The organism is Ancylobacter sp. Lp-2 (genome assembly GCF_020523795.1).
Classification (GTDB): Bacteria; Pseudomonadota; Alphaproteobacteria; order Rhizobiales; family Xanthobacteraceae; genus Ancylobacter.
Genome location: NZ_JAJALI010000001.1, coordinates 677718 through 733471 on the forward strand (window position 1 = coordinate 677718; position 55754 = coordinate 733471).

Sequence of the window (55754 nt, forward strand, 5' to 3'; positions counted from 1 at the left end):
TGCCTATAGGAGCGCACTCTTTCACGGATGCTGCCTGCAAGATCGCAAGGCTCGATATTCGGGTCCGGCGCGCGGCAGCTGCGAACATTAAGGAAGTCCACGATGTCCCGTCGGTGTGAACTTACCGGGAAGGCGGTTCTGACCGGCAATCTCGTGAGCCACTCGAACCGCAAGACCCGTCGGCGCTATCTGCCGAACCTGGTGAACGTCACGCTCACCAGCGACGTGCTGAAGCGGTCGGTGAAGCTGCGCGTGAGCGCCAATGCCCTGCGTACCGTCGATCACCGCGGTGGTCTCGATGCGTTCCTGCTCAAGGCTCGCGCCGAAGAGCTGTCGCAGAAGGCCGTCGAGCTGAAGCGCGCGGTGCAGAAGGCCTCGACCGAGGCCGCGGCTGCGGCCTGATCCGATGCGGATCGCCGGAACGCGGGTCTCGCTGCGGGCGTTGCTGCTGCCCATCGCCGCCATGATGGCTGTGGTGGCGGCGTCGAACGTCGCCGTCCAGTATCCCGTCCGGTTCTTCGGTCTGGAGGAGGCGCTCACCTGGGGCGCCTTCACCTATCCGCTTGCCTTTCTGGTCAACGACCTGACCAACCGCCGGTTCGGACCGGCGGTGACGCGGCGCGTCGTCTATGCCGGCTTCGCCCTCGCGGTGCTGCTGTCGGTGTGGCTCGCCACCCCGCGCATCGCGCTCGCCTCCGGTAGCGCCTTCCTGGTTGGCCAGCTGCTCGACATCACCGTGTTCAACCGCCTGCGCCGCATGAGCTGGTGGCAGGCGCCGCTCGCCGGCAGCCTGCTCGGCTCGGCGCTCGACACGGTGCTGTTCTTCTCCCTCGCCTTCGCGGGCGACGCCGACATGTCCTTCCCCGTCACCTATGCCTCGACCGGCATCACGGTGCCGCTGTGGATGGGCCTCGCCTATTTCGACTTCCTGGTGAAGCTCGGCTGCGCGCTGGTCGCCCTGGTGCCCTATGGCGCGTTGATGGGCCGGCTGAAGCCCTGGACGTCGCCGAATTCGGCTCCGGCCTCCGGCACCTCGGCCTGATCGCCGCGCCGCGCTGGCCGCATCGGTCGGCTTCGGCCTCGGATCGGCCGCATCGTCCACCTCACCCTACTCACTGGACAAGCGCGAAGCGCAGCAGCACGGTGCGCTGAAGCGGCGAGAAATTGTCGTCCGACAGCACGGTGAGGAGGATCTCCCCTCCCGCATCCCGCGTCACCGCCAGCGCCTCCATGTTGTCGATGGCCGCCGCCCGGTGCGCCTCCATCAGCACCTCGCCGGAAAGCTTAGCGCCGTCAACGAGTTGCGTCAGTTCGAACCGGCGGATGCGCATGGCGACCCCGCGCAGCGGGTCGTAGCGCCGTTCCAGCAGATAGGCCTTGCCGTCCGGCCCGAGCGAGAGGTCGGTGGCGCTGAATTCGTCAATTCTTTCAATGGCAAAGCGCCCGACGAGCCGGGGCTTGTCGAGCGGCGAGAACAGGAAGCCCGGCAGGATGGCCGGGTCCTTCGGGTCCTGTTCGGCGATGGCGATCAGCGCCGCCGGCTTTCCCTCGGGCGGGATGGCCAGCGCCTCGATGCCCTCATTGGAGCCGAGCTCGGCTATCCCTTTGAAGGATATCAGCTGTTTGCCTTTCGCCCCCAGCGGGTCCGGGCCGGGAAAGCTCCAGATTTCGTGGCGACGTTCGATGCCGACCACCGTGCCCTGCCCGGTGAGGGCTAGCGATTCGCTGTCGCCGAGGCCCTGGGATGCCAGTTTGCGTCCATCCGCCGCCACGAGCGGCGCCATCTGCGCATCTGTGAGGCCGGTCGGCCGCCCGTCCTGGCTCAGGAGGGTGGCGGAAAGCCAATATCCCTTGTCCGTCAAGGCGATAAGCTTCTCCCCGGTGGCGTCCAGCGCCATACCCGACAGGCCGCCGAACTGGCTCTCCGGCGAGGTCAGCACTAGCCCGCCGCGGAATTCCACCGCACCGATCCGCGTGCGGCCGGTGGCGTCGAACTGCTCGATCGGCGTCGCCCGCACCGCGACCGGCACTGTCTGAGCGGCTGCGGTAACCGGTAGGGCGAACAGAAAAGCAGATGAAATCAGAGACTTGGCGTCAATCATCGTAGACTCCGAAGCGCGGGCCGCCGGCCCCATATTGCGACGCCGTTCATTTCCATGTCATGTCAGTCTCGGAAATGGGATGGGAGTATCGGTCGTTGGCACGCAGCGCGGTCACGCGAAATCCGGCCGGCAAGGCGAAGGCGCCGGCGCCGCCCAAATCCCCGCCCGGCCAGCGTTCTGCTCACCCGAAGACCCCGCGAAGGCTGAAGCAGATCGAGGCCAAGCGCACCGCCATCCTCGACGCCGCGCTCGGCCTGTTCTCCCGCGCCGGCCTGCACGGTACCACGGTGGAACAGATCGCCGAGGATGCCGGCGTCTCCAAGACCAACCTCTTCTATTACTTTGCATCCAAAGAGGAAATTTACGTCGCGGTGTTGAGCCGCCTGCTCGATGAGTGGCTGGCGCCGCTGCGCGCCATCGAGCCGGAAGCCGATCCCGTCGTCGCCATCGGCGAATATATCCGCCGCAAGATCCTGTTCTCGCGCACCCAGCCGGAAGCCTCGCGGCTGTTCTGCCTGGAGATCGTGCAGGGGGCGCCGCTGCTGAAACACGAGCTGGAAACCTCACTCAAGCAGCTGGTCGACGCCAAGGCGGCGATGATCCGCGACTGGAGCGCCGCCGGCAAGCTGGCGCCGGTCGACCCGCATCACCTCATCTTTGCCATCTGGGCGACGACGCAGCATTATGCCGACTTCGCCGGCCAGATCGACGCGCTGCTCGGCACCGGTCTCGGCGACGAGGCTTTCGCAAACGCGGCGGCCGAGAATGTCAGCCGCATCATTCTCGAGGGAATCCGTTTCCGCTCAGAGATTTAGCTGTGTCAGCCTTGCCTGTCCCGCGTCCGTCGCGCGTTCCTGGAGATGTCCGATGCACCGCCGCACCTTCCTGCGCTCCGCCATGGGCGTCTCGCTCGGCGCGGTAGTGACGGCGCCGCTGACGGGTGAGAGTTCATCGGCCGCGCCGGAGCTGGACGTGCAGGCGCTGCTGTTCGATCCGGAGGTGCCGGTCGGCGGCAACCCGGCCGGCGACGTCACCATCGTCGCCTTCTTCGACTACAATTGCGGATACTGCAAAGGCGCGACGCCGGCGCTGACCAAGCTGATCAAGACCGACGGCAAGATCCGCCTCGTCTACAAGGACTGGCCGATCCTGCATAAATCGTCGGTGACGGCGGCCCGGCTCGCTCTCGCCGCCAAGTACCAGGACCGCTATGAGGCCGCCCATCACGCGCTTATGGGCTTGCAGAGCCGGTCCATGAACGAGGAGGGCATGGGCAAGGCGCTGAAGCGCGCCGGCCTGGATCTCGCCCGGCTGAATGCCGACGTCGACAAGCATGTCGAGCCGATCGCCGGGGTGCTCAAGCGCAACAACGAGCAGGCCAAGGCGCTTCAGCTGCCGGGCACGCCGGTCTATCTGGTCGGCCCCTACAAGGTGGCCGCCGCGCTGGATTATCAAGGCTTTGTCGACGTGGTCGCCGATGCCCGCCGCCGGGCGGCGGAGCGATAGGACGGTCGCCGAGCCAGGAATTGACGACCTGGGAATTGACGACCTGGGAACTGGAAGGAAGTTGCCGTGACGATCTCTCCCGCCTCGCCCACCCGCATGCCGGCCTTCGGCAGTGACAACATGGCCGGCGTGTCGCCGCAGATCCTCGAGGCGCTCGCGGCCTGTAATGGCGGCACGGCGCGCTCCTATGGCGCCGACGAGGTGAGCGCGCGGCTGGAGCGCCGCTTCGCCGAGCTGTTCGAGCGCGAGGTGACGGTGCTGCTGGTGTCCACCGGCACTGCCGCCAACACGCTGTGCCTCGCCGCGGCGACCCCGCCCTGGGGAGCGGTGCTCTGCCATCCGCTCAGCCATATCGAGAACGACGAATGCGGCGCGCCGGAATTCTTCACCGGCGGCGCCAAGCTGGTGCCGGTCGACGGGCCGCTGGCCAAGATCGATCCCGAGGCCCTGCTGGCGAAGGCCCGGGATGGCAAGGGCGACGTGCATGCCGTCCAGCCGGCCTGCGTCAGCATCACCCAGGCGACCGAGCTCGGCACGCTCTACACGCCCGACGAGGTCGCGGCACTCGGCGCGGTGTGCCGGGAGACGGGACTGGCGCTGCACATGGACGGCTCGCGCTTCGCCAATGCGGTGGCGGCGCTCGGCGTCTCGCCGGCGGAGATGAGCTGGAAGGTCGGGGTGGACCTGCTCTCCTTCGGCGCCACCAAGAATGGCGCGATGGGCGTGGAGGCGGTGCTGTCCTTCGACCCGAAGCGCGCGCGGGAACTGGCGCTGCGGCGCAAGCGCGGCGGCCATCTCACCTCCAAGATGCGTTTCCTCGCCGCGCAGATGGAGGCCTATCTCGCCGACGATCTGTGGCTCGCCAATGCCCGCCATGCCAATGCAATGGCGGACCGGCTGGGACGTGGGCTCGCCGAGGTGGCGGGCGTGGAGGTGCAGGAGGGCGCCGAGGCCAACATCCTGTTCTGCAAGCTGCCGGACGGCATGGCGACGGCGCTGCTGACGGCCGGCTTCTATTTCTATGCCGATCGCTGGGCGCCGAACGTGGTGCGGCTGGTCACGTCCTTCGCCACCACGGCGGCGGAGGTGGACCTCTTCATTGCCGCCGCGCGCGGCTTCGCCCTGTCGCCGGCCGGCGTAGGCATCTGAGGTGCCGACATTTCCACAGGCTTCGTGAAACTGTAGCAAAGGGCGTTGCAATCCGTCTCGGCATGGGGCATAGAGGCGCCCGTTCGAGGTCGTTGGCGCTGCCGGCCGATCTCGACAGGAGCGGGCGGGTGTAGCTCAGGGGTAGAGCACAACCTTGCCAAGGTTGGGGTCGTGGGTTCGAATCCCATCGCCCGCTCCAGTTTTCCCAATAAAAATCAGATAGTTAGCAAACGCCCTTCGGGGCGTTTTCTGCTTCGATTCGCCCTCGAACGCGACATTCTGAGCAGAATCTATGCTCCCGGAAGAAAATTCCCGGATGCCATGGCGTGCGTTCGGCAGCTTTCTAAGCGGCGGCGCTGCACCGATGCGCTGCGCGTGGCGGCGCCCGGAACGGCCGCGATGCAAAGCCCGTCTGCAACTCTCGACGTAGCCGCAACTTTGAGTATCAATATCCAGAAGCTACTCAACACGCCGGAGCCCGAATGGCTGCGCCGTTTTCCACCTCGATCGAGTTGCGCCACCTGCGCTATTTCGTGGCGGCCGCCGAGCACGGAAGCTTCCGAAGAGCCGGGGTGGCTCTTGAGGTCAAGGAATCTTCCATCAGCCGGAGCGTGCGTGACCTGGAGGACGAGATCGGCGTCTCGCTGTTCATCCGGCATTCGAGCGGGGTGAACCTCACTCTGGCGGGGCAAAGGTATCTCAGCCGGACACGGCAGGCGCTGGATCAGATTCGCGAAGCCGGCGAGGAGGCCGCGGTGTTCGGCCGGGCGGAAGAAGGGCATCTTAGGGTTGGGCTGTTCTCGAACCTGTCCTCCGGCTTTCTGCGCGACCTGTTCCAGACCTATGACAGTCGCTATGCGGGTGTTCACATCGACTTTGTCGAAGCGCCTGCAGAAAGTCACGCGGCCGCGATACGGCGGTTTGATCTCGACGCTGCATTCGCGCTGGGCCGGCAAAGCTGGCCGGACTGTGATGCGATTTCCTCGTGGAGCGAACCGCTCCTGTTCGCGCTGCCGCGGCTTCATCCTCTGGTCCAGAGGGACGTGCTGTCCTGGCGAGATCTCGTGGATGAGACCTTTCTCGTCCGCACTGAAGGCTCTGGCAATGAGGTGCGCGGTTTTCTTGAGCGGAAGTTCCGGGAACTCGACATCTCGCCGCGCATCAGCACGCAGCAGGTCGCGCGCTATAGCCTTCTTGGTCTTGTCGCCACGGGACGCGGAATCCTTCCGGTGTTTGAGTCGGAAACGGTCATCGGTCTGCCGGAGGTGGTGTTCCGCCCTCTCGCCGGCGAGGTGATCCCGTTCTCCGTGATTTACTCGCCTCGCAACGACAACCCGGCGGTGCGCACCTTGCTCAGCCTCACACGGAAGATGGCCCGAGAGCAGGCTGCGACGCGCTGATGCTCGCAGCGCCGCCAGCCTCGCGCCGCGCCTTGGCGAACTCGCGATCGGTGGCGATGAAGCGCTCCAGCATCGGCACGATGAGTTTTGCTGGATCCGGGACAGGCTGGCCGGTTTCCCGAGCGAGCACCTCCGCATAGGCAACAAGATCGCGGTGCAGCGCGCCGGGTAGCGAGAGCGCCACCTTCACCGGCTTGTCGTTCGTGATCGGTCCGAGTTTCAACTTCGCCATGGTCAATACCTGTAGGGTTCGAGCACCAGGTCGCGCGTGACCATGACTCGCACCGGGAATCCCGGCCGGATGGTCAGGGTCGGCGCGACGTTCAACTGCCGGCGGATGATTTCCTGCCCGGCATCGTTGATGGTGTCCTGCGCCCCGCTTTGGAGCGCCTGGATCAGTTCGTCCTCATCATCCATGGCGAGCTCGGCGCTGACGGAAAGCAAGGTCGAGAGGCCGACCGCCTTGGCGAGATCCCACCAGTGCATGTCGACGCCGTCCTCAAGGCCAGCATAACCCTGCGCATCCGTGCCGGGCTGGCGCTCGAGCACGATGGAGCGGCCATTGGGGAGGATCAGCCGGTTCCAGACCAGCAGGATGCGGCGCTGTCCGAAGCCGACGCCATTGTCGTACTGGCCGAGCAGCTTCGTTCCCTGCGGGATGATCAGAATGCGGCCGGTCGGGCTGTCATAGACGTTCTCGGTCACCTGCGCGCTGATCTGGCCGGGCAGGTCTGAGCGGATACCGGTGATGAGCGCAGCCGGTATGACGGCGCCCGCCTGCAGCACATAGGGCGACGCCGGTGCCATGACGCGATCGGATGCGACCACGCGCCGATCCACAGTGGCATTGAGGAAGGCGAGCTGGCGATCCTGGGGTGAGGACGTGCCGCCCGTTCCCGCCGAGCCAGGGCTGCTGAAGCCGGAAGCACTCGCCCCCGAAGGCGCGCTCGCGCGAGCCTGCGCCGCCTGGAAGAATACGCGGCTGGTCCGCGCGGCTTCCTGTTCCGCCAGACGCCGCTGCTGCTCGGGATCGGCCTGTGGCGCCGTCATTGTCGGCGCCACGACGGGCTGGCCGCGGTTCTGTGCATCAAGGATCGGCCGGCCGAGGTCGCCAGGTAGCGGCGGTCCAAGGATGGGGCCGGTGTAATCCCGCGGCAGGCCGGCAAGGCCATCGGCGGTGGAGCGGTTCTGCGTGGAGTAGAGCTCCTCACCACCGGTGCCTTTGTCGCGCCCCTGCAGTGCATAGATCAGGGCGCCACCAATGCCGATGCTGACGACTAGCCCGGCACCGGCCATCACCTTGCGGGAGAGACGTGTGACGCGCGGCGGCTCGGGACGCAGCCGCATGGCGGCGGCGCGATCGGTGTTCGGAGCGGCGAGATCGACCTCAAAGTCATGATTGTCGGGGTTGCTCATGATGCCGGCCTCCCGTCCGTCCGCTCGATCCGCACCTTCTGCGGACGCTCGCCGCCACCGAGGCGAAGCTCGGCGGCACCGAACAGCCGGTCGCCGATCAGGATGTTCTGGTGGATGCGACTGTTGACGATCTGGGGTTCGCCATCGGCGCCGATGACGAAGAGCGGCGGCATCTCGCCCTGAAGGACCCCGCGCGGGAATTCGACATAGACCTTGCGCCCGTCGTCATAGACGGCCATCGGCCGCCAGGGCGGCGTGTCTCCGGTGAGCGCATAGCGGTAGTTGCGGGCGGCGAAGCTCGGGATGACCGGCGTCGGAGGAACACTGGGGCGCAGAACTCCCGGAGCCTGCGGATAGGCCCAGGCGACGGCCGGCATATAGGGCGTCTCGCCGGCGCGCAGCTCGATCATGTAGCTGCGCCGGTCGGTGGTGATGACGAGGTTGGTGGCGATATCCGCCCGCGTCGGTTTCACCAACACATGCACGCGCCGCCTCGCTCCCTTGCCGCTCTCGGTGTCGCCGATGATCCAGCGGGCGGTATCGCCCGCCGCGATCGGTCCACTGCCAGTCAGGCTCTCACCCGGCTCCAGCGCGATATTGGTGATCTGGCCGGGCGCCGCATAGACTTGATAGAGCGCGCCTTCGCTCCAGGGATAGATCTGAATGGCGTTGTAGTATCCCTCGCGGCGCGGCTCCACGCGGGCCGCCGCATTGGCATTCTCTACGCGGGCGACGGGTGTTTTGGCGTCCGTGCCGCCCTTGGCCGGCGTCCAGGCGGGCGGCGTGTGGAGCGGGCGCGGACGCTCATCCGTGACAACGGCGGGCACTACTGGCAGCGCCGGCACGTCACTGTCGTAGCTGATCTGCGGCGGCTTCGGTGCCGAAGCGCATCCAGCAAGCGCGGTCGCCGATAGCAGGAGCGCCGCAAAGGCAGAGTGGCGGAAAGCCGGAGATGCGGGTTTACGGCACGACGTTTTCACTGGCTCAACTCCCGCGACCAGCTGATGGCGTTGACATAGATGCCGAGCGGGTTGGTGCGCAGGCGCTCGGCATCCTGCGGCGGCTGGATCACCAATGTCAGGATCGCGCTCCAGCGCTCGGTGGCGGCGAGCTGACCGTTCTCGTACCGTCGTTCGACCCAGGCGACGCGGAAGGAATCCGGCGAGGCCCGGATCACGCTGGAGACCTCGACGGCGATCTGCTGCTTGCCGACCCGGGTAAAAGGATCGTTGGCGCGGGCGTAATCGTTGAGCGCGGCAGCACCCCGATCGGTGGTGAACTCATAGGCCCGAAGCCAGTTCTGCCGCACGATGACGGGATCCGCCGGCAGGCTGCGCACCTGCTCGATGAAACGGGCGAGATGCCAGGCGATCTGCGGATCGGTTGGGCGATAATCGCCGGTTGCAGGCCCTACGGCCTGCGTCTGTCCAAGACGATCCACCTCGACCACCCAGGGCACGACGGTGCCCCGCGTCGACTGCCAGATCAGCGCCGAGGCAAAGCCGGCCGAGAGCAACAGACTGCCAAAGGCCATCAGTCGCCAGTTCTTCGCCTGCACACGGGCCGAGCCGATGCGCTCGTCCCAGACCTGGGCCACCTTCTGATAGGGCGTGACGGGCTCGGGCGAGGTGCCGTAATGTGTCGCGGGTCGCTTGAAGAGGCTCATGAGCGGTCGCTCTCGCTGAGGGAGACGGAAGAGCCGCCGGCATGGCTGTCACCGGAGTGCACAGCATGGGCGGCGGCGGAGACGCCATGGCGAAGCGATTGGCCGCGCTTCATGTGCTTCGCCCAGTCGGGCACGTCACCGGCCGCGGAAGCCGATGCCGTGCCGTTGACGGCGTTCGCCAGCGGGGTCACGGCTGCGGAGCCCGCGGCGCGTGCGACGCTCCCTAGTCCCGAGGCGACACTCGCCATGCCGGACTGGCCTCCCGCGCCGATGCTGTAAGCAGTCGCACCGCCCCGCGCCGCGGCCGCTGTCGCGGAGAGCGCCGCCCCACCGCCTCGGACGGCGAGGCTGGCCGCACCGCCGGCCGCCATCAGCGCGCCACCGGCGGCGAGGCCCGTGCCGACCGCGGCCCCCGCGCTCAGCTGCGGGCCGCCGGAGACAAGGCCCGCGGCAATGCCAGGGCCGAAGATGCCGAGACCGAGAAGGGAAAGAGCAGCCAGCACGATGGCCATCGCGTCGTCGATGGTCGGCGTCTGCCCGCCAAAGCCGGCGGTGAACTGGCCGAAAAGGGTGGAGCCGATGCCGATGATGACCGCGAGCACCATGACCTTGATGCCGGAGGAGACGACGTTCCCCAGCACCCGCTCGGCCATGAAGGCGGTCTTGCCGAACAGGCCGAAGGGGATCAGCACGAAGCCGGCGAGCGTGGTCAGCTTGAACTCGATCAAGGTGACGAAGAGCTGGACCGCGAGAATGAAGAAGGAGAGCAGCACCAGCGCCCAGGCAAACAGCAGGCAGGCGATCTGGATGAAGTTCTCGAAGAAGGCGACCCAGCCCATCAGGTCGGAGATGGACTCAAGCAACGGCCGACCGGCGTCGAGCCCGGTCTGCGCCACCTTGCCCGGACGCATCAGGTCGCTGACGGAAAATGCCGTTCCCGAGCCCTTCAGCCCAAGCCCGGCAAAGCTCTCGAAGACGATGCGGGCGAGGTTGTTCCAATTGCCGATGATGTAGGCGAAGACGCCGACAAACAGCGTCTTCTTGATGAGCCGCGCGATGATGTCGTCATCCGCACTCCACGACCAGAACAGCGCCGCCAGCGTCACGTCGATGACGATGAGCGTGGTGGCGATGAAGGCAACCTCGCCGCCGAGCAGGCCGAAGCCGCTGTCGATATAGGAGGTGAAGACCCCGAGGAAAGTGTCGATGACGCCGGTGCCGCCCATCTCAGCGACCTTCAATCGATGCGGGACGCCCGAGGAACCGGTCGCGCGTTTGCGCCCAGACCTTCAGGCACGCGATGTCTTGCGCGGCCAGCTCTCCCAATCGCTGGCAGCGGCGCTGTTCACCGCGCAGAGGATCGTGCTCGGCCTCGACCGTCCGAATGGGTGGCTCCGGCGCCTTTTCCTCCCGGCTCATCTCCACGACCGCCGCCGTACCGGCGATGGCCACGAAGATCACTGCGCCGAGCCGGGCCAGCATGGCTCCGTCCATGTCGGCCTCCCTCAGTTGCTGAACATGCGGGCATTGCCGGCCTGATAGCCGGCGCCCGGAGTGAGGAAGCGCCGGCGCTGCTCACGGCCCTGCTCGGCGGCGGTCGCGCGTTCCGCCTCGGACAGCGCCTCGGCGCGCCCATTGGCGGACATCACCGCGATCAGGTCGGAGAGCTGCTGCGACTGCAAAGCGAGCAACTGGTTGCCGACCTGCGTAGCCTGAAGGGCGCCCGTGGCGCCCTGGCTCTGGCCGACAAGCGTCGCCATCTCGGCGCGGTTGGCGTCGACATTGCCGACAACGCCGGCCTGCACCCGCAACGCATCCTGCAGGCCCCCGACGGTGGTCTGCCAGCGCGAGCGCGCACCGGCGACGAGATCGGCATCGGAGGCCGAGAGCGGGATGTTGCCGTAGCGCTGCTGGAAGGCCTGGTCGATCTGGCCGACATCGAAAGCGATGCTCTGCGCCTGCCCGAGCAACTGCTGGGTGCGCTGGACCGATTGCTGGATCTGCTGCAACGAGGAATGCGGCAGGCTGGCGAGATTGCGCGCCTGGTTGATCAGCATCTGCGCTTCGTTCTGCAGCGAGGTGATCTGGTTGTTGATCTGCTCCAGCGCCCGCGCCGCCGATATCATGTTCTCCGCGTAGTTCCAGGGATCATAGACCGTGAGGGCCTGCGCGGGCGGGGACAGCACGGGTGACAGGCCGAGCGGCGCGGTCAGCAGCGCGACGGCAACGGTGAGCGCGCGCGGACGGAACAGCGTCATGGCTGCGTCTCCAGATTGGTGAGGTTGGGAATGAGGTCGGCGGCCCAGCCGAGGCCGCGATGACGCAGCCAGGCCTCAAGGAAGCCGTCGCGACCGTAAGCGGCGAAGACCTTGTCGATGGCCTGCTGGTCGGTCTTGGAGGATGCCGTGCACAGCGCCAGCGCGACCTCGCTGAGGCCGAGCTCAAACAGCCGGTTGCCGCGCCGCGACTGGCAATAGTAGTCGCGCTTCGGGGTCGCCCGCGCGAGGATTTCGATCTGCCGGTCGTTCAGGCCGAAGCGGCGATAGATGGCGGTGATCTGCGGCTCGATGGCCCGCTCATTGGGGAGCAGAAGACGTGTCGGGCAGCTCTCGATGATCGCCGGCGCAATGGCGCTGCCATCGATGTCAGAGAGGGACTGCGTGGCAAAGATGACGGAGGCGTTCTTCTTGCGCAGCGTCTTCAGCCATTCCCGCAGCTGGCCCGCGAAGCCCTCGTCGTCCAGCGCCAGCCAGCCTTCATCGATGATGATAAGCGTCGGTGATCCGTCGAGCCGGTCCTCGGTCCGGTGGAACAGATAGGCGAGCACCGCCGGCGCGGCCTCCGTGCCGATCAGACCTTCCGTCTCGAAGGCCTGGACGGTGGCCGAGCCCAGATGCTCGGTATCGGCGTCGAGCAGCCGGCCCCATGCGCCGCCAAGGCAATAGGGACGCAGTGCCTGCTTCAGGTCGTTGGACTGTAGGAGGACGCAGAGGCCTGTGAGGGTGCGCTCCTCGGCCGGCGCGGAGGCCAGCGAGGTTAGCGCTGTCCAGATATGCTCCTTCACCTGCGGCGTGATCGACACGCCTTCGCGGGTGAAGATGGCGACGATCCAGTCGGCGGCCCAGGCGCGTTCCGTGGCCTCATCGATGCGCGCAAGCGGCTGGAGCGAAACGCTCTCCGCGCTCCCCTCGCTGAGGCCGCCGCCGAGATCGTGCCAGTCACCGCCCATGGCAAGCGCCGCGGCCCGGATCGAACCGCCGAAATCAAAGGCAAACACCTGGACACCGACGTAGCGTCGAAACTGCAGCGCCATCAGCGCCAGCAGCACCGACTTGCCCGCGCCGGTCGGTCCGACAACGAGGGTATGGCCGACATCGCCGACATGGAGGCAGAATCGAAACGGGGTCGAGCCCTCGGTCTTACCGAACAGCAGCGGCGGCGCGTCGAAATGCGCGTCACGGCTCTCGCCAGCCCACACCGCCGAGAGCGGGATCATGTGCGCGAGGTTCAGCGTCGAGATCGGTGGCTGGCGGACATTGGCGTACACGTGGCCCGGCAAAGATCCGAGCCAAGCGTCGACCGCATTGAGGGTTTCCGACATCGCCGTGAAGTCGCGACTCTGGATGACCTTCTCGACCCGCCGCAGCTTCTCGTCGGCGATGCGCGGATCAGCGTCCCACACCGTCACAGTCGCGGTGACATAGGCGATGCCGGCATGGTCCGCGCCGAGTTCCTGCAGCGCGAGATCGGCATCTTCAGCCTTGTTGGCGGCATCGGAATCCACGAGGACGGAGGCCTCGTTGGTCATCACCTCCTTCAGGATCGCCGCGATGGATTTGCGCTTGGCGAACCACTGGCGGCGGATCTTGGTGAGCAGCCGCACCGCATCTGTCTTGTCGAGCAGGATCGCCCGTGTCGACCAGCGATAGGGAAAGGCGAGCCGGTTCAGTTCATCGAGCAAGCCAGGCGTCGTCACCGTGGGAAAGCCGGTGATGGTCAGCACCCGCAGATGCTGGTCGCCAAGGCGCGGCTCCAGCCCGCCGGTGAGCGGCTGATCGGCCAGCAGGGCGTCGAGGTAGATCGGCGTCTCCGGCACGCGGACACGGTGCCGATGCGTCGAGACGCAGCTGTGCAGATAGGTCAGCGTCTCGCCATCATCGAGCCAGCGACATTCCGGCATGAAGGCGTCAATGAGGTTGAGGAGCCGATCGGTTCGGTCGGCAAAGCCGCGCAAAGTCTCATGGGGATCGAGCCCTGCCTTGTCCCGCCCTTCATAGAGCCAGCCTTCGGCGCGAGCGCCATCCTCAGCGGGCGGCAGATAAGTGAAGGTCAGGAAGTAGCTCGACTCGAAATGGCTGCCGGCCTCTTCGAAATCGGCCCGCCGCTCGGCATCGACCAAAGCGGAGGCGGCATCGGGGAAGGTGCTCGCCGGATAGGTTGACGCGGCATGGCGCTGCGCCTCCACGAAGATCGCCCATCCCGAGCCAAGGCGACGAAAGGCGTTGTTCAGCCGTCCGGCGACCGCGACGAGCTCGGCGGGAACGGCGCTGTCGAGGTCCGGCCCGCGAAAACGCGCCGTACGCTGGAACGAACCATCCTTGTTGAGCACGATGCCCGGCGCGACGAGCGCCGCCCAGGGCAGGAAATCGGCGAGGCGCCGGTTGCGGCTGCGATACTCAGCGAGGTTCATCATCGGCGCGCCTCGCTCAGGCGACCAGATGCGCGGGGATGCGCAGATGCCGACGCACCACCTCGACGAAAAGCGGATCGCGCTTCGCCGCCCACACTGCCGCGACATGGCCGATCACCCCGATGGCGAGGCCGACCAGCCAGAGACGCAGGCCGAGCCCCACGGCCCCGGCAAGCGTGCCATTGACGATGGCGATGGCACGTGGCGCGCCGCCGAGCAGGATCGGCTCGGTCAGCGCCCGGTGGACCGGCACGCTGAAGCCGGGAACCTCAACCGTCTCGGCCATCAGATGAGCGCTCCGCCGCCGAAGGAGAAGAACGACAGGAAGAAGCTCGAGGCGGCGAAGGCGATCGACAGGCCGAACACGATCTGGATCAGCCGACGGAAGCCGCCCGACGTATCGCCGAAGGCCAACGCCAGCCCGGTCGAGATGATGATGATGACGGCGATGATCTTGGCGACGGGGCCCTCGATCGACTGGAGGATGGATTGCAGAGGCGCTTCCCACGGCATGGAGGAGCCGGAGGCATGAGCGCTGGCCGTGGCCATCAGGCTGACGCAGGCGACAGACGCGGCCAAGCGGGTGGCGCTACGGGCGCGATGGAGCGATCGGATCATGTGGGATCTCCGGTGAAAGCAGGGGTGACGCGGTAGTCGCCATCGGGGCCAAGGCCCTCGACACGGGCGAGTTCTATGAGCCGGCGTGCGGAGCCGCGGCCGGAGAGCACGGCCACGAGATTGATGGTCTCGGCGATCAGCGCCCGCGGAACGGTGACGACGGCTTCCTGGATGAGTTGCTCCATACGGCGCAGCGCGCCGAGTGCACTGCCGGCATGGATGGTGCCGATGCCGCCGGGATGGCCGGTGCCCCATGCCTTGAGCAAATCGAGCGCCTCCGCGCCGCGCACCTCGCCGATGGGGATCCGGTCGGGCCGCAGTCGCAGCGCCGAGCGCACAAGGTCGGACAGCGAAGCGACGCCGTCATTGGTGCGCAGGGCGACGAGGTTCGGCGCCGCGCATTGCAGCTCGCGCGTATCCTCAATGAGGACGACGCGATCTTCTGTCTTAGCGATCTCGGCGAGCAGCGCATTGGTGAGCGTGGTCTTGCCCGTCGAGGTGCCGCCGGCCACCAGGATGTTGGTGCGAGAGGTGACACCCTTGCGCAAAGCGTCTGCCTGCCCGGCCGACATGATGCCGGCGCGGACATAGTCCTCGAGCGTGAATACCGCGACGGCGGGCTTACGTATGGCGAAGGTTGGCGCCGTAACGACAGGGGGCAGCAATCCCTCGAAACGTTCTCCCGTCTCGGGCAACTCGGCTGAAACCCGCGGGGCGCCAGCGTGAACCTCTGCACCGACATGATGCGCGACGAGCCGTACGATGCGCTCGCCATCAGCGGGCGAGAGCCGCCCACCCGTGTCGGACAGTCCCTCCGAGAGCCGGTCGATCCACAGCCGCCCGTCAGGGTTCAGCATCACCTCGACGACGGTCGGGTCTTCCAGATGCCGGACGATCGCCGGACCCAGCGCCGTGCGCAGCATCCGCGCTCCGCGCGCAAAACCCTGATGATGATGTGCTGCCATCCAGACCCCGACAGTGCCGGGGTCCTGACGATCTCATCCCGGTCGGGGATGATTAAAAGAGCCCGATATTGGGCCAGTTCAACAGGATTCCACCCGCGTCGCAGCGTGGCGTGCAATGACAGGCGAACGGCGGAACTGCTGTGCGGTGATCGGAAGCGGCAATGGGAGCCTCCGCTTCACGGCTTGAAGCAATGCTCCCTGTGCCAGCGCAGGAAATGGGGATGGGGCCGCTCGATCAGCCTGCGGGGCGCGATGGCGCGGCCGTCTTTGTTGATGAAGGCGCGCACGCCGTCGGGATCGTTGGTTTGCCGGGAAATGAGGATGTCCAGATCATCGGAGAGGGTGATTAGTCCGCGATCGAACATCCAATGCGCCGTGCCCGACAGCGCCAGCCCGTTGCTGACGATGTCGGGGCCATTTGCCTCCACCGGGCGGATATGCGCCGCGGCCACCTCGGCACGCCCGCCGCCAGTGGCGCAGCGCTCGTCATAGGCGCGCAGCACAACGCGCCGGAAGATGCGGTCGCGGACGATGCGAGAGGACAGAGTGTCGACGCGCTCGCGGGGCTGCTCGAACGCGAATGGCGCCTGCTCTTCTTCAAAGCCTGAGAGGGACGCACCCTCGTCGACGCGGGGCAGCAGCGGCTCGCTGTCATTCAGCCCGAGAGTGACGATCCGGTTGAAATCGTCCGGCGAGAGCGGCCGTACGGCGGCTTGCGCACGCCCCGAAATGCGCCCGTCCGCGTTCAGCACACCGCGCTCGATCACGCCATCCGCATCGGTGAAAGGCACCGGGCTGGCAAAATCCAGATAGCTGCCCGGTTCGATCAGAGCGAGATACATGCCCGGAGCGGTGGGATCAGGAACGACGCGCTGGACCCTGGCGATCGCGAAATAGCCGCGGGTCTCCGCCACTTTCCGGGATTCGTAATAAACGATCCAGTCGCCGACGCAGGCCTCGACGCGTCCCAGATATGGGCGCGGGAACTGATACCGCTCAGCCGGGCTGTCGTCATAGATCGAGTCCGAGCGGTGAATGAAAACGCCGAATCCCATGTGTCATTCCTGATCCCCATTCGATCGTATCGCAGATTGGAAAGCGTTCGGCAGCAGGTGGACCATTCACCCCTTGGTCCCGCGCGTCACGTTATCGACCCGGCATCACGCTCTCAGTTCTCCTTCGCACTGCCGTGAGCGATAGGACGGCTATCTATCAATCACATATCCGCTATTATGTGAGCTATAGCGGGAGGCCCTATCGCTCATGGTGTGGAACTGGACGCAGCACGGCTGGCCGCATTTTGCCTATGATCCGGTTGCCCTCGAACCGCTGGAGCGGCGGTTCCTGCTGCTCACCGGCGAGGTGATCGGTGCAGTCCGGCATGTCAGCGAGGGCGAGCGGGACGTGCTGCGGATCGAACTCCTCAGCGACGAGGCCGTCAAGACCAGCGCGATCGAAGGAGAGACACTGGATCGCCTCAGCGTGCAATCCTCCCTGCGCCGTCAGCTCGGCCTCGACACCGACAATCGCAACGTGAAGCCAAAGGAACGAGGCATCGCGGAGATGATGGTCGATCTCTACCGGAGTTGGGCGGATCCCCTCGACGCCGATACGCTGTTCCGCTGGCACCGCATGCTGATGGCGGACAGCCGGCATCTGGAAGCGATCGGCGGCTACCGTCGCCATGAAGACGCGATGCAGATCGTGTCCGGCCGTCAGGATCGGCCGACCGTGCATTTCGAGGCGCCGCCATCCTCTCGGGTTCCGGACGAGATGGCCGCATATCTCGCCTGGTTCAATGGCTCGGCCCCGGACGGTGGAGCGCCCTTGCCAGCACTCACCCGGGCCGGGATCGGACATCTCTATTTCGAGAGCATCCATCCCTTCGAGGACGGCAATGGCCGCATCGGCCGAACCCTCGCTGAAAAATCCCTCGCCCAAAACATCGGGCAACCGACCCTGATCGCGCTCGCCCATACCATCGAGCAGCATCGCAAGGCCTATTACGACGAGCTAGAGATTCATCAGCGGACCCTCGATGTCACGGGCTGGCTGGTCTATTTCGCGGAAGCGATCATCGCGGCCCAACAGACTACGCTCGGCCGCGTCGCCTTCTACATCGCCAAGGCGCATTTTTACGATCGCTTCCGCGACAAGATGAACGAACGGCAGGCGAAGGTGATCGCCCGCCTGTTCCGCGAGGGCCCCGGCGGCTTCACGGGCGGCCTGAGCGCGGAGAACTACCTCGCGATCACCGGCACCTCACGCCCCACCGCCACACGCGACCTACACGATCTGGTGGAACAAGGCGCCCTGACGCGAACCGGGGAACGCCGATACACCCGTTACTACCTGCACCTGCACGGTGTGGCTGGATAGTTACGGGCGGCAACGTCAGTGGCGCAACCGTTCTGTCCTTTCGATCGCCCAGGGGGCATCCACTTCAACCTGCAGGATGCGCCATAAGCGGAAGGCCGCTGCGGCTATCACGAATAGCCGGTTTGGGGCCGGTGGCAGACTGTCCGCTATTGGAGACTTAAAACGAGAAGCGGACATATCGCCGATGAATGTCCGAGGCCGAAACTGACCCCAAAGCTGCCTCTGAGAATGTCCGCTTTGCAGCGATCAGCTCAGGCTCTGAGCAATCTCGGGCTTTCTCCTGCGCTGCAACAGCAGCACCGGCACGAACAGCGCGAGGCCGAGCAGCGACGAATAGAGCTCCGGCGCCACCAGCAGCATGGCGGCGAGCGCCAGCACGAGCCGCTCCCATGCCTGCAGCCGCGTCAGCAGCCAGCCGGATATGCTGGCGCCGAGGCAGGTGATGCCGATCACGCACCCTGCGAAGGCGAGGACGAAGTCCGGCCAGTTGAACCCCTTGGTGACCAGCAGCAGCGAGGGCGAGAACACGAAGACGAAGGGCACCAGCACCTTGCCGAGCCCGAGGCGGAACGCCGTGTTGCCGGTGCGGAACGGATCCGCATTGGCCATGCCGGCGGCGGCATAGGCGGCGAGCGCCACCGGCGGCGTGATGTCGGCGAGCACGCCGTAATAGAACACGAAGAAATGCGCCACGATCGGCTCGACGCCGAGCAGGCCGAGCGCCGGCGCGGCGATGGTCGCCATGATGATGTAGTTGGCCGTGGTGGGGATGCCGCAGCCCATCAGGATGCAGACCACGCCGGTCATCAGCAGCGTGAACAGCAGCGTCAGCGTCTGCGGCGCCACCAGCACGGCCGGCAGCACCGCGCCGGCCCAGGACGCCATCGAGGCGGCGGTTGAGGTGACGATGAACGACACCTTGAAGCCGACGCCGGTCAGCGTCACCACGCCGACCACGATGCCGACGGTGGCCGCCGCCGCGCCGACGGCGAGCGCATATTTGGCGCCGTCGCGCAATCCGGCGGCGATGTCGGCGATGCTCATCCGGTTGCGCGGATTGAGCAGGCCGACGGCGATGCACAGCGTGATGCCCCAGAAGGCGGCGAGATAGGGCGTGTAGCCGGCGAGCAGGATGCCGATCAGCGCCACCAGCGGGATGATGGTCGGCCAGTCGCGCTTCAGCGCCGCCTTCACGTCCGGCATCTCGTGCGGCTCGAGGCCGCGCAGGCCGTTGCGTTTCGCCTCGAAATGCACCTGGATGAACACGCCGAAGAAATGCATGAAGGCCGGCACGATCGCCGCCAGGATGATCGTGGTGTAGGGCAGGTTCAGGAACTCGATCATCAGGAACGCGGCGGCGCCCATGATCGGCGGGGTGATCTGCCCGCCCGTCGAGGCGGTCGCCTCCACCGCGGCGGCGAAGTGGCGCTTGTAGCCAAGGCGGATCATCGCGGGGATGGTGAGGGAGCCGACCGTCACCGTATTGGCAACCGAGGAGCCGGAGATCATGCCGAACAGCGCCGAGCCGAAGATCGACACTTTGGCCGGGCCGCCGGCATAGCGCCCCGCGACCCAGGCGGCGCAGTCGAGGAACAATTGGCCGAGGCCGATGCGGGTGGCGAACACGCCGAACAGCACGAAGTGAAACACATAGGTCGCCACCACGCCCAGCGCGACGCCGTAAATGCCCTGCGTGGTCAGGTAGAGATGGTCGATGAGCTGGGAGACGCTGGCGCCGGGATGCACCAGGATGCCCGGCATGTGCGGCCCCCACAGCGCATAGGCCATGAAGACGATGGCGATGATCGGCAGCGGCACGCCGAGCGAGCGGCGCGTCGCCTCCAGCAGCGCCAGGATGAGCAGGCCGCCGAGCACGACGTCGAGCGTCGTCGGGTTGCCGACCCGGAAGGCGAGGTCGTCCAGCGGGATCAGCGGGATGTGCATCACCGCCACGACGGCGGCGATGGCCAGCGCCCAGTCCGGCAGCCCGATGCCGAGCGGGCGCAGCAGCCCGGACCGCGCCGGCTGCGTGTAGCCGCGCCGCGTCGCCGGGAACACCAGGAAGACCAGGCCGAGCACGAAGGACAGGTGGATGCCCCGGTGCATCGTCTCCTGCAAGAGCCCGAAGCCCGCCGTGTAGTAGTGGAACAGCGACAGGACGACCAGCAGTCCGCCGACCAGATAGCCGGCTCCCGGCGCCAGCGGCCGGAAGCGGATCTCGGGGTCATAGGCCTCTTCCAGCTCCCGGACCTTCGCCTCGTCGAATTCGAGCGGGATGGTCTCGGCGGGAACGGTTTCGACAGCCGGAGAGGAGGAGTTTTCCCGGACGCTCATGGCGCGGTCGCCGGGGCTATTTCAGCACGCCGGCTTCCTTGTAGAAGCGTTCGGCGCCGGGATGCAGCGGGACGCCGAGGCCGTTGGTGGCATTTTGCAGGGTGATCAGCTTGCCCTTGGCATGGCCGGCGTCGAGCGCGGCGCGCGAGGCATCGTTCCACAGCACCTTGACGATGTCGTAGACGAGTTGGTCCGGCTGCTTGGCACTGGTGAGCCATTGCGCGTTGACCGAGATGGTGTCGGTCGCGCCGACGCCCTTATAGGTATCGGCCGGCACCTTGTCCCTGGCGAAGAACTTGTACTCGCCGAGCAGCTTGTCGACTTCCGGCCCGGTGATCGGTACCAGCTCGATCCCGGAGGAGGAGGCGAGCTCGGAGATGGCGCCGGTCGGGTAGCCGCCGACGAAGAAGAAGGCGTCGAGCGCGCCGTCGCGCAGCCGGTCGCCGGCCGGGCCGGGCTTGAGATATTCCGGCTTGATGTCCTTTTCGGTCAGCCCGTAGGCGCCGAGCACGATGCGCGCATCCACCAGCGTGCCGGAGCCCGGCTCGTCGAGCGCGACGCGCTTGCCCTTGAGGTCCTTCACCGACTTGATGCCGGCGGACTTGGCGGCGACGAGGTGGATGGTCTCCGGGTAGAGCGTGGCGATGATGCGCAGGTCCCCGACCTTCGGCTTGCCGTCATAGAGACCGGTGCCGGTATAGGCCCAATAAGCGACGTCGGACTGCGAGAAGCCGGATTCGGCGGCGCCGGACTGGATGGCGTTCACATTGGCCACCGAACCGTTGGAGGCGATGGCGGTCGCCACGAGGCCGGGAACGCCCTTGTCGCCGGCCGCCGAGATCGCGTTGGCGATCAGGCCGCCGACCGGATAATAGGTGCCCGCCGTGCCGCCGGTGCCGATGCGGAAGAAGGTGGGCTGCTGAGCCAGCGCCAGCCCCGTCATCGCGGTGAGGCCAGCAAGGGCCGCCACGAGATTCAACTTGCCGAAGAACTTCATGAATCGTCTCCGCTACGGGTGCCGGTGATCGCGAAGCAATGATGGTGCCCTCTCGTTGCGGAGCCGACAAGAGACGCATGAAGATTGCGCCGAACGTTCCGAAAACAGCCGATCTGTACGCACATCCGGCCGATCCGGTGCGGCGGTCTTGCTGTCGGGCTGGGAATGTCCGACGAATCACCTTGCGTCGGCGGCCCGGTTTTCGCGGTGGGCGGGAGGTCGAAGCCGTTGCCATCCCCGGTCGCAAACTTGCATACTAGTTTTCTACATATTAGAATCGCATTTTCTCATCGGGTGATGCAATGGGCAGCGGCTCTCGCCTGGGCAAGTTCGACGGCATTCGGCGCGGCGAGGATGGACAACTCGTCGGCGCGCCGCCGTCGACCGCCAGCATTCGCGACGCGATCCGCCGCGACATCATCGCCCTGAAGCTGAAGCCGGGCACGCGTGTCTCGGAGAACGAGCTGGCCGCCCGCTTCGGCACCAGCCGCACTCCTGTGCGGGAGGCGCTGCTCGGTCTCGTCGATCAGGGGCTGATCGCGGTGCTGCCCCAGCGCGGCACCTACATCACCTATATTTCGCTGAAGGGCGTGCGGCGGGCGCGGTTCCTGCGCTTGGCGCTGGAAGTCGCGATCTTCCGCAGCGCCGCCGAGCAGGGCCTGTCGCGTGCCATGCTGGGGGCGGCGGAGGACGTCATCGACGAGCAGGTGGCGGCCGAGGCCGACCCGGAGCGCTTTACCCGCGCCGACGACGCCTTCCACCGGCTGTTCGCCGACGGCATCGGCATGGGCGATCTATGGACCGTGCTGGAGCAGGAGAAGGCGCAGTTCGACCGGATCCGCTTTCTCAGCCTACCCAATGTGACGCCGATCGACACGCTGATCGGCCAGCATCGCGCCATGCTGGAGGCGGTGCGCACCCGCGATCCGATGGCGGCGGAAGAGGCGGTGAAGATCCACCTCTCGGAAGTGCTCAAGGTGACGTTCGAACTCGCCGAACGCCACCCCGACCTGATCATCGACGACCTCGACGCGCCTCAGAGCCCGTGACGGTCGAGGATGCGGCCCCCGCTCTGCGCCACCTCGTCGCCATCGCGGAACAGCGGCCGCCACGCGGCGACGCCGCGTGCCACGTCCGGCCCGCTGACCGCCGAGGAGAACGCCTCGACGCCGATCAGCTTGTCGTAGCCGGCCGCCTTGAGCCGGGCGAGGAACGGCGCGAAGTCGATCTGTCCGCGATCGAGCAGCCCGCGATCGTTCTGGTCGAGCTCGAAATAAGCGAGATGCGGTAGCGCGGCGTCCAGCGCCGCCATCGGATCGGCTTCCTCGATGTGCATGTGGAACGTGTCGAGATGCAGCCAGAGATTGGCCGGGCGGCCGACCAGATCGAGAAAGGCCAGACCCTCCTCCACCGTGGTCAGCATGTTGGTCTCGTAGCGGTTCAGCATTTCCATCGCGAAGCGAAGGCCAAAGCCCTTCGCCTCCTCGGAAATCTCGGCCAGCGCCTCGGCGCTGCGCCGGCGCATATCCGGCGTGGCGACGGCGTCGGCCTTGCCGAACAGCCCGTAGGTGATGCCGCCGACATGGACGGCGCCCATGTCGCGCGCGAGGCGCAGCGCGGCGCGGTGCCGCTCGATCCCCGCCTTGCGGATCGCCGGATCATCGCTGGTGATGTCGGCGCTGGGCAGCTGGTTGGCCGAGCCGACCGCGGTGATGCCATGCGCGCCGAATATCCGCGCGATGGCCGGGGCATCGATCACCGAATGGTCGCGCAGCGGCACCACGACATGGTCGAAGCCGGCGGCCGCCGCGCGCGGCGCGACATAGTCGGCCGCCTCGGCGGACCAGCCGGGAATCCACGAGAAGGAGTGGATCGAGCGATTGGCCATGGTCACGTGCCTTCCAGCTGATCGACCGCGGCCATCACGCCGCGCAGCTCGGCGAGGCCGCGCAGCCGGCCGATGATCGGGTAGCCGGGATGCGTCTTGCGCGTGGCGTCGTCGATCAGCTCATGACCGTGGTCCGGACGCATCGGGATTTCCCAGTCGGCGCGGCCTTCCGCCTTGCGACGGCGCTCCTCAGCCATCAGCGTGCGCACCAGCTTCACCATGTCGGTGTCGCCGCCCAGATGGTCGGCCTCCATGAACGAGCCGTCGGCATCCTTGCGGACGTTGCGCAAATGGGCGAAGTGGATCTTGTCGGCGAAGCGGGCGGCGATGGCCGGGACATCGTTCGCGGGATTGGCGCCGAGCGAGCCCGAGCACAGAGTCAGCCCGTTGGCCGGCGAGGGCACGCAGCCGAGCACGAAGGCGATGTCCTCGGCGTTCGACACGATGCGGTCGAGCCCGAACAGCGCGCGCGGCGGATCGTCCGGGTGCACGCACATCCGCATGCCGCATTCCTCGGCGGTCGGGATGATCTCCTCGAGGAAACGCTTGTAGTTGGCCTTCAGATCCTCGCGCGAGACCTCGTCATAACGCTCCAGCATGGCGCGGAGCTGCGGCACGTCATAGCGGTCATAGGCGCCGGGCAGGCCGGCCATGATGTTGGCGAGCAGCCGGTCGCGGTCGTCCTGCGTCGAGCGCGCGAACCATTCCGCCGCCCGCGCCAGCACCTCCGGCGAGTGGCCAGCCTCGGCGCCGGGGCGCTTAAGGATGTGCAGGTCGAAGGCGACGTATTCGTGGATATTGAAGCGCAGCGCCGTGCCGCCGCCCGGCAGCGGCGCGTAGATCTGGGTGCGCGTCCAATCGAGGATGGGCATGAAGTTGTAGCAGATGACCTTGAGGCCCTCGGCGGCGAGGTTGCGCATCGAGGCGCGGTAGGTGTCGAACAGTGGCGCGAGGTCGCCATCGCCGAGCTTGATGCGCTCGTGGATCGGCAGGCTTTCGACTACCTTCCAGCGCAGGCCGAGCGCGGGATCTTCGACCAGCGCCTTGCGCCGCCCGATCTCCTCGCGCGTCCACACCTCGCCATAGGGGATCTGATGCAGCGCCGTGACGACGCCGGTCGCCCCGGCTTGCACGATGTGCTTCAGCTCGACGGCGTCGTCGGGGCCGAACCAGCGCCAGGTCTGTTCCATGAAAGTCTCCGGTCTATCGGAAGGTGCCGGCCTCGCGGAGGCGGCGAAGCGTGGAGCGCGTCCCGGCGGTTGCCAGCCGGGCATGAGCGGCCGTGACGGCCGCGACGAAGGGGTCGACCGTGCCCAGCGTGCCGAAGATCGGCTCGATGCCGACCGCCCGCCGCACATAGTCGGCCGGGTCGGCGGCCTGTTGCCGCGCCTCGGCCAGCTTCGGGGTCAGGGGATCCGACACGCGAAGCGGCGCGCCGTCGTCGGCCCTGCCGCCGGCGTGGCGCAGAAAGGCGGCCACCACCAGCGCCAGCCGCTCGAAGCTTTGCCCCGCTGCCAGGCGGTCGCGGATCGGCGCGAGGATGCGCTGCGGCAGCTTCTGCGAGCCGTCCATGGCGATCTGCGCCGTGAGATGGCGCACGCCGGGGTTCTCGTAGCGCGCGCGCAATTGCGCGGCATAGGCGGCGAGGTCGGCGCCGGGCGGCGGCGGCACGGTGGGGATGATCTCCTCGCGCCACAGCGCCTCGACGAAGGGGCCGATATCCGGGTCGGCGATGGCAGCGCTGACCGTCTCGACGCCGGCGAGGGTGCCGAGATAGGCCATCGCCGAATGGGTGCCGTTGAGCATGCGCAGCTTCATCAGCTCGAACGGCTCGACGTCGGTCGTCATCTGCGCGCCGGCGAGGTCCCAGCGCGGGCGGCCGGACGGGAAATTGTCCTCGATCACCCATTGGCGGAACGGCTCGTGCAGCACCGGCGCCTCGTCGCGCAGGCCGATCAGCTCCGCCGTCGCGGCGATGCCCTCCGGCGTGACGGCAGGCACGATGCGGTCGACCATGGTGGAGGGGAACGCCACCTCCCGTTCGATCCACGCCGCCAGCGCCTCGTCCTTCAGCGCCGCGTAGTCGGTGACGACGCGGCGGGTGACATGGCCGTTGCCGGGCAGGTTGTCGCAGCACAGAACGGTGAACGGCGCGACGCCGGCCGCCCGGCGCGCCGCCAGCGCCGCGACGATGAGGCCGGGAGCGGTGGCAGGCCGGCTCCCCGCCATAAGGTCGGCGCGGATCTCCGGATGGTCGGCGCGCAGATGCCCGGTCGCCGGGTCGTGGCAATAGCCCTTCTCGGTGATGGTCAGGCTGACGATCCGCGTCGCGGGATCGGCCATGAGCGCGGCCAGCCGCTCACCCTCGCTCGGCGCGTGGATGGCCGCGGCGAGCGAGCCGATGATACGGGCATGGCTGCCGCCCGGCCCGCGCTCGACGGCGGTGTACAGGAAGTCCTGCGGCTCCAGCCGCGCCTTCTGATCGGGGCTACGCAGGCTGACGCCGGCGAGGCCCCAGGACAGGTCGCCGGTCGCCTCCATCGCCTCGTCGTTGAACGCGGCGACATGGGCCCGCACGAAGGCACCGAGCCCGATATGGACAATACCGGTGCCGACATGGGCGGGATCGAAGCCGGGCAGCCGGGCGCGGGCGCACGGAAGGCTGCGCCGGTCGAGGCGCTCGAAGGAAGACGTCGTGTCCGTCATCGGTGTTCCCGGCTCAGTCGAACATCAGGCTAGGCAGCCACAGCGAGATCGCCGGCACGAAGGAGACCAGCATCAGCACGAGGATGTTGCACAGCAGGAAGGGGACAGTCTCGCGCGCCACCGTTCCGAGCGGCACCCGCGCGATGTTGCCGGCAACGAACAGGCAGACACCGACCGGCGGCGTGGTGAGGCCCAGCATCAGGTTGATGACGCAGATCATCGCGAAGTGGACCGGATCGATGCCGACCGCCGTCGCCACCGCCAAGAGCGGCGGGAATAGGATGATCAGTGCGGCGATGGTTTCCATGAAGGTGCCGACGATCAGCAGCAGCACGTTCACCAGGAGGATGATGACGTACTTGTTCTCGGTCATCGCCAGCATCGAGGCGGCGATCTGCTGGGGGATCTGCTCGGAGGTAAGGATCCAGCCGAACAGGTTGGCGAGGCCGACCAGGAGGATTAGCGCGCCGGAGCCGATGGCGCTGTCGAGCAGGATCTTCGGCAGCTCCCGCAGCCGGAACCCCTTGTAGATGAACAGGCCGACCAGGAAGGCGTAGATCGAGGCGACGATGGAGGCCTCCGTCGGGGTGAAGATGCCGCCGACGATGCCGTAGAGGATGATCACCGTCATCAGGATGGCCCAGAAGGCCGCCTTGCCGGAATTGAAGATTTCGCCGAAGCCGGCCCACGTGCCCTTGGGATAGTTTCGGGCGCGCGCGATGAGATAGCAGGTCACCATCATCCCGAGGCCCATCAGCACGCCCGGAATGGCGCCGGCGAGGAACATCCGCCCGACCGACAGGCCGGTGAGCGTGCCGACGATGATCATCGGTACCGAGGGCGGGATGATCGGACCGACGGTCGAGGCCGAGGCGGTGAGCGCGGCGGCGAAGCCGGCGGAATAGCCGGACTTCTTCATCGCCGGGATCATCACCGCGCCGATCGAGGCGGTCTCGGACACGGCGGTACCAGAGATGCCGGCGAAGATCATCGAGCCGCCGACATTGGCGAGGCCGAGGCCGCCGCGAATATGGCCGAGCACCGCGCTGGAGAACCGCACGATCTGGTCGGTGATGCCGCCGCGGTTCATCAGATTGCCGGCGAGCACGAAGCCGGGGATGCAGAGCAGCACGAAGCTGTCCATTCCGGTGTACATGAACTGCGGCACGACGGTGAGGTCGATGCCGGCGCCGAGCAGATAGGCCAGCGAGGCGACGCCGAGCGAGATGGCGACCGGCACGCCGAGCATCAGGCAGGCAGCGAAGGTACCGAACAGGAGCGCGACGAGCATCAGACCAGCTCCTCAAGCGTGGGGGTACGGCCATAGCCGAGAAGCCGGGCCAGGGCGAAGAACACCAGGCAGACCGGGATGATCATCACGTCGACATAGGACCAAAGCATCGGCGCGTCGAAGGAGCGCGCCCGCTCACCGAGGCTCATCTCCAGATAGACCCAGGCGCTGGGAATGATGGCGAGGCCGAACAGCAGGATGACCACGTCAACCAGCTTGGCGGCGAGGCTTCGCGTCGGCTCCGGCAGCATCGAGGTGACGATGTCGACATTGACCATCTCGCCGTCCAGCAGGGCGAGCCCGCAGGAGAACGACACCAGATGGATGAGCGCGAAACGCGAGACCTCTTCCGTCCAGGCCGGCACGTAGACATTCGGCAGCCGCCCCAGCACCTGCATGGTGACGACGGCGATCAGCACGACGAACGCGACGACCGTGCCGATCCGGCAAATCCATTTCATGGCGCAGAGCGCCAGCTCGAACAGCGTACGCATCCAGATGCTCCGCGACAGGCAGGACGGCGCGGCCCCATCGAGGCCGCGCCACGGGAGGGCGTCACTTGGTCGAGAGGATCTGCTCGTAGAGCGGACGCAGCTGGTCGCCGAGCGCCTTCGATACCGCCTCCTGGCCGGCCTTGGCGAAGGCCTCCTTGTCGACGGTGACGAACTCCATGCCGGCCTTCTCGAGGGCGGCGCGGTCTTCCGCGTCGGTCTTGGTGAACAGCTCACGCTCATAGGTCTGCGCGATCTTGGCGGATTCGCGGATGGCCTCCTGCTGTTCCTTGGTCAGCTTGTTGAAGTTGCGCTCGCTGACCACGAGATAGATCCAGCTGCGCACGTGATCGGTGAGGTTCACGTATTTCTGGACCTCGTTGAAGCTCGCCGAGCGGATCAGCGCCAGCGGGTTCTCCTGCGCGTCGATGACGTGGCTCTGGAGGCCGGTGAACACTTCCGAGAACGCCATCGGCGTCGCCTTGGCACCGACCGCGTTCCAGAACACCACATGCAGCGGCACGTTGGAGACGCGCATCTTCAGCCCCTGCAGGTCGGCGGGGCTCTTGATCGGCCGGTTGGAGGTCAGCTCGCGCGGGCCGCGGGCGAAATAGGTCAGCGGGATGACGCGGACGCTCTTCTGGATCTCCTCGGAGATTTTCTGGCCGACCGGGCCGTCCACCACCTTCTGCAGGTGATCGAGGTCGCGGATCGCATAGGGCACCGCCAGCAGCGAGGCATAGGGCGTCCAGTTCTGCATGGACTCGCCGGAAATGGTGAAGTCGACGGTGCCGAACTGCATGCCCTTGATCAGGTCGACTTCCTTGCCGAGCGTGTCGTTCGGGAAGACCTGGATCTCGATCTCGCCATTGGTGCGCTTCTTCACCTCCTCGGCGAATTTCAGCGAGGCGAGGTGCCACGAGTTCTGCTCGTTGGCGAGATGGCCGAGCTTCATCACCGTCTTGGCGTCGGCGGTGCCGGCGAACAGCGCGGCGGTCATCGCGCCGGCCAGAATGGCGCTCTTCAGATGTGCAAACACGTCTTTCCTCCCAGTTTTTTGATGTTCGGCCTGGCAGCAAGACTTGGCAGCAGGCCGGCAGGCAGCGGCGTTACTGCGCGAAATCCAGCTGGATCTTGATGGTCTTGCCCGGCTCCTTCTCGAAGAGCTCGAAGGCGGCGGCGGCATCCTTTGCCGCGAAGGTCTGGGTGATCATCGCCTCGGGCTTCAGCTTGCCGCCCTCCAGCCACTCGACCACCTTCGGGATCAGCCGGCGGTTGAGCCGCGAGCCGTAGAGCGTGAGCTCCTTCTTGACGATCTCCTGCTGCGAGATGTTGCAAGGCGCCGGGGAGAACCCCATGACCCCGACCCGCCCTGCCGGAGAGGCGACGCGGCAGGCCTCCTCCAGCAGCGCGGGAACCCCGGCGCAGTCGATCACCAGCGTCGGGCCGAGACCGTCGGTCTCCGGGGCGACGCGGGCGGGAATGTCGTCGACGCCAGAGACCAGCACCTTGTCGGCACCGAAGCCGAGAGCGCGCTCCAGCCGGGCCCGGTCGGGATCGGCGACGATCACCCGGGCGCCGTTCATCTTGGCGACCTGCATCACTGTCACCCCGACCGTGCCGGCGCCGTAGAGCAGCACGGTGTCGTCCGGCCCGCAGCCGGTGCGCTCCAGAATGTTGGCGGCGATGGAGAACGGCTCGGCCAGCGCGCCGATGCCGATGGGAGTTTCGGCCTTGAGCTTCACCGCATTGCCCGCCGGCACGGCGATGAAGTTGCGGAAGCCGCCGTCGCGGTGCACGCCCATCACTTCGAGATGGGCGCAGACGTTCGAGCGACCGATGCGGCAGGGATAGCAATGCCCGCAGGCGACGACCGGATCGACCACGACGCGATCGCCGGCCTTGAAGCTGGTAACGTTCGGCCCGACCTCGGCGATCTCGCCGGCGAACTCATGGCCGATGATGCGCGGGTAGCGGGCGAAGGGATTGCTGCCGTGGAAAATATGCATGTCCGAGCCGCAAATGCCGGCGCGCAGCACACGGACCAGCACCTCGCCCGACGCGACCGCGGGTATCTCGGCCTCGACGACACGCAGATCGTGAGGGCGAGCGACACTGACGGCGATCATGGCGTTCCTCCTGCCTTATGGCTTGAGGTGACATTGCAACACTAGTATGCAAGTTGTCAATCGATGGGTCGGCGACCTTTCAGGCCCGTGCAGAACCCACCATTCCGGCCGACCGGCCTTTGCCATGTCGCCGCGCACAAACCATTGCCGTGCTTGATTGCCAGGAGATGCCCGATGTGGAAACCGGGCCATCCGTCGACGCGGCGAGGGGTCCTAGCAGCCGCTTTCAGGGGCCGCCCCACAGCAACAGGGTACCGAGAAACCGTCGCATCGCCAAAACTCAGAAGCGCCGGGCGATGATCGCATCCAGCGAAAGGCTCCCCGGCCCGCGCAGCGCGAGCAGCAGAAAGCAGGTTGCCCAGACGCCATGCGTCGGCCAGGCGTCGGGATAGACGAAGATCTCGATCACCATCGTCATGGCGAGAAGCGCGAGGGCCGAGAGCCGCGTAGTAAGGCCGACCACCAGCAGCACCGGGAAGAAGTGCTCCGCAAAAGCGGCGAGATGCGCGGCCAGCCACGGATCGACGAGCGGCAACCGGTACTCCTCCTGGAACAGGGCAACCGCGCTGTCGGTGACCTGCCAGCCTTCGACCTTGGTCTGGCCGGATTGCCAGAACACGGCGGCGGGAAAGACACGCGCGCAAAACAGTACCAACGAAAGCGGGACGGCATCGAGACGGTCGCGCAGACGCAACACCGCGGATGTCCTGTTGGTCGCCCTTGCAGAGGGGTTGATCGCGGTCATGGCAGATCTCCATCGAGAACATGGATGCCGGTCGCCAGCCCACCGCCGATGACGGTGGCGAGCGCGGCCGGCAGATCGAAATCCGGGACCTCGGACGCCGCCGCGTTCGCCGCGGTCCCCAGCGGTTCGCCGGCGTGGAGTGCTTCGACGAACAACGCGGTCCCCAGGGCGAGCGGACGCACGATGGCGTCGAGTTCGGGGCGATCGACCAGCACCGCCTGCGGCTGCCAGTCGTCGATGGCCGCGACAGGCTGCCAGCCGCTCGCCATGGCGAGGATCGTCCAGACCGGATGCGGCGAACGGATCACGGCGACCGCCGGATGCAGTTCAACCCGCAGGGCCGCGATCCCCCGCGACATGAGCACCGAGAACGCATCGGCGCCGAGACGGGCCGGGTCCGGGGCGTGATAGGCGCGGGTGCGGGTAACCTCGATCCCCGCGATATCGGCGAGATAAGGCAGGTCCGCCGCCGGCGCGAAGCTGGTGAGAAAGCCCGGGAGTTCGTCGCCGAAACTCGTGAGCAAGGGCGAGGTCGGTGGACGGGTCCGCATGAATTCCTGCGCCATGGCGCGGAAGAACTCCTGGCCTACCAGCGAGACGAGCGCCGGAAATCGCGTCTCCAGCGCGCGGATCAGCGCGACCGCGACATTGTTGCGATAGACCGCGAAACGACGTTCGGCACGTCCGGCGAACTCAGGCGGCGAGCGCCGGTCCGGCGCCGTGAGCGCGGCGGCGAAGCAGGCGAGCGAGGTCATGGCTCAGGCCGCCACGCTACTTGCCGCCGCACTGCTTGCCGCCGCGCTCGTCGCATGGCGTGCCAGCACCGCGCCGGCCCGCGCCGCCTCGGCACACAATGTCGGCCAGGCCGGCACATCATTGTCCCACTCGATCAGGCTGGGCAGCGGATCGGTGCGGGCGATCACCTCGGTGAAAAGAGCCCAGACCGGATCGGCCACCGGGCTGCCATGGGCATCGATGAGCAGCGGCGCCCCGCTGTCGTCGATGTCCTCGTCATGGCCGCCGAGATGGATTTCGCCCACCGCCTCCAACGGAAAGTCGGCGAGATAGGCCCGCGCATCGGTGCCGTGGTTCACGGCCGAGACGAACACATTGTTGATGTCGAGCAAGAGGCCGCAACCGGTGCGTGCGACCAGCCGACCGAGAAAATCCACCTCGCCAATGGTGCTCTCCTCGAAGCGCACATAGGTCGAGGGGTTCTCCAGCAGCATGCGGCGGCCAAGCGTGTCCTGAACCTCGGCGATGTGATCGCCGACACGGCGCAGCGTCGCCGGCGTGTAGGGCAGCGGCAGCAGGTCGCCGAAGAACGCCCCGCCATGGGAGGACCAGGCGAGATGCTCGGAAAAGCTCTCCGGCCGGTAGCGCTCGATCAGCGCTTTCAGCCGCGCGAGATGCGCCCTGTCGAGCGGCGCTTCGCCTCCGATGGAGAGGCCGACGCCGTGGAGCGAGAGGGCGAAGCGCTCGCGCAAGGCGGCCAGTTGAGCATGCGGCCGGCCGCCGGCTCCCATATAGTTTTCGGCATGGACTTCGAGGAAGGCGATCGGCACGGCGGGATCGGCGAGGATGGCGTCGAAATGCTCGGGCTTGAAGCCGACGCCGGCGCCGGCGGGAAGACGCGTGGTCATGAGAATCTCCTGCCTAGGGCACGGAGGGCGCCGACGGGCGCCCCCCGGTTCGCGAACCCCGACGTCACATCGCCTTCAGATGGCCCATGCCCTTGGGGGTCTTGATGGTCTCGCAGGTGCCCTTGGCGACGTATTTCCAGGCCCTGGCGTCATAGTTCACCTTGGAGGTGCCGGCGCAGGTGGTGCCGGCACCGGCCGCGCAGTCGTTCTGGCCGGCGAGCGAGACGCCGTAGCACTTGTCCATGTTCGGCTGCGGCGCGGCCGGGGTGGCAGCGGCGCTGGCCACCATGCCGAGCGCGGCGGCGATCGACCCGGCAAGGGTGGCGGCGGCGAAGGTGGTCTTGGTGGTCATGGGGTGTGTCCTCTGTGAGCTTGGCTTGAGCGCGAGGCCTCCGTTCACCCCGGCGCTACCTCCTCTTTCGGCGGCCGGTGCCATTGCGTTACAGCGGCGGGCGACGAAATATGCCGCGCGGAAAAATTCTCCGGCCGTGCCGGGCGGGCTGTAACGATCGGCCGGTAGCCGGCGAACTTACCTTCGGGAACCTATCGATGGATGATCGCGAGCGGCGCTGGATGCAGCTCATGCAGGCCGCTTTGGCCGGCGACCAGCCGTCCTATGAGCGGCTGCTGCGCGAGATCGCGCCCGCGATACGTTCCGTGGTGGAGCGGCGCCTCAGGCAGATGGGCGCGCCGACGGGCGAGAGCGAGGACGTGGTGCAGGAGACGCTGCTGGCGGTTCATCTGAAGCGGCATACGTGGCGGCCGAACGATCCGCTCGGACCCTGGCTGCGGACCATCGCGCGCAACAAGCTGGTCGATCATCTGCGCCGTCGCGGGCGGCGCGCCGAAGTGCCGGTGGAAGATTTCGCCGACTTGCTGGCGGCGCCCGAAGAGCGTCCGAGCACCGAGGCGGACGACGTCGAACGGCATCTGGCGCTGTTGCCGGACAAGCAGCGCTCGGTGATACGCTCGATCGCGGTCGACGGCGCCTCGGTCGGTGAGACGGCCGAACGCATGAGAATGACGCCGGGCGCGGTCCGCGTGACGCTGCACCGCGCCTTTGCCAGCCTCTCGGCCCGGTTGAAAGCGGACGAATGAAGGACGATGTGACGTGAAGACCGACGATCTCATACGCGGCCTTGCCGCCGATGCGCAGCGCCAGCGGAGCCTGGAGAGCGGTCTTGCTCTCGCGCTCGCCGCCGGGCTGGCTGGCGCGGTGGCGCTGTTCGCGATGATGCTGGCACCTCGCCAGGGCATGCCCGGGCTGCTCATGGAGCCGCGGGTGCTGATGAAATTCGTCGTGTCGCTTTCGCTCGCGGCGGTGTCGGTCTGGCTGGCGTTGCGCCTCGTTCGTCCGGGCGCGGATGCGCGGCCATCGGCCTGGGCGCTGGCCGTGCCCGGCGGCGTCCTCGCCGTCGGGGTCGCGGCGGAGTTGCTGGTTACGCCGGCGCAAGGCTGGATGCCCGGCCTTGTCGGCCACAACGCGGTTTTTTGCCTCTCGCTGGTGACGCTGATGGGCGCACCGGTACTCGCAGCAACGCTGTTTGCGCTGAAGCGCGGGGCGCCGGAACATCCCGCATGGGCCGGCGCGGCCGGCGGGGCGCTGGCGGGAAGCCTGGGCGCGGCCCTTTACGCGCTGCACTGCGTCGACGATTCCCCGCTCTTCGTGCTGACCTGGTACGGACTGGCCATCGGCTTCATGACTGCGGCCGGCGCGCTGATCGGCCGCCGCACGCTGTCGTGGTAACACGCGGCTGATGCGGCGGCGCGAGACTGAATTTCACTCGCGCCAGTCACGGCTGCGGGCAATCGCGGCAGCGAAACGCTGATGATCGCGGGCCGTCACCGAGCCATCGGGCTCGAAGCGGGATGCGCCGCCGCGGAGATGTTCGACATCGGCTCCGCAAAGCTCCGCAAGGCCGAGCGACGTCATTTCATACATGGCCGGCACCCGCACGATGCGCCCGCTGGCGCTGGCGAGGAACCGCGCGAAATAGTCGCTCTGCGACAGACCGCCATCGATGGAGATTTCCTCGATCCGCCCGACCGAGGCCTCCGCTGCCTCGATCAATCCTGCCGTCAGCAGGGCGATGCCCTCGAGGGCCGCCTGCACCATGTCGCGGCGGTCGGTCGCCGCCTCCATGCCGATGAACAGCGGGGCGGCGTTGCGGTCCCAATAGGGCGCGGCGAGCCCTGACAGCGCCGGCACGAAAACCAGCCCGCGCGACAGGGCAGAGCTCCGCTCGAAACCGTCAAGCTCCGCGGACGTCGCGAACAGGCCGAGACGCTGCAGCCATTCCAGCGCTGAGCCGGCATCATAGACGCCGCCCTCCAGGGCGAAGACCGGCGGTTCGCCGTTGCGCTGCCAGGCGAGCGTGGGCGGCAGACCGGCGTCCGGCCGAGGCGCTCCACCCGTGACCGACAGTAGGAAGGCGCCGGTACCGAAGGTGATCTTGGTATCCCCTGCCTTGCGGCAGCCATGGCCGAACAGGGCGGCCTGCTGGTCGACGATGGAGGCCTTGACCGGCACGCCATCGACGGCGCCGCATGCGGCGTCGACCGAACCGATCGGCGGCAGGCAGGCGAGCGGCACGCCGTGCAGCGCGCACAGCTCCTCGCTCCATTGACCGGTGGCAAGGTCCATGAGCCCGGTGCGGGAGGCGGTGGCCATGTCGGTGCGGAAATACCCGCACAGCCGATCGAGGAAGAAGGCGTCGGTGGTGCCGAGCCGGAGCCGTCCCGCCTCGAGCGCAGCGGCCACGGCGGGCAGGTTTCGGATCATCCAGCTCAGCTTGCTTGCCGAGAAGTATGGATCGAGCGGCAAGCCGCAGATCGCCCTGGAGCGGGCCTGCGCCTCGGGACCAAGCCGCGCCAGGCTTTCTGCCGTGCGGGCGTCCTGCCAGACGATCACCGGCGAGAGCGCCTCGCCGGTCCTGGCGTCCCAGGCGAGGCAGCTCTCGCCCTGATTGGCGATGCCGATGGCATCGACCTTGCCCGCCGCAGCAAGCACGGCCCGGATATTGGCGAGCAGTTCCTCGGGCTCGTGCTCGACACGGCCGGGCGCGGGGTAATGCTGCGCGTGGCGCCGGCTCGCGACGAGTTGGGCCGTCCCGCCATCCTCGACCAGAAGACAGCGCGTCGAGGTCGTGCCCTGATCGATCGCCGCGACGCGCATCAGCCGTTCTCCCGGAAGCGGAAATGGACGTTCTGCGCGCTGATGGCTTGTGGCGGGATCGGCACCAGAATGCGCCGTTCCGGCAGCCAGTGCCCCTGCGAATGCCAGAACTCGCGGCCATCGAGCTCCAGCGACAGCCGGCCGCGCGCGCGGCGCAGGAAGCGGAGCTGAAAATCGCGAAACGCGGGCGTGGGATTGCCGCCCCGCCGCAACAGGGCGGGCACCACCAGCTTGAGCGGAGCATCAAAGGTGACGGGCACGGCCTCCGCCGCATTGTCGGCGCGCGCGAGGTCTTCGGCGATCGCGCGCCCCACGGCGCGACCCTCGCGAAATGCCCAGCCGCCGGTCTCGACGGCGCGGAGCACGTTGCCGGCGGCGAAGAAAAGCGGATCGGCGCAGCGTCCGTCCTGATCGATCACCGGACCGGCGCTGCCCTGCGCGATGCCGAGCGTGGACTGCTGGCACAACGCCGCCTCCGGAACGAAACGGCCCGTGAGCAGCAGGCCGTCGCAGGCGAGCGCCTCGACGGCGCCATCCGGCCGGCGGAAGCTGACCGCCTCGACACGGCCCGCGCCGCGAATATCGACGACCTCCGCGCCGAGATGAAACGGCAAGCCGGCGAGCCTCGGCAGCCAGTGGAACGGCGCGCGGGTCAGCGGATTGGGCGCACTCTCCAGCATCGCGACCGGGCGGGCGCCGTGGGTCAGGCAGGTGAGGACGGCGGAAAAACTCACCAGTTCGGAGCCGAGGATCACCGGCCGGCGGAACGGCATCAGCCCGTGAAAGGCGACATAGGCTTGCAGCGCGCCGGTGGTGAGGATGCCGACCGGCCGGTCGCCGGGCAACAGCCTCGCGGAACGCGGCAGTTCGCGCGCGCCGGTGGCGATCATGATGCGCCGGGCGGTGAGCGTCTCGACGCCGTGCCTGTTGGCGATATCGAGCGCGCCGTCTTCGCCGATCCGAACCACCGAATGACCGGTGCGCACATCGACACCGGCCTCCGCCGCCTCGCGCGCGAGCCGGCGGGCATAGGATGGTCCGAGATAGACACGGCCGAATTCGCGCATGCCGAAAGGCGAATGCACGCAGTGACGGGTCGCGCCACCGAGAAGCGGCTCGCGCTCGAGCAGCATCACCCGCTCGACGCCGCGACGCCGCAGTTCCACCGCCGCGGCAACGCCGGAAGGCCCGCCGCCGACGATGATGACATCCGCCAGCCCGCTCATGCCGGCTCGCCGTCCTCGACCGCCAGCGGCTCGGCGAGGCGGCCGCGCGTCATCTCGGCAAGGCGGGCATTGCAGTAGAAGCCCTGGCAGCGCCCCATGCCGGCGCGGGTGCGTCGCCGCAGCCCGCCGAAATCCCCTGCCGGCACCGCGCTTGCCAGCGCCGCTTCGATCTCGCGACGGGTGACCAGTTCGCAGTGGCAGACGATCTCGCCGTGATCCGGTCGCTGCCAGTCGCGCTCCGCCGTTTCGGTAAGATTGGGAAGGCAAACCGGTGGCGGTGCCGCAGGAGCCATCGCAGGCAGTCCGAATGCCGCATGGAGCTCGACCGCATGGCGGGCGAGGCCGAGCGCGGCAGAAAGCCCGGTCGAGCGGATGCCGCCGAGCGTGATGGCGCGCTGTTCCGGTCGGGCGAACACACGGTAGCCCTTGCTCTCGGTCGCCGGGCGCAACCCGGCATAGACCGCCGTCACCGGAATATCGGCGAGCGCGGGCACGATCTCGGCGCCGCGCGCGAGCAGCGCCTTGAGGGTATCGGTCTCGACGGTGGCGCGCACACGGTCGTCCTGTTCCTCGGCGGTGGGACCGATCAGCACGTTGCCGAAGGCGGTCGGACAAACCACGACGCCCTTGGTGATCTCGGCCGGAACCGGCAGCACGATGCGCTGCACATGCGCGAAGGCCGCCTTGTCGAGCACCACGAACTGGCCTTTCCGCGGCTTGATGGTGAATTCCGGCATGAAGCCGAGCCGCTGGTCGACGACATCGCCATAGAGGCCGGCGGCATTGATCACGGCACGCGCCCGCACCTCGCCGGCCGAGGTCGACAGCCGCCATTCGCCGTCGAAACGGCCTTGCCTCAGTTCCGCGTTGCGCAGCAGCACCGTGCCGAGCGCGACCGCCTGCGTGAGATAGGCCAGAGGGGCGGTCCAGGGATCGATGATGTATTCGCCCGCGACCTCGATCGCCGCGACCAGCCGGTCGGAGAGCGAGGGCATGGAATCGCGCGCTTCGCCGGCGCTCAGCACTCTCAGCTCGGCGATGCCGTTGACGCGGCCCTGCCCGGCAATCGCTTCCAGCCGGTCCGCCTGATCAGCACTCCACGCGCAGACCAGCGCGCCGGTCGGGATCCGCGAGAGGCCGAGGCCAGCATGAATGTTGAGATATTCCTCGCGCCCGGCCTTCACCAGCTCCAGCTCGAGACTGTCCGGCGGCGCGTCGAAGCCGGTGTGCAGGATGGCGCTGTTGGCCTTGGAGGCACCGGAGAGGATGTCGCGGCCCTTTTCGATCACCACGACCTTGGCCCCGGCGAGCGCGAAGCGGCGCGCCACCGCGCAGCCGACCACGCCCGCGCCGATGATGGCGACGTCGAACGGAGCGGACATGTCGGGAGCCGATTTATGGAGCATGACCGCTCCCCCTTCAGTCGTCCCGCCGCAACCAGCCTGGCTGATTGCGGCGCTTTGGAAAGACCCGGCACGAGGCCGGGCCGTCAGGACCCCGCCGCCCGGAAGCAGCGGGGATCGTCGTGTCGACGGCCGGCAGGCGGCTCAACGATAGGGGTAGCCGGCCTTCTGCATGGTCTCGTCATACTTCTTGAACGCGGCGACCACTCGGCCCGCGCGCGGGCTGGAGGCAGCGATCTCGTCCCAGAAGCCCTTGGAATCGGCGACCACCTTGTCCCAGTCGGCCGACGGCAGCGCGGTCAGTTCCATCTTCTGGCCCTCGACACGCAGCTTGGCCTCGCCGCCCCAGTACCAGACGTCGCGATAATAGTGCGACTGGTCGATGCTCATGAAGAACAGTTCCTTCAGGTGCGGCGGCACCTTGTCCCAGCTCGCGGTGTTGGCGAAATAGCTGCCGAACCACGCGCCGGTGACCGAGTTGGAGAGCGCGTAGTTGCACACATCCGCCCAGCCAACTTCGTAAGCCTCGGTGAAGCCGCACCAAGCCACGCCGTCGAGTTCGCCGGTCTGCAGCGCCACCTCGACATTGTCCCACGGGATGGTCACGGGCACGAGGCCGTATTTCGACAGGAACTTGCCGGCGGTCGGCACGCCGAACACGCGCAGGCCGTTCATGTCGGCGAGGCTCTTGATCGGCTTGTTCACGGTGAAGATGTGCAGCGGATCCCAGGCGCCGGTGGAAAGCCACTTGACGTTCGGCACGCCGGCATAGGCCTCTTCCCAGATCTCCTTGAGACCGTAGTAGCGGAACAGCGCGGGCACATCGAGGCTGTAGCGGGTGGCGAAGGGGAAGTAGCCGCCGAACACCGCGATATCGACCGGCGAGGCCATGGTCGCCTCGTCGGACTGCACGGCGTCGAGCGTGCCGGACTGCAGGGCGCGGAACAGGTCGGAGGTCGGCACCAGCTGGTCGGCATAATAGAGCTCGATCACCATCTCGCCATTGGCCGCGGCGTTGAAAGCGTCGATCTGCGGCTTGATGACATGGGCACCGAGCGGCGCGCCGGAATAGGTCTGCAGGCGCCACTTGATCGGTCCGGTCTGGGCGAGGATGGCCGGCGCGGCCAGCGTGGTGCTCGCCAGCGTGGCGCCCGCGCCAAGACCGGCCTTGCCAAGGAAGTTGCGGCGTGTGGCGAGGATCTTGTCGGCGGCAGGATCGTGCTTCTTCACGTCGGTCATCGGTTTCTCCTCTGGATTTTTCTGGAAGACGATTGGCGATGGAAGCAGGTCAGCCCTTCACCCGGATCTGCTCGGGCAGCCACAGCGCGATCTGCGGGAACACCATCAGAATGACGATGGTGAAGGCCATGATCGCGGCGAAGGGCCAGATCGACTTGTAGATGTCGATCAGGCTGATCTCCTTGGGCGCCAGCGAGCGCATCAGGAACAGGTTGTAGCCGAAGGGAGGGGTGATGTAGGCGATCTGGCAGGTAATCGTGTACAGGATCCCGTACCAGATCAGCTGGTTGTCGAAGCCGAGATCGAGCGCCTTGACCAGCGGGATGTAGAGCGGCGCGACGATGACCAGCATCGCGGTGTCATCGAGGAACATCCCCATGACGATGAAGCTGAGCTGCATCATGATGATGATGGTCCAGGGGTTGAGATCCCACTGCTTGACGAACAGGAACTCGATTGCCTTCACCGCGCCGAGCCCGTCGAACACGGTTCCAAAGGCCAGGGCGGCGAGGATCAGCCACATGAACATGCAGGACACGTTCAGCGTCTTGAGCGAGGTCTCGCGGACCAGCGGCCAGTTGAACCGTCCCTTGGCGATGGCGGCGAGTGTGGCCGCGGTCGCGCCGACCGCCGAGCTTTCCACCAGGCTGGTGATGCCGAACACGAACAGGCCGGTCATGAAGAAGAAGATGGCAAAGGGAATGATGCCCGCCCGCGCCAGCGCCAGCTTCTCGCGGAACGGCATGTTCAGCTCTGCGTCCGTCAGCTTCGGCGCGAGCTTCGGGTTCATCTTCACGCGGACATAGATGTAGAGGATGAACAGCGCCGCCATCAGCAGGCCGGGGAACACGCCGGCGAACCACAGCTTCGAGACCGGCTGGCGCGCGATCATGCCGTAGAGCACCAGCACGACCGAGGGTGGGATGAGGATGCCGAGCGAGGAGCCGCCCTGCACCACGCCGGAGATCAGCACCTTGTCATAGCCGCGGCGGATCATCTCCGGCAGGGCGATGGTGGCGCCGATCGCCATGCCGGCAACCGACAGCCCGTTCATCGCCGAGATGATGACCATCAGGAAGATGGTGCCGATGGCGAGGCCGCCGGTGAAGCGGCCGAACCAGACATGCAGGGCCTTGTACAGATCCTCCGCGATGCCGGATTCCGCGAGGATGTAGCCCATGTAGATGAACATGGGCAGGGTAAGCATCGCGTACCAGTTGAACAGCTTGAAGACCTGGTTGAACGGCAGGTCCATGGCGCCGGGGCCATAAAGCAATAGCGCGGCAGCGGAGGCGACGGCGCCGATACCGGCGAAAACCAGTTGTCCCGTGCCGAGCGCCAGCAGCATGGAGGCGAACATCAGCAGGGCGATCATCTCGTAGCTCATCAGAGCGTCTCCCCGCGCAGGGTGGCGATCTTCTTGAACACCAGCGAGAAGCTCTGCAGCAGCATGAGGAACAGACAGGCCACCAGCAGCGCCTTGATCGGGATCACCGAGGGGTTCCAGATCGAGAAGCGCCGCTCATTGGTGGCGATGGCGTATTCGAGGCTCGAGATCGAGCCGATGAACATCACGACGAGATAGAGGATGAGCATCCACAGCGTGGCGAGCTCGACCTTGGCCTGGGCACGCTCGGAGAGCGTCGAGTACCAGAGGTCCATCCGCACATGCTCGTTGTTCTTCAGAGTGAACGGACCGCCCATGAAGTAATAGGCGACGAGCATGAACTGGGTGAGTTCCACCGCCCAGTGCACCGGCATCTTGATCAGGTTGCGGGTGACGGCGTCGAACATAAGTGCGGCGCCCATGAAGAACACCAGCGAGGCGGCGAGATAGCCGACATAGTCGGAAATCCGGTCGGTCCAGCGGACATAGCAGGCAATGAACCGCCACATGCCTGCCCGCTCGCCTGTCACTACATCTGCATCCACGCCGTCACTCCGTTCGTTTTCTGCTCCCGGCGTGCCGGCACCTCACGAGTGGCCGTCGCGGCGCAACGGAACTGCACCCGCTTTACGCTTGCTCGCTTTGGCGGCACGGACGAGCAATGTACCGGGATCCTTCCCATTGGGAAGCCCGAATTTTGGCTGTATTGCCTGATCGATTATCATCGTGACCGATATTAAGGGATAATCGGGCAATTTTTGCCGGATTATGTTGCCCGATCGGTCAGTGCGTGATGCTGTGCCTTGGCGGCTGCTTGTTCGGACAAGCGTTGCAAGCGCCGTGCCGCCGTTACGTCACATTGACCGTGTGAAGGGACTGACTTACGGGCATTGGCCGGCAGGCTAGGATCCATGCCATGCCATCGGCAGGCGTTGGAAATTCCCGATCCTGATTTGGGGTAACGAGCGTGGCCATTTCCTCGCGTCATGATGAGATCATCGCGCTGGTCGCTCGCGCCGGCGAAATGAGCGTTGAGGCGCTTGCCGAGCATCTGCACGTGTCGCGCGAGACGGTACGGCGCGATCTCGCGCGCCTCGACGCGACCGGACGGATCCGGCGACGGCATGGCGGGGCCATGGCCCTCACCGCTCCCGGCCCGACGATCGAGACCGAATGGCCGTTTGCTCACCGCATGGCGCTGAACGCGGCGGGCAAACGGGCGATCGCCACGGCAGCGAGCCGCCTGTTCCAGCCGGACGATTCGCTGTTCATCGATACCGGCAGCACGACCATCGCTTTCGCCGACGCGCTCACAGCGCGGCATTCGCTGGTGATCGTCACCAATTCCCCGCGCATCGCCGCGACGCTGGCGAGCGATCATACCCACAAGGTGTTCCTGATCGGGGGAGCCTATGGCGTGGATGCGGGCGAGAGCCTGGGCCCGCTCGCCTTGGAGCAGATCGGCAAGTTCAGGGTACGCCACGCCGTGCTCACCGTCGGCGCGATCGACCAGACCAGCATCATGGATTTCGATCTTCAGGAAGCGGAGGTCGCCAAGGCGATGATCACGAGGGCGGATCGGGTCACGGTGCTGGCCGACCATTCGAAATTCGACCGGAGGGCGGTCTTCGAGGTCGCTCCGCTTGGCCGCATAAACACGCTTGTCACCGACCTCCCGCCTGCCGAGACGATGAAGAGCGCGATCCGCAACGCAGGGATAGAGCTGATCGTCGCCGAACCGTGAGTGTGGCTTGCTGGATCAGCCCTCATTCCTGAACACCGGCATTCGCAACGGCCAGCGCATGTGGTCTGGGATCATAAGTCTTCGCCTCCAAGCAGATTTCTCGAACCGCTGAGTGTCTGCTCCCGGGCGTCGGTCGAGAGTCCGCAAATGGCGCTACTCAACGGTTTTGGAAACTTCTCTGCGGGGCAGATATCTACTCACACGATCTGGCGCGACACCCGTAGACCAGAACGTTGAAAGCCCAGCGTTTCATAAAAGACATGAGCGCCCTCTCGATTGAGGCCCGTAGTGAGCTCAAGAGTTTCACATCCTGCCTGCTTCGCCAGATCCGCGGCGAAGTGGATCAAGGCGCGACCGATCCCTTGTCGTCTGGCAGCCTCGGCGACGACGATCGTCGTGATCCGCGCCAGTGGCGCCGGATAGAACAAGAGGGGCGCAATATGGACCGCGAGCAACCCGACGGGCCCGTGTTCCCTGTTTTCGGCCAGAAAGGCTGGGTCGGTCGCGCGGCTCGGAGCCAGGTCAAGACGTCGCTCAATTTCTTCAGCTGAGTGGTTGAACCCTAATCCACGCATCAGGACCGATATGGCTGCGGTATCTTGCGGTGTGACAGGTCGAATGCTCACTGATGCGCCCATGCATCTGCCTCGCTTTAGAGAGCGGAACGTCCACCATGCGAATGAATCGTTGGTGAAAGACAACGACCGGCGATAGCGATCTTCGTATCTGGCCAACTCGGAACTCTAAACGTCCAGCGGCCAGATCGGGCGGCGAACATTGACATAGCGGCGCGCGCCGGATTGGGACGAGCCGAGCGAACCACTGTCAACCAACAGCACTTCGCGCGCAATCGGCTCGAACGCCGCTCGGAAATGGTGGTTCGATTTGATCGCCAGGGTGTGCTTGCGGGTAGGGTCAACGCCGAGCGACGTGAATTGGGCAAGATCGGTTGCCTGGCCGTTCTTCGAGATCACCACAATGTCCACGCCGCCAACCCGGAACACCATGCTGAGGCCATAGTCCCGCCGGAGCCCGCCACCCATCGGTCCCGAGGCGATGAAGCGACCGTCACTGAGGCAGAGGACACGGCCGGTCAGTGTCAGCGGCCCGCCCCCGGCCATTGGATCCGTCTTGCCACCGAGGCGGATGGTCCCCTCTTCGCCCACACCGAGATTCGTGCCCTCGCGCACGGCCTCAGGATCACAGATGGCATAAAAGGCGGCATTTTCCAGTTCGCCCTCGATCATGCCCTTCAGGAGATTTGTGCTGTCACCATAGCAGCCACCGCCGGGGTTATCTGTGAAGTCGGCAAGAATGACCGGCTTCTCCCTGTCTTCGCCGGCTTTGGCACGACGCACGGCTTCGTCGACGTCGATCGGATGCGCGCTGCGATACGCTCTGGTCTCCCACGCATAGTCCATAAAGGCTTCGGCAATGCGCCGGGCGTCACCAAGACCGGCCTCGCCATCAACCGTGACGGTGACCGTTGGCCCGGCCTCGCGGATATCGGCGGAGGCGAAGCCCGAGCAGATACCGATCGCCAGCACGGCGCCAGCTTGTTCCAGCGCATCAGCCCGAGCCAGTAACTCGGCCATGGGCCCACCTTGCGTTTTGCCGAAATCCAGCCCGAGCAGCAACGGGCGGCGAGCGACAATAGTCCGCAGCGAGATCTCGCCTGTCATCGCGCGATCCAGAAGGTCGGCTCCCTGCCAGGCGCATTTATCATAGTCGATATGTGGATAGGTCCGGAGCGGGATCAGGGCATTCGCCATCTCGACCATAAGGTCGGTGACATTCGCGTGGAGATCGAGCGTTGCCACGATGGGAATATCAGGCCCAACAACGCTCCGGACACGGCGCAGAAGCTCCCCCTCGCCATCCTCATACCTCTCGGTAACCATGGCACCATGGAGATGCAGGAGCATGCCGTCGATCGGACCGGCGGCAGCGATGCCACGGAGAAGCTGCTCGGCAAGCGCCTCGAAACATTCGGTGGTGACGCGGCCGGAAGGGTTGGCCCAGGCTGCGAGAGGATGACGCAGCGTCCAACCATATTTCTCCGCGGCATCGAAAGTGGCGCCGAGCGACGTACGCGTTCCTCGGCGTGCCCTAGGTATCTCCTCTTCGTCGAGGCGCCGAAAGGCCTCCAGCCCAGTTAAGTTCTTGCTGAAAGTATTCGTCTCATGCATCACCTGCGCCGTCAGCACGATCTTTGCCATGCCAAGTTCTCCGTGAGGCTGATCGCGGACTCTTTCTGTCAACCATATAGGCCAGCACGTCCGATCCAGAAGATCTGAAGCTCGGTATCAAGAGCCGCGTGGGCCTGGGCAAAGAGCGAACGGTCAGCGATCAGGCGCTGATGGAGTGCCTTGATGGAAAACCATCTGCCAACGCCCGTCGATCCATTTCCAGATAGAGCTTCGGCGGGAATGAAGAACCTCGGCTCGATCCACTCTGATGGTCCGATAAGTTAGAAGGACCGCTTCATCGGAAAGCACGGTCAACCTGTAGTCCTGCGCGGTGACCTGGCCCCGGTCCCCTACCGCCTCCGTCGCTAGGTGGCGCACGACCTCGTGCTTCGTGGAAACGCCGCCGGACCTACCAAACTCGAAGAAATCATCAGCCAGCAGCATACCGACCATTTGCGGCGTTCGGCGAACCGCTGGATCAAAAAGGCGCTCCTCCAATTGCCTTATCAGCTCCAGATCGGGAATCGAGGTCATGACAAGCCTCCAACGCCGCTCAATGTTCGTTGATGTCCGGACTGGCCACAACGTGTCGAGGCCGACGGCTGGAGGCTTGGCTGAGAATGTCGGTTTTCCGCCTAGAACCAATGTCGACTCTTGGCGCCTCCCACCATCGCTGTGGGCTGTCCTGCTTCATGGCGGGAGTTGCCGTGGCTTGCGCGGCTACTCCTGGTGCGGCTGGTCAGCCGACCGGCACGCTCATGCAGCCGAGCAGCGCGCCATATCCTGCCGCGTCGAGGCCCAGTCCTCTGCGGCCTACCAGCGGCAGCATCGCCCACAGGGCGCTGCTGAACAGGAAAAAGCCCGCCGCGCGGATGAGCACGAGACGCAGCGCCGGGGAGTGGCGCGCATAACGATAGCCGGCCCTCATCGCGCCGAAGAAGTGCTCCGGCGGTAGGCTGTGGATGTTCGCCGGGCGCTTCCACGCGAGCAGGACCGCGAGCACGGCGACGACCGAGAGGGCGTTGAGGGCGAAGACGGCGGGCGAACCCGCGATCGCGACGATGACCCCGCCTAGCGCCGGCCCGATGGCGCGCGCGATATTGATCCCGAGGCTGTTGAGCGCGACCGCGTCCGGCAGGGCCGGCTGACTGACGAGTTCCGGCACGATCGCCTGAAAGACGGGCGCGCTGAGGGCCGCGGACACGCCGAGTACGAAGGTCGCCGCCAGCAGCACGTAGGGAGTCGTCAGCCCCTGCCAGGTCAGCATGGCGAGAATGGCTGCGGCGACAAGGCCAAGGATCTGGGCCATCAGCAGCAGCCTGCGCCGGTCGACGATATCGGCCAGCGCCCCCGCCGGAAGGGCGAGTAGGAACATCGGCAGGGTGGTCGCCGCCTGCACCAGCGCGACGAGCAGCGGGCTTGGCGACAGCGACGTCATCAGCCAGCCCGCGCCGACATCGTGCATCCATGTACCGATGTTGGAGACGATGGTCGCGATCCAGAGCGCCCGGAAGACCGGGAAACTCAGCGGTCCGGCCGAGCTGTCCGGCGCGGGATGGGAGGACGTCATGTTCGCCCCTTCCGGTGGCTGAGGATTGCGGCCAGCATGAACCCGCCGATCAATCCGACATGTTCGAGGAAGGTGTTGCGCTCGTGGAAGCGCTGCATCGGGTCTGCCACCTGCCAGAAGGGGTGAGCAATGAGTGTCGCCACCGCCGTGAAGGCACCGAGCGCCCCAGCGCCGAGCCAGGAAAGGTGGCCGAGGATCACCAGAGCCGAGCCACCGACCTGGACGAGGACGGTCGCAACGACCACCAGCCAGACCGGGCTCAGCCCGAAATGTGCGGCTTCGGCGAAGGCGCCGTCGAGGTCGAACAGCTTGGCGATGCCGCTCGTCCAGTAGGGCAGTGTCAGCAGGACCGCGGCGAGGCGGGCGAACCAGCGCGCCTCGAGTAGGGACGAGAGGGGCTGGGGCGTCATGGTCACACCGCCCAGCAGCCGCAGCCGAGCGCGCCCCAGAAGGTGCGTGCGTCGGAAGCCGGAACATTGGCGCCCAGCGCGGCGGCATGGTCGTGGCCGTGCACGGCGCAGTTGTTGGCGCAGCCGCAGTGCAGGGTCAGCTTGGCGCGCGCCTCCTTGGTCTTGTAGTAGCCGCCGAAGGTGGCGACCGGCGACCAGTCGGGCATCGGCGCCGGCAGCGCCGGGGCGAGCGGGGCATAGTCGCCGTCACCATGCACCACCTTGCCGCCGAGCACGGTCAGCACCGAGCGCAGATGCACGATATCGGTCTCCGGCACCGAGAAATAATCGTCGGACAGCACGGCGAGATCGGCGAGCTGGCCGGCCTTGATCTGTCCCTTCCTGCCCTGCTCGTTGGAGAACCAGGTGTTGGCCTCGGTCCAAAGCCTGAGTGCCGTCTCGCGGTCGAGACGGTTGAAGGATATCGAGAAGGAGAACGAGCGGCTGCGTAAGGCGGTGTCGGACCTGACACTGGAGAAGCTGATCCTGAAGGAAGCTTCGTCGGGAAACGTCTGAGCTCCGCCCGACGCCGGCGCTGTGTCGAGCATGTCAGAGCCAAGCTCGGCGTATCGGAGCGGTTGGTGTGCCGGGTTCTGGGGCTACATCGTTTCACACAGCGCAAGGTGCCGATGGGGTAAGCGGACGAAGCGGCGCTGACCGCCGCCATCGTCGAACTCGCCCCCCGGTTTGGGCGCTATGGCTACCGGCGGATCACAGCCTTGCTGCACGCGGCGGGCTGGGCGGTGAACGTCAAGCGCGTCGAGCGGATCTGGCGGCGGGAGAGGCTCAAGATGCCGCAAGGGCAGCCAAAGAAGGGCCGTTTGTGGCTGAACGACGGGTCCTGCATTCGGCTGCGGCCAGAATATCCCAACTGGGGATGGACTTTCCGCATACAACTGCGTCTCTCGTGGTGTGTCGAGGGAGAGGTGCAGGAAAATTGTGAATCGACGATATGGAAGCGTAATCGTCGATGCATCGCTAGGGATGATGCGTAAGTTCTGCCAAAATCCCATGAGCTGGCGTACGGTCTCGGGGAGGGCATAGGGTGGTGGAGATGATAGGACGTAAATCTAATGATGTTTTTCGGTAATTTTAGACGAGATATATATCTTATTAAGATTATATTGGCTATTAAATTTATGATCGAATTAATTTTATTGATTTTAATTTAAGAAAATACTTAAAAATCCTATCATCTAGCGGCAGGCTTATATGAAAGGCATTTCTGCTTTACGCCGCAGCGGTGTTTTCGCCCTGTTGTTTTGAATTGGGCTACCCGACGCGAAGCCACGCGCCGCCGCCGTCGCCATCATGAGAGGTCGCGGAAAGGCGGGCTTTGGTTGAGAGCCATAGCCGTTTCCGGGCGACGCTCGCATCCGTAAGTGCCTGACACAAAGCACTGTTATTGCTCATAATCCGCTCGACTTCGCTGCGCTGTGGAGCGATCAGTGGTCGTCAGGACGACGACGCAAATGAGGGGCTTCGGGACAAGGCTGCGTTGGCTGAAGCTCCCTGGCTTCGGTCAGCGGATAGACGGCCAGGCGATCTCCGCCTTGCCGCACGGACGGCAGGATGGCTCCCGTTTCGGGGGCTTGTGGCAGTGGCGGCGCTGATGCCGCCAGATCCCAATGGAGCTGCCTCATGCCGCGTGCGTTCAAACCCACTGACACCCACCTCGTTCTGCTGTCGGCTGCGGCCCAGCGCGACGATCTGCTGCTCGATCTGGCCTCCCGCCTGGAAGGCGCTGATCTGCAGCGTACCGGAGAGAAGCTGCTGGCCGCGGGCCTGGTTGCCGAGACGCTGGTCGGACCAGCCCGCTCAATCCTGTGCGTCAGTCCGAACCCAGCGCGCGTCCGCGCCCGTCCAACCTGCCGCGACCAAAGGGGCGGAGTTTCAAGATAAGCGAACGGATGGGATGAATATTATTTCATTTTATATAATAGCAATGTAATAAATATATATAATATAACCTTCATTGCTTTACCAGAAATAATTTATGCAATTTTCATGAATTATTTCGACTTAAATAAGTATTGTAATCTTAATTTACAAAATCGGGTGGCGTTGAGCTTATGTGTTTAAAATTTATTTTAGTAATATTTGATGGAATAGCAGACTCATGGCTGTGCTTCCCCCCCGCCATAGCCGCCGGCGTGATGCACGGTCTTGCCGCGGAACACCCAGTAGGCATGTGCCTGATAAGCGAGGACGATCGGCAGGATGATGAACAGCCCGTAGGAAATGAAGTGTAGGGTCTGCGGATCGGACGCACCGTCCCAGACGGTGATGGAGCGCGGTACGACGTAGGGCCACAGGCTAACAATGAGTCCCACCAGACCGAGCGCGAACAGCACTAGTGAGAGAAGGAAGGTGCGCGGATCCCAGGTTCCCCACAGGCCGCGCCAGATGGCGAGGATGACGCCGGCGGTGATGATCGGAATGGGCGCGAGGAACAGGAGGTTTGGCAGGGTGAACCAGCGTTCCGCGACCTCGGGAACGCTCCAGGCGCTCCAGGCACTCACCAGCGCCATCATCGCGGTGGTGAGGATGAGGGCGGCATGGGCAATTTCGCGGGCAAAAATCTGAGTGAAATCAGTGGTTTTCCAGATCAGCCAGCCGGCGCCGATGAGGGCGTAGCCGCCGACCAGCCCCACCCCGCAGAGCACGCCGAGTATGGACAGGAAGCTGAACGGGCCACCCGAGAACATGCCGTTCTCGACCGGCACGCCATTGATCAGTCCGCCGAGAATCAACCCCTGGCAGAAGGTCGCCAGCAGCGAGCCTCCGGCGAAGGCGAGATCCCAGACAAGGCGGAAACGCTTCGCCTGCAGGCGAAAGCCGAAGGCCACCCCACGGAAGATCAGCGCGAACAGCATGAACACGATCGGCAGATAAAACGCAGGCAGCAGAACGTAGTAGCCGGCGGGAAAGGCGGCGAGCAGCAGCGTGCCGCCGGCCACCAGCCAGGTCTCGTTGCCGTCCCATACCGGCTCGATGGAGGCCATCATCAGGTCGCGGTCCTCGTCGCGCGGGGCGGCGAGGAACAGGATGCCGACACCTAAGTCAAGTCCGTCCGCCAGTACGTAGACGGTGACGCAGAATACGGCGACAGCGGCGAAGAGCAGCGGAACATGCTCCGCCAGCAGCTGGGCGATCATGGTTCAGGCTCCCGCGTGACCGGCGCCGCCGACCGGCTGCCGGGAGGGTGATGAGGTGTACGATGAGGCCAAATTCCGCACATTGGTGCGGTCGAGGCCGGGATGTTCGGCTGAGGGCGGCGCGCTGTCGGCCGGCCCCTTGATCGCGGCCCGGGCTGCGAACCAGACGAAAGCGGCGAGCAGTAGGTTGTAGACGATAAAGAAGATCAGCAGCGAAGTGGTGACCGCCCCGGCTGTGACCGGCGCCACCGCATCGGCGGTCCGGAGATGGCCATAGACGATCCAAGGTTGGCGGCCGGCTTCCGTTACCGTCCAGCCGGCTATCACCGCGACGAAGCCGAGTGGCGTCGTGCCCATTGCGAGGAAATGGAACCAGCGGGCGCTGAACAGCCGGCCGCGCAGCCGCAGCACCAGACCCGCTACCGCTGTCGCTAGCAACAGCACACCGATGCCGGCCATGATGCGGAAGGCGAAGAACACCACCGGCACATTGGGCTGCTCGGATGGCTGCACCGTCTTCAGGCCCTTCACTTCGCCGTCCCAGCTATGGGTGAGGTAGAGACTGGCGAGATGTGGGATGTCGATCGAATAGAGGTTCTTCTGTTCGCTCATGTCCGGCCAGGCGATGACGGTCATCGCCGGCCCCTTCGTCGTGTCCCACAGGCCTTCCATGGCGGCGAGCTTCACCGGCTGGTTGTCCATGGTATTGCGGCCCTGCATGTCGCCGAGCAGGATCTGCGTCGGGGTAAGGATAAGCGCCATCCACATCGCCATGGAGAAGGCGGTGCGCGAAGCGGCAGGGTGCGTGCCGCGCCACAGATGGAAGGCGGAAACACCGGCGACGACGAAGGAGCCAGTGACGAAGCTGGCGCAGACCATGTGGGCGAGGCGATACGGGAAGGAGACCGTAAAAACTGCCTGCCACCAGTCCACCACGTGGAAGATGCCGTCTGCATCGGCCACCGCGCCGGCCGGGGTCTGCATCCAGCTATTGGCGGCGATAATCCAGGTAGCGCTGAATAGCGCTCCCGTCGCCACCATCAGGCAGGCGAAGAAATGCGCACCCCGCGAGACGCGGCCCTCGCCGAACAGCATGATGCCGATGAAGCCGGCTTCCAGGAAGAAGGCGGTCAGCGTCTCGTAGAGGAACATTGGACCGATGACGTTCGACACCGAACGGGAGAAGCCGGCCCAGTTGGTGCCGATTTCGTAGCTGAGCACGATGCCGGTGATGACGCCCATGCCGAAGCCGAGCGCGAAGATGCGGAGCCAGAAGCGCATCAGATCGCGGTAGACGGTGTTGCCCGTGCGCCACCACAGGGCGCTGAGCCAAGTGACAAACCAGGCGAGGCCGATGGTCAGCGTCGGCCAGAGAATGTGGAAGCCGATGGTGAAGGCAAACTGCAGGCGGGCGAGCTGAACCGCGTCCATGTCACCGCGCTCCCGGACGGGTGGCGTTGGTGCCATTCGCGACGCCGGTTACCTTCGATAGACGAACCGGCACACCTTTGTAGGAGGGCGTGAAACTCATCGGGTCGTGCGCATAGAGCGGCACCAGCGGATTCATTTCCGGGTAATAGGCTGCACAGCCGCCGTCCGGCACAGCGTAGGGAACCACCTTGAAACCACGCAGCGCACGCTCAACGCCGTCGGTCGACAGGGTGATGATGTCGACACGATCGTCGGCCTTCAGCCCGTGTCGCGCCATCTCCCGCTCGTTGAGCATCAGAATGTCGCGCTGGTTATAGACGCCGCGATAGCGGTCGGAGTTCGAATAGAGCGTGGTGTTGTACTGGTCGTGGCTGCGCAGCGAGGTGAGCCAAAGTGCCCCGGTGTCCTTGATGCTGGTATCCTCGCACAGTCCGTCGACGACGAGAAAATTCGCCTTGCCGGAAGCTGTCGCCCAGATGCGCTCGCGCGCCAGCGAGGTTAGGTGGAAGCCACCGGGCTGCTCGATACGGGCGTTATAGCCATCGAAGATCGGGAATACCGCCTCGATATCCTCGCGGATCAACGCATAATCGCCGATGAGCTTTTCCCAGTTTACCTTCGAGCCGGGGCCAAGTGTTGCGCGGGCCATACCAGCGATGATGGCGGACTCGCTCTTGAGATGCTCGGAGGCCGGCTGGTTGTGGCCGCGCGAGGCGTGCACCATCGACATGGAGTCCTCTACCGTGATCGCCTGCGGGCCGCCGGCCTGCAAGTCGATCTCGGTGCGACCAAGGCAGGGCAGGATTAGCGCGTCCTTGCCATGCACGAGATGGCTGCGGTTCAGCTTGGTGGCGATGTGGACGGTGAGGTCAAGTCGACGCATCGCCGACTGGGTGACGTCCCAGTCAGGAATGGCGGCAGCAAAATTTCCGCCGAGACCGATGAATACCTTGGCTTCGCCGCGCGCCATCGCCTCCAGCGCCATGACCACATTATGCCCGAAGGCACGCGGCGGTTCGAAGCCGAAGCGAGCCTGGAGCCGATCAAGGAACACCTTTCCGGGGATCTCAGTGATGCCGACCGTGCGATCGCCCTGTACATTGGAGTGGCCGCGCACCGGGCAAATACCGGCACCCTCGCGACCGATGTTGCCCTTGAGCAGCGCGAGATTGGTGAGCTGCTGGACATTCTGCGCGCCGTGACGGTGCTGGGTAATGCCCATGCCGTAGACGAAGATGGTCCGTTCCGCCTTCATGTAGGCTTCGGCGGCCTGGACGATATCTGCGTGCGATAGTCCGGACTTGCGCTCGATGTCATCCCATTGCGTCGCCTTGAGATCGGCGACCAGCGCCTCGATGCCGACCGTGTGACCGCGGATGAAATCCCAGTCGAGCACCGCGCCGCGTTCCTCGCGCCGGGCAGCCTCATCGGCGTCGACGAGGTGCTTCATTATGCCCTTGATCACAGCGACATCGCCGCCGATCCTCACCTGAAACAGCGGCGAGGAAATTGGCGTCGAGGTTAGGGTCGCCATTTCGATCGGGTTCTGCGGCGCCTGGAACCGCTGAAGCGCCCGCTCCGGCAGCGGGTTGAACGACATGATGGTGGCGCCGCGCCGCGAGGCATTGCGCAGGTCGGTCATCATGCGCGGCGAATTGGTGCCGGGGTTCTGGCCGAAGATGAAGATGCAGTCGGCCTTCTCGAAATCGTCCAGGAGCACCGTGCCCTTGCCGACGCCAATGGACTGTGGAAGCCCGACGCTGGTGGCCTCGTGGCACATGTTCGAGCAATCGGGGAAATTGTTGGTGCCGAACTCGCGGGCGAACAGCTGGTAGAGGAAGGCGGCCTCGTTGGAGGCGCGGCCGGAGGTGTAGAACTCCGCCATGTTCGGGTCGGGCAGCGCGTTGAGATGACGGGCGACCAGCGCGAAGGCTTCCTCCCAGCTCACCGGCTGGTAGCTGTCCGTAAAGCTGTCGTACCGCATCGGATGGGTCAGGCGGCCCTGCATTTCCAGTTCGAAATCAGTAAAGGCTTCCAGCTCGCTCACGGTGAAGGAGGCGAAGAACTCCGGCGTGCAGCGCTTGGCGGTGATCTCCCACGCGACCGCCTTTCCGCCATTCTCGCAATATTCGAAGGGCGAGGTGTGCTTTGGGTCGGCCCAGCCGCAGCCCGGGCAATCGAAGCCACCAGGCTGGTTCATCCGGGCCAGCGTTACCATCCCGGCAACGGTGACATCCTGCTCGACTAGGGCAGTGCCCATGGCTTTAAGCGCGCCCCAGCCTCCTGCTGGGTGATGATAAGGGCGAATGGATTTTACAATACCCATATCCGTCTCCTGTCGAGAAGAGGCTTAAGTCGCTACGAATAGATTTATGGAAGTATCACCAGCTGTGTTTCCAGATTATGGGTAAATAAAAGTTGTTCCATTCTACGGTGGGTTTGTCAGGTCAACCGAATGGGCTCATGGCGACATACCTTGGTATGGATCGGTGCCGGCGCTCGACGCGAGAGCATGCGACTTGGAGCGTATGGAGCGCATCATGTCTGGCCCCGAACAAGAGGACGACGCCTGGAGGCAACTATCATCGCAGTGTTCAGACGGGATACGGGTGCGCGTGACGCGCCTGATGCCTTACAGCCATCGAGCGAGGGCAGCGATAAGCAAGACAAGGATCAGGAATGCTGCGGCAACTAGGCACCCAACGAGCCCTAGGCTGGCGAGGCAGAGCGTTCCGGCCGCGGCTCCGCCGACGAAGGCGCACCAACTCAGCATGTTCGAAGCACTGCGGGCCGCCGCGCCTTCGTCGCGGAACAGCCGTGCGACCGATTGACCAAGGCCAAACAGAGCTCCGGTTATGAACCCCTTCCCAACGTCGGCGCCAGCTATGACCTGATGCAGAACGTTTTGCGCGCCCATTGCGATAGCGATGAGCACAAGTGCGGTGTGGGCGCCACCGCAAAGAGCCAATACGACCGCGATCAGAACCAGCAGGGCTTCGGCACCCAGCACCGCAGTCGGCATATGACGACCCGCACGGTCGGCGATGAAGGTGCCAACACTGGCGCCAACCACAAAGGCGAGAATAATGGTGATGACCGCCAGAATGTCCGGCAGCGCCCCTGCGGCCAAAACCATGCCGAGATGGGTACTGTTGCCGCTCATGAACGAGACGTAGAGGTGGTTGAGTTCGATATACGCAGCGGCATCGAGAGTGCCCGCCAAAACGGTCAGAAGCGTCGCGAACAGCGCCGGACGGGTAGATTGAAACACGATGCGGCTATTGCCGACGCCACTGGTTGGTGTTTTGGCACTGGCAGGGCGCGCCTTCGCGCCTGCCAGTGGGGGGTGCCGATCGGCTCCTGAGACGTCGTCCGCATAGCTCACCGCTTACATCCCTGGCTGGTGGCACGGCATGGCTTTGATACGCCTGGGATCCACTCTCTGCCGTGCAGAGTGCCGATCGTTTGGCGAGACGATGATCGCACCGTGCCCACGAATGCGTGGACTTGACTGGTGAGGTGTGCGAGGCGATTCAATTTATATTGTCGGTATTGAAGTATAATGTAGCTTAATTTGATAAATATGGAGATAAGTCAACATATAGTTCTTAGACCCGCAGATGGTGGGTCTTCCGACTTAGTTGTCATGCAAGCAGGCAGGATGCGTGCCGCGACTGGCGACCACCAGTGCAACCATCGGGCGGCGAAGGTGGGATGGCGTGGGGTGTCCACGGCCCCGTGCCGCGATGAGCTTGGCCGGGTTGTGCTCAGCCGAGCGATTGTCCGAGCCGCTGTCCGTAAGCGACGACCGCACGGTCCACCGGCATGCGCTTCGCCTCGTAGGTAGCGAGTGCCGTTTTGAGGTCGGACGTGGCAAGCAACGCATCGCGCAAGGCGAAGGCGTCGCCCGCGGCCTTGGCCACGCCCATCGCGGTGTGAGGCCGTGCGACGAAGGCAGCGTCCCCCATCAGCGCCACACGGCCGGCGACCATGCGAGGGGGTACATAGTCGAAGATGGCATGGACGAACGGGTATGGCTCGGCGGCGACGGCGGCCGCGAAGGAGGGAGGCAGCAGCTTCTCGGCATCGGCCCGCATGCCGGCGATGGTGGCGGGCAGGACATGTCTTGGCGCCAGCGAGAAGGGCTGGCGCGTACCGGTGATGTCAGTCAACAGGCTCTCAAGCGCTGCCGGCGGGTAGCGACGATACCATACCCAGTTATAGCGGCGATGACCGGCATCTGTGCGGCCGTCCGGCCCGGCCACGAGATAGCCGAGTATGTGCGAACCGGGCATCTCGAAGAAGGCGAAGCGCTCGAATAACTGGTTCGCGGCGAGCTGTGGCATCGCCGTCTCCGGGACAAGGCCGCGCCACGTCGCGTAGCCGACATATTCCGGCAACGAGTGGCGGCCGGCTACGGCGGGGCGAACCACCGAGCCGATGCCGTCGGCGCCGATCACGAGGTCGGCCCTCTCCTTGTGGCCATCGGCGTAGCGCACGACAACGCCACCGGGTTCTTGCACGATCTCAACGGCGCGACGCCCGATTTGGTAGCGGCTGTCCGGTAGCAGGTCGCGGAAGCTGCGAAACAGTACGTCCCACGATAATTGCGTCTGCGGAGTGTGCTGTCGGCTGATGATGTCTCCGCTGCGATCGAGATAGATCCGC

General features: G+C 65.7%; 54 protein-coding genes, 1 tRNA gene and 2 pseudogenes (1 of these 57 only partly in view). 14 read left to right on the forward strand and 43 right to left on the reverse strand.

Annotated elements, in window-relative coordinates:
* Nucleotides 1-102 precede the first annotated feature (102 nt).
* A complete protein-coding gene (gene rpmB, locus LGR54_RS03190) occupies nucleotides 103-402 on the forward strand; it encodes a 50S ribosomal protein L28 (protein ID WP_213353215.1) in 300 nt (99 codons plus the stop codon).
* 4 nt (nucleotides 403-406) lie between these two features.
* On the forward strand, nucleotides 407-1042 hold the full coding sequence (locus LGR54_RS03195) for a queuosine precursor transporter (RefSeq protein ID WP_230360506.1): 636 nt from the start codon (nucleotides 407-409) through the stop codon (nucleotides 1040-1042).
* A gap of 70 nt (nucleotides 1043-1112) precedes the next feature.
* Here the strand turns inward: LGR54_RS03195 and LGR54_RS03200 are convergent, their stop codons facing one another.
* The gene (locus LGR54_RS03200) at nucleotides 1113-2102 is read right to left on the reverse strand and encodes an esterase-like activity of phytase family protein (protein ID WP_230360507.1); all 990 of its coding nucleotides are present in this window, start codon (nucleotides 2100-2102) and stop codon (nucleotides 1113-1115) included.
* A 95-nt stretch (nucleotides 2103-2197) separates the two neighbouring features.
* Here LGR54_RS03200 and rutR point away from each other — a divergent pair, with 95 nt between their 5' ends.
* The 5 genes from rutR to LGR54_RS03225 all read left to right on the forward strand — a co-directional run bounded on the left by rutR (nucleotide 2198) and on the right by LGR54_RS03225 (nucleotide 6157).
* Nucleotides 2198-2917, forward strand: coding sequence for an HTH-type transcriptional regulator RutR (gene rutR / locus LGR54_RS03205; protein ID WP_255607168.1), 720 nt, complete (start codon nucleotides 2198-2200; stop codon nucleotides 2915-2917).
* A gap of 52 nt (nucleotides 2918-2969) precedes the next feature.
* A complete protein-coding gene (locus LGR54_RS03210; protein WP_230360508.1) occupies nucleotides 2970-3608 on the forward strand; it encodes a DsbA family protein in 639 nt (212 codons plus the stop codon).
* Nucleotides 3609-3674: 66 nt separating this feature from the next.
* Nucleotides 3675-4757 (forward strand): low specificity L-threonine aldolase, encoded by a 1083-nt coding sequence (locus LGR54_RS03215; RefSeq protein ID WP_230360509.1) that lies wholly within the window; start codon nucleotides 3675-3677, stop codon nucleotides 4755-4757.
* A 124-nt stretch (nucleotides 4758-4881) separates the two neighbouring features.
* Nucleotides 4882-4956, forward strand: a tRNA-Gly gene (locus LGR54_RS03220).
* A gap of 283 nt (nucleotides 4957-5239) precedes the next feature.
* A complete protein-coding gene (locus tag LGR54_RS03225) occupies nucleotides 5240-6157 on the forward strand; it encodes a LysR substrate-binding domain-containing protein (RefSeq protein WP_230360510.1) in 918 nt (305 codons plus the stop codon).
* Here the strand turns inward: LGR54_RS03225 and LGR54_RS03230 are convergent.
* The 12 genes from LGR54_RS03230 to LGR54_RS03285 form a co-directional block, all read right to left on the reverse strand.
* Nucleotides 6117-6389 (reverse strand): DUF2274 domain-containing protein, encoded by a 273-nt coding sequence (locus LGR54_RS03230; protein ID WP_230360796.1) that lies wholly within the window; start codon nucleotides 6387-6389, stop codon nucleotides 6117-6119. The two genes, LGR54_RS03225 and LGR54_RS03230, sit on opposite strands and share 41 nt — an antisense overlap.
* A 2-nt stretch (nucleotides 6390-6391) precedes the next feature.
* Entirely contained in the window at nucleotides 6392-7573 is a 1182-nt protein-coding gene (locus tag LGR54_RS03235) for a TrbI/VirB10 family protein (RefSeq protein WP_230360511.1), read from the reverse strand.
* On the reverse strand, nucleotides 7570-8553 hold the full coding sequence (trbG, locus tag LGR54_RS03240; RefSeq protein WP_230360512.1) for a P-type conjugative transfer protein TrbG: 984 nt from the start codon (nucleotides 8551-8553) through the stop codon (nucleotides 7570-7572). The genes LGR54_RS03235 and trbG overlap by 4 nt, the downstream gene beginning before the upstream one ends.
* Nucleotides 8550-9239, reverse strand: a complete 690-nt coding sequence (trbF, locus tag LGR54_RS03245) for a conjugal transfer protein TrbF (protein ID WP_214009084.1) — start codon at nucleotides 9237-9239, stop codon at nucleotides 8550-8552. The genes trbG and trbF overlap by 4 nt, the downstream gene beginning before the upstream one ends.
* Nucleotides 9236-10465, reverse strand: a complete 1230-nt coding sequence (gene trbL, locus LGR54_RS03250) for a P-type conjugative transfer protein TrbL (RefSeq protein ID WP_230360513.1) — start codon at nucleotides 10463-10465, stop codon at nucleotides 9236-9238. Before trbL ends, trbF begins: the two co-directional genes overlap by 4 nt.
* A 1-nt stretch (nucleotide 10466) precedes the next feature.
* Entirely contained in the window at nucleotides 10467-10733 is a 267-nt protein-coding gene (gene trbK-alt / locus LGR54_RS03255) for a putative entry exclusion protein TrbK-alt (protein WP_230360514.1), read from the reverse strand.
* 11 nt (nucleotides 10734-10744) lie between these two features.
* Nucleotides 10745-11497, reverse strand: a complete 753-nt coding sequence (gene trbJ / locus LGR54_RS03260; protein ID WP_230360515.1) for a P-type conjugative transfer protein TrbJ — start codon at nucleotides 11495-11497, stop codon at nucleotides 10745-10747.
* Nucleotides 11494-13932 (reverse strand): conjugal transfer protein TrbE, encoded by a 2439-nt coding sequence (gene trbE / locus LGR54_RS03265; RefSeq protein WP_230360516.1) that lies wholly within the window; start codon nucleotides 13930-13932, stop codon nucleotides 11494-11496. Before trbE ends, trbJ begins: the two co-directional genes overlap by 4 nt.
* A 13-nt stretch (nucleotides 13933-13945) precedes the next feature.
* Complete coding sequence (locus LGR54_RS03270) at nucleotides 13946-14215, reverse strand: VirB3 family type IV secretion system protein (RefSeq protein WP_230360517.1); 270 nt, start codon at nucleotides 14213-14215, stop codon at nucleotides 13946-13948.
* Nucleotides 14215-14547: a TrbC/VirB2 family protein gene (locus LGR54_RS03275; RefSeq protein ID WP_230360518.1), complete on the reverse strand. Its 333-nt coding sequence runs from the start codon at nucleotides 14545-14547 to the stop codon at nucleotides 14215-14217. The genes LGR54_RS03270 and LGR54_RS03275 overlap by 1 nt, the downstream gene beginning before the upstream one ends.
* Nucleotides 14544-15512 carry a P-type conjugative transfer ATPase TrbB gene (trbB, locus tag LGR54_RS03280; RefSeq protein ID WP_230360519.1) on the reverse strand — a complete coding sequence of 323 codons (969 nt, stop codon included), beginning with the start codon at nucleotides 15510-15512 and terminating at the stop codon, nucleotides 14544-14546. Before trbB ends, LGR54_RS03275 begins: the two co-directional genes overlap by 4 nt.
* Before the next feature lie 176 nt (nucleotides 15513-15688).
* Nucleotides 15689-16567, reverse strand: coding sequence for an HNH endonuclease (locus LGR54_RS03285; RefSeq protein ID WP_230360520.1), 879 nt, complete (start codon nucleotides 16565-16567; stop codon nucleotides 15689-15691).
* 208 nt (nucleotides 16568-16775) lie between these two features.
* On the opposite strand from LGR54_RS03285, the gene LGR54_RS03290 reads away from it, so the two are divergent.
* Nucleotides 16776-17891: a Fic family protein gene (locus LGR54_RS03290; RefSeq protein WP_230360521.1), complete on the forward strand. Its 1116-nt coding sequence runs from the start codon at nucleotides 16776-16778 to the stop codon at nucleotides 17889-17891.
* Between the two features lie 246 nt (nucleotides 17892-18137).
* Here LGR54_RS03290 and LGR54_RS03295 read toward each other — a convergent pair whose 3' ends face one another.
* On the reverse strand, nucleotides 18138-20225 hold the full coding sequence (locus LGR54_RS03295; RefSeq protein ID WP_230360522.1) for a TRAP transporter permease: 2088 nt from the start codon (nucleotides 20223-20225) through the stop codon (nucleotides 18138-18140).
* Nucleotides 20226-20241: 16 nt separating this feature from the next.
* The gene (locus LGR54_RS03300) at nucleotides 20242-21222 is read right to left on the reverse strand and encodes a TAXI family TRAP transporter solute-binding subunit (RefSeq protein ID WP_230360523.1); all 981 of its coding nucleotides are present in this window, start codon (nucleotides 21220-21222) and stop codon (nucleotides 20242-20244) included.
* 302 nt (nucleotides 21223-21524) lie between these two features.
* Here LGR54_RS03300 and LGR54_RS03305 point away from each other — a divergent pair, with 302 nt between their 5' ends.
* Nucleotides 21525-22271 (forward strand): GntR family transcriptional regulator, encoded by a 747-nt coding sequence (locus LGR54_RS03305; protein ID WP_214007567.1) that lies wholly within the window; start codon nucleotides 21525-21527, stop codon nucleotides 22269-22271.
* Here the strand turns inward: LGR54_RS03305 and LGR54_RS03310 are convergent.
* The 11 genes from LGR54_RS03310 to LGR54_RS03360 all read right to left on the reverse strand — a co-directional run bounded on the left by LGR54_RS03310 (nucleotide 22259) and on the right by LGR54_RS03360 (nucleotide 32467).
* A complete protein-coding gene (locus tag LGR54_RS03310) occupies nucleotides 22259-23110 on the reverse strand; it encodes a sugar phosphate isomerase/epimerase (protein ID WP_230360797.1) in 852 nt (283 codons plus the stop codon). The two genes, LGR54_RS03305 and LGR54_RS03310, sit on opposite strands and share 13 nt — an antisense overlap.
* Nucleotides 23111-23112: 2 nt before the next feature.
* Complete coding sequence (uxuA, locus tag LGR54_RS03315; RefSeq protein ID WP_230360524.1) at nucleotides 23113-24300, reverse strand: mannonate dehydratase; 1188 nt, start codon at nucleotides 24298-24300, stop codon at nucleotides 23113-23115.
* 13 nt (nucleotides 24301-24313) lie between these two features.
* Nucleotides 24314-25816: a mannitol dehydrogenase family protein gene (locus LGR54_RS03320; RefSeq protein WP_214007570.1), complete on the reverse strand. Its 1503-nt coding sequence runs from the start codon at nucleotides 25814-25816 to the stop codon at nucleotides 24314-24316.
* 13 nt (nucleotides 25817-25829) lie between these two features.
* A complete protein-coding gene (locus LGR54_RS03325) occupies nucleotides 25830-27107 on the reverse strand; it encodes a TRAP transporter large permease (protein WP_230360525.1) in 1278 nt (425 codons plus the stop codon).
* The gene (locus LGR54_RS03330; RefSeq protein ID WP_214007572.1) at nucleotides 27107-27601 is read right to left on the reverse strand and encodes a TRAP transporter small permease; all 495 of its coding nucleotides are present in this window, start codon (nucleotides 27599-27601) and stop codon (nucleotides 27107-27109) included. Before LGR54_RS03330 ends, LGR54_RS03325 begins: the two co-directional genes overlap by 1 nt.
* 61 nt (nucleotides 27602-27662) lie before the next feature.
* A complete protein-coding gene (locus LGR54_RS03335) occupies nucleotides 27663-28637 on the reverse strand; it encodes a TRAP transporter substrate-binding protein (protein ID WP_230360526.1) in 975 nt (324 codons plus the stop codon).
* A gap of 70 nt (nucleotides 28638-28707) precedes the next feature.
* On the reverse strand, nucleotides 28708-29727 hold the full coding sequence (locus LGR54_RS03340) for a Zn-dependent oxidoreductase (protein WP_230360527.1): 1020 nt from the start codon (nucleotides 29725-29727) through the stop codon (nucleotides 28708-28710).
* 280 nt (nucleotides 29728-30007) lie between these two features.
* Nucleotides 30008-30472: a DoxX family protein gene (locus LGR54_RS03345; RefSeq protein ID WP_214007574.1), complete on the reverse strand. Its 465-nt coding sequence runs from the start codon at nucleotides 30470-30472 to the stop codon at nucleotides 30008-30010.
* Nucleotides 30469-31227, reverse strand: coding sequence for a DNA-binding domain-containing protein (locus LGR54_RS03350; RefSeq protein ID WP_230360528.1), 759 nt, complete (start codon nucleotides 31225-31227; stop codon nucleotides 30469-30471). Before LGR54_RS03350 ends, LGR54_RS03345 begins: the two co-directional genes overlap by 4 nt.
* Nucleotides 31228-31230: 3 nt before the next feature.
* On the reverse strand, nucleotides 31231-32115 hold the full coding sequence (locus LGR54_RS03355) for a DUF692 family multinuclear iron-containing protein (protein WP_230360529.1): 885 nt from the start codon (nucleotides 32113-32115) through the stop codon (nucleotides 31231-31233).
* A gap of 64 nt (nucleotides 32116-32179) precedes the next feature.
* Entirely contained in the window at nucleotides 32180-32467 is a 288-nt protein-coding gene (locus tag LGR54_RS03360; RefSeq protein WP_230360530.1) for a DUF2282 domain-containing protein, read from the reverse strand.
* Nucleotides 32468-32664: 197 nt separating this feature from the next.
* Here LGR54_RS03360 and LGR54_RS03365 point away from each other — a divergent pair, with 197 nt between their 5' ends.
* Together LGR54_RS03365 and LGR54_RS03370 are read left to right on the forward strand one after the other, a co-directional pair.
* Nucleotides 32665-33213 (forward strand): sigma-70 family RNA polymerase sigma factor, encoded by a 549-nt coding sequence (locus tag LGR54_RS03365; RefSeq protein WP_230360531.1) that lies wholly within the window; start codon nucleotides 32665-32667, stop codon nucleotides 33211-33213.
* A gap of 13 nt (nucleotides 33214-33226) precedes the next feature.
* Complete coding sequence (locus LGR54_RS03370) at nucleotides 33227-33862, forward strand: DUF1109 domain-containing protein (protein ID WP_230360532.1); 636 nt, start codon at nucleotides 33227-33229, stop codon at nucleotides 33860-33862.
* A 33-nt stretch (nucleotides 33863-33895) separates the two neighbouring features.
* On the opposite strand, the gene LGR54_RS03375 is transcribed toward LGR54_RS03370, so the two are convergent.
* The 6 genes from LGR54_RS03375 to LGR54_RS03400 all read right to left on the reverse strand — a co-directional run bounded on the left by LGR54_RS03375 (nucleotide 33896) and on the right by LGR54_RS03400 (nucleotide 41054).
* On the reverse strand, nucleotides 33896-35290 hold the full coding sequence (locus LGR54_RS03375; protein WP_230360533.1) for an FGGY family carbohydrate kinase: 1395 nt from the start codon (nucleotides 35288-35290) through the stop codon (nucleotides 33896-33898).
* A complete protein-coding gene (locus tag LGR54_RS03380) occupies nucleotides 35290-36516 on the reverse strand; it encodes an NAD(P)/FAD-dependent oxidoreductase (protein WP_230360534.1) in 1227 nt (408 codons plus the stop codon). Before LGR54_RS03380 ends, LGR54_RS03375 begins: the two co-directional genes overlap by 1 nt.
* Nucleotides 36513-37922: an NAD(P)/FAD-dependent oxidoreductase gene (locus LGR54_RS03385; RefSeq protein ID WP_230360535.1), complete on the reverse strand. Its 1410-nt coding sequence runs from the start codon at nucleotides 37920-37922 to the stop codon at nucleotides 36513-36515. The genes LGR54_RS03380 and LGR54_RS03385 overlap by 4 nt, the downstream gene beginning before the upstream one ends.
* 141 nt (nucleotides 37923-38063) lie before the next feature.
* Nucleotides 38064-39158, reverse strand: a complete 1095-nt coding sequence (locus LGR54_RS03390; RefSeq protein ID WP_230360536.1) for a C4-dicarboxylate ABC transporter — start codon at nucleotides 39156-39158, stop codon at nucleotides 38064-38066.
* A 49-nt stretch (nucleotides 39159-39207) separates the two neighbouring features.
* A complete protein-coding gene (locus tag LGR54_RS03395) occupies nucleotides 39208-40545 on the reverse strand; it encodes a TRAP transporter large permease subunit (RefSeq protein WP_230360537.1) in 1338 nt (445 codons plus the stop codon).
* Nucleotides 40545-41054: a TRAP transporter small permease subunit gene (locus LGR54_RS03400; RefSeq protein WP_230360538.1), complete on the reverse strand. Its 510-nt coding sequence runs from the start codon at nucleotides 41052-41054 to the stop codon at nucleotides 40545-40547. The genes LGR54_RS03395 and LGR54_RS03400 overlap by 1 nt, the downstream gene beginning before the upstream one ends.
* Nucleotides 41055-41512: 458 nt before the next feature.
* Here LGR54_RS03400 and LGR54_RS03405 point away from each other — a divergent pair, with 458 nt between their 5' ends.
* On the forward strand, nucleotides 41513-42289 hold the full coding sequence (locus tag LGR54_RS03405) for a DeoR/GlpR family DNA-binding transcription regulator (RefSeq protein WP_230360539.1): 777 nt from the start codon (nucleotides 41513-41515) through the stop codon (nucleotides 42287-42289).
* A 197-nt stretch (nucleotides 42290-42486) separates the two neighbouring features.
* On the opposite strand, the gene LGR54_RS03410 is transcribed toward LGR54_RS03405, so the two are convergent.
* From LGR54_RS03410 to LGR54_RS03435, 6 genes and pseudogenes are all read right to left on the reverse strand, one after another.
* Nucleotides 42487-42927 (reverse strand): GNAT family N-acetyltransferase, encoded by a 441-nt coding sequence (locus tag LGR54_RS03410; protein ID WP_230360540.1) that lies wholly within the window; start codon nucleotides 42925-42927, stop codon nucleotides 42487-42489.
* Between the two features lie 105 nt (nucleotides 42928-43032).
* On the reverse strand, nucleotides 43033-44508 hold the full coding sequence (locus tag LGR54_RS03415; protein ID WP_230360541.1) for a M81 family metallopeptidase: 1476 nt from the start codon (nucleotides 44506-44508) through the stop codon (nucleotides 43033-43035).
* 123 nt (nucleotides 44509-44631) lie between these two features.
* Nucleotides 44632-45012 (reverse strand): DUF4440 domain-containing protein, encoded by a 381-nt coding sequence (locus tag LGR54_RS03420; protein WP_230360542.1) that lies wholly within the window; start codon nucleotides 45010-45012, stop codon nucleotides 44632-44634.
* Nucleotides 45013-45217: 205 nt separating this feature from the next.
* Nucleotides 45218-46048 (reverse strand): MFS transporter, encoded by an 831-nt coding sequence (locus tag LGR54_RS03425; RefSeq protein ID WP_230360543.1) that lies wholly within the window; start codon nucleotides 46046-46048, stop codon nucleotides 45218-45220.
* Nucleotides 46045-46458 carry a DoxX family protein gene (locus LGR54_RS03430; protein ID WP_230360544.1) on the reverse strand — a complete coding sequence of 138 codons (414 nt, stop codon included), beginning with the start codon at nucleotides 46456-46458 and terminating at the stop codon, nucleotides 46045-46047. The genes LGR54_RS03425 and LGR54_RS03430 overlap by 4 nt, the downstream gene beginning before the upstream one ends.
* A 2-nt stretch (nucleotides 46459-46460) precedes the next feature.
* A pseudogene (locus tag LGR54_RS03435) lies at nucleotides 46461-46913 on the reverse strand (amidohydrolase family protein); the annotation flags it as partial.
* Here LGR54_RS03435 and LGR54_RS03440 point away from each other — a divergent pair.
* Together LGR54_RS03440 and LGR54_RS03445 are read left to right on the forward strand one after the other, a co-directional pair.
* Nucleotides 46906-47384, forward strand: a pseudogene (locus tag LGR54_RS03440) (IS3 family transposase); the annotation flags it as partial. The pseudogenes LGR54_RS03435 and LGR54_RS03440 sit on opposite strands and share 8 nt — an antisense overlap.
* A 754-nt stretch (nucleotides 47385-48138) precedes the next feature.
* Nucleotides 48139-48399, forward strand: a complete 261-nt coding sequence (locus LGR54_RS03445) for a hypothetical protein (protein WP_230360545.1) — start codon at nucleotides 48139-48141, stop codon at nucleotides 48397-48399.
* Nucleotides 48400-48614: 215 nt separating this feature from the next.
* Here the strand turns inward: LGR54_RS03445 and cydB are convergent, their stop codons facing one another.
* From cydB to LGR54_RS03470, 5 genes are all read right to left on the reverse strand, one after another.
* Nucleotides 48615-49655, reverse strand: coding sequence for a cytochrome d ubiquinol oxidase subunit II (gene cydB / locus LGR54_RS03450; protein WP_230360546.1), 1041 nt, complete (start codon nucleotides 49653-49655; stop codon nucleotides 48615-48617).
* A gap of 3 nt (nucleotides 49656-49658) precedes the next feature.
* Nucleotides 49659-51086: a cytochrome ubiquinol oxidase subunit I gene (locus tag LGR54_RS03455; protein ID WP_230360547.1), complete on the reverse strand. Its 1428-nt coding sequence runs from the start codon at nucleotides 51084-51086 to the stop codon at nucleotides 49659-49661.
* Between the two features lies 1 nt (nucleotide 51087).
* Nucleotides 51088-53412, reverse strand: a complete 2325-nt coding sequence (locus LGR54_RS03460; protein WP_230360548.1) for an FdhF/YdeP family oxidoreductase — start codon at nucleotides 53410-53412, stop codon at nucleotides 51088-51090.
* 306 nt (nucleotides 53413-53718) lie between these two features.
* A complete protein-coding gene (locus LGR54_RS03465; protein WP_230360549.1) occupies nucleotides 53719-54471 on the reverse strand; it encodes a YoaK family protein in 753 nt (250 codons plus the stop codon).
* Between the two features lie 382 nt (nucleotides 54472-54853).
* Nucleotides 54854-55754, reverse strand: partial view of an FAD binding domain-containing protein gene (locus LGR54_RS03470; RefSeq protein WP_230360550.1) — the 3' portion only. 215 nt of this gene lie beyond the right edge of the window; the window shows 901 of its 1116 coding nt (coding positions 216-1116); its start codon lies beyond the right edge, outside the window; it ends in the stop codon at nucleotides 54854-54856.

Excerpts from the sequence above, each read along its gene's own strand:
- LGR54_RS03385 (WP_230360535.1), bottom strand. The coding sequence starts at position 37,922 with ATGCTCCATAAATCGGCTCCCGACATGTCCGCTCCGTTCGACGTCGCC.
- LGR54_RS03400 (WP_230360538.1), bottom strand. The coding sequence starts at position 41,054 with ATGTGGCGGTTCATTGCCTGCTATGTCCGCTGGACCGACCGGATTTCC.
- rpmB (WP_213353215.1), top strand. The coding sequence starts at position 103 with ATGTCCCGTCGGTGTGAACTTACCGGGAAGGCGGTTCTGACCGGCAAT.
- LGR54_RS03425 (WP_230360543.1), bottom strand. The coding sequence starts at position 46,048 with ATGACGTCCTCCCATCCCGCGCCGGACAGCTCGGCCGGACCGCTGAGT.
- LGR54_RS03360 (WP_230360530.1), bottom strand. The coding sequence starts at position 32,467 with ATGACCACCAAGACCACCTTCGCCGCCGCCACCCTTGCCGGGTCGATC.
- LGR54_RS03310 (WP_230360797.1), bottom strand. The coding sequence starts at position 23,110 with ATGGCCAATCGCTCGATCCACTCCTTCTCGTGGATTCCCGGCTGGTCC.
- uxuA (WP_230360524.1), bottom strand. The coding sequence starts at position 24,300 with ATGGAACAGACCTGGCGCTGGTTCGGCCCCGACGACGCCGTCGAGCTG.
- LGR54_RS03330 (WP_214007572.1), bottom strand. The coding sequence starts at position 27,601 with ATGCGTACGCTGTTCGAGCTGGCGCTCTGCGCCATGAAATGGATTTGC.
- LGR54_RS03270 (WP_230360517.1), bottom strand. The coding sequence starts at position 14,215 with ATGGCCGAGACGGTTGAGGTTCCCGGCTTCAGCGTGCCGGTCCACCGG.
- LGR54_RS03460 (WP_230360548.1), bottom strand. The coding sequence starts at position 53,412 with ATGGGTATTGTAAAATCCATTCGCCCTTATCATCACCCAGCAGGAGGC.
- LGR54_RS03380 (WP_230360534.1), bottom strand. The coding sequence starts at position 36,516 with ATGAGCGGGCTGGCGGATGTCATCATCGTCGGCGGCGGGCCTTCCGGC.
- trbK-alt (WP_230360514.1), bottom strand. The coding sequence starts at position 10,733 with ATGGACGGAGCCATGCTGGCCCGGCTCGGCGCAGTGATCTTCGTGGCC.
- LGR54_RS03295 (WP_230360522.1), bottom strand. The coding sequence starts at position 20,225 with ATGAGCGTCCGGGAAAACTCCTCCTCTCCGGCTGTCGAAACCGTTCCC.
- LGR54_RS03195 (WP_230360506.1), top strand. The coding sequence starts at position 407 with ATGCGGATCGCCGGAACGCGGGTCTCGCTGCGGGCGTTGCTGCTGCCC.
- cydB (WP_230360546.1), bottom strand. The coding sequence starts at position 49,655 with ATGATCGCCCAGCTGCTGGCGGAGCATGTTCCGCTGCTCTTCGCCGCT.
- LGR54_RS03345 (WP_214007574.1), bottom strand. The coding sequence starts at position 30,472 with ATGACCGCGATCAACCCCTCTGCAAGGGCGACCAACAGGACATCCGCG.
- LGR54_RS03275 (WP_230360518.1), bottom strand. The coding sequence starts at position 14,547 with ATGATCCGATCGCTCCATCGCGCCCGTAGCGCCACCCGCTTGGCCGCG.
- LGR54_RS03430 (WP_230360544.1), bottom strand. The coding sequence starts at position 46,458 with ATGACGCCCCAGCCCCTCTCGTCCCTACTCGAGGCGCGCTGGTTCGCC.
- trbJ (WP_230360515.1), bottom strand. The coding sequence starts at position 11,497 with ATGACGCTGTTCCGTCCGCGCGCGCTCACCGTTGCCGTCGCGCTGCTG.
- LGR54_RS03445 (WP_230360545.1), top strand. The coding sequence starts at position 48,139 with ATGCCGCGTGCGTTCAAACCCACTGACACCCACCTCGTTCTGCTGTCG.
- LGR54_RS03285 (WP_230360520.1), bottom strand. The coding sequence starts at position 16,567 with ATGGGATTCGGCGTTTTCATTCACCGCTCGGACTCGATCTATGACGAC.
- trbL (WP_230360513.1), bottom strand. The coding sequence starts at position 10,465 with ATGGGCGGCACCGGCGTCATCGACACTTTCCTCGGGGTCTTCACCTCC.
- LGR54_RS03355 (WP_230360529.1), bottom strand. The coding sequence starts at position 32,115 with ATGACCACGCGTCTTCCCGCCGGCGCCGGCGTCGGCTTCAAGCCCGAG.
- LGR54_RS03375 (WP_230360533.1), bottom strand. The coding sequence starts at position 35,290 with ATGCGCGTCGCGGCGATCGATCAGGGCACGACCTCGACGCGCTGTCTT.
- LGR54_RS03350 (WP_230360528.1), bottom strand. The coding sequence starts at position 31,227 with ATGACCTCGCTCGCCTGCTTCGCCGCCGCGCTCACGGCGCCGGACCGG.
- LGR54_RS03390 (WP_230360536.1), bottom strand. The coding sequence starts at position 39,158 with ATGACCGACGTGAAGAAGCACGATCCTGCCGCCGACAAGATCCTCGCC.
- LGR54_RS03235 (WP_230360511.1), bottom strand. The coding sequence starts at position 7,573 with ATGAGCAACCCCGACAATCATGACTTTGAGGTCGATCTCGCCGCTCCG.
- LGR54_RS03200 (WP_230360507.1), bottom strand. The coding sequence starts at position 2,102 with ATGATTGACGCCAAGTCTCTGATTTCATCTGCTTTTCTGTTCGCCCTA.
- LGR54_RS03455 (WP_230360547.1), bottom strand. The coding sequence starts at position 51,086 with ATGGACGCGGTTCAGCTCGCCCGCCTGCAGTTTGCCTTCACCATCGGC.
- LGR54_RS03210 (WP_230360508.1), top strand. The coding sequence starts at position 2,970 with ATGCACCGCCGCACCTTCCTGCGCTCCGCCATGGGCGTCTCGCTCGGC.
- LGR54_RS03415 (WP_230360541.1), bottom strand. The coding sequence starts at position 44,508 with ATGGCAAAGATCGTGCTGACGGCGCAGGTGATGCATGAGACGAATACT.
- LGR54_RS03290 (WP_230360521.1), top strand. The coding sequence starts at position 16,776 with ATGGTGTGGAACTGGACGCAGCACGGCTGGCCGCATTTTGCCTATGAT.
- LGR54_RS03305 (WP_214007567.1), top strand. The coding sequence starts at position 21,525 with ATGGGCAGCGGCTCTCGCCTGGGCAAGTTCGACGGCATTCGGCGCGGC.
- trbE (WP_230360516.1), bottom strand. The coding sequence starts at position 13,932 with ATGATGAACCTCGCTGAGTATCGCAGCCGCAACCGGCGCCTCGCCGAT.
- LGR54_RS03395 (WP_230360537.1), bottom strand. The coding sequence starts at position 40,545 with ATGAGCTACGAGATGATCGCCCTGCTGATGTTCGCCTCCATGCTGCTG.
- LGR54_RS03365 (WP_230360531.1), top strand. The coding sequence starts at position 32,665 with ATGGATGATCGCGAGCGGCGCTGGATGCAGCTCATGCAGGCCGCTTTG.
- LGR54_RS03340 (WP_230360527.1), bottom strand. The coding sequence starts at position 29,727 with ATGATCGCCGTCAGTGTCGCTCGCCCTCACGATCTGCGTGTCGTCGAG.
- LGR54_RS03230 (WP_230360796.1), bottom strand. The coding sequence starts at position 6,389 with ATGGCGAAGTTGAAACTCGGACCGATCACGAACGACAAGCCGGTGAAG.
- LGR54_RS03325 (WP_230360525.1), bottom strand. The coding sequence starts at position 27,107 with ATGCTCGTCGCGCTCCTGTTCGGTACCTTCGCTGCCTGCCTGATGCTC.
- LGR54_RS03225 (WP_230360510.1), top strand. The coding sequence starts at position 5,240 with ATGGCTGCGCCGTTTTCCACCTCGATCGAGTTGCGCCACCTGCGCTAT.
- LGR54_RS03320 (WP_214007570.1), bottom strand. The coding sequence starts at position 25,816 with ATGACGGACACGACGTCTTCCTTCGAGCGCCTCGACCGGCGCAGCCTT.
- LGR54_RS03300 (WP_230360523.1), bottom strand. The coding sequence starts at position 21,222 with ATGAAGTTCTTCGGCAAGTTGAATCTCGTGGCGGCCCTTGCTGGCCTC.
- trbF (WP_214009084.1), bottom strand. The coding sequence starts at position 9,239 with ATGAGCCTCTTCAAGCGACCCGCGACACATTACGGCACCTCGCCCGAG.
- LGR54_RS03410 (WP_230360540.1), bottom strand. The coding sequence starts at position 42,927 with ATGGGCGCATCAGTGAGCATTCGACCTGTCACACCGCAAGATACCGCA.
- LGR54_RS03420 (WP_230360542.1), bottom strand. The coding sequence starts at position 45,012 with ATGACCTCGATTCCCGATCTGGAGCTGATAAGGCAATTGGAGGAGCGC.
- trbB (WP_230360519.1), bottom strand. The coding sequence starts at position 15,512 with ATGGCAGCACATCATCATCAGGGTTTTGCGCGCGGAGCGCGGATGCTG.